This is a genomic window from Paenibacillus sp. J31R30 (genome assembly GCF_059692115.1).
Map to the genome: position 1 here is coordinate 1 of NZ_JCAUAV010000004.1, position 57671 is coordinate 57671.

A 57671-nucleotide genomic window follows, 5' to 3' on the forward strand; every position below is an offset into this window, starting at 1 on the left:
TCTGGCGGTTTTCCAAGTTTCTCTTTACTTGCTACTTCTTCTTGCTCCTTCTTTTGCTCTTGCTGCCTCTCACCAGTGTTTTGCTCAACTTCCCGCGGCTTTTCAAGTGTCCCTTTGCTTGCTACTTCTTCTTGCTCCTTCTTCCGCTCTTGCTGCCGCTCACCTGCGTTTTCCTCAGCTTCTGGCGGTTTTCCAAGTTTCTCTTTACTTGCTACTTCTTCTTGCTCCTTCTTTTGCTCTTGCTGCCTCTCACCAGTGTTTTGCTCAACTTCCCGCGGCTTTTCAAGTGTCTCTTTGCTTGCTACCTCTTCTTGCTCCTTCTTCCGCTCTTGCTGCCGCTCACCTGCGTTTTCCTCAGTTTTCGGCGGCTTTTCGAGAGTTTTAACATTCTCTATCTTATCAGCTTTTGAATCCTCGACTTTTTTATAGTTTTCAAAGTCAAATTGCTTAACTTCTTGTTTGTTATCCGATAAATGTTGCTCTTGATCGTTCAGTTCCGTCCTTTTTTGGTATTTATCAAAATTATAGGTTTCATTTTTCTCCTTCTTCGCTTCATCACGTTCTAAATGATTAACCTTATTAACCTCTGTGTCCCTAAACAGATATTTGTCGAAGTTATGAGTTTCTGATTTTTTCGTATTCCCGTCTTGCACATTTTCAAATTGCTTAAATTTATTACTTTCCGGTTTTACCTGTTCGGCTTCTTTCTTTTGTTTTTCATATTCATTGACTTCAATCCGATCACTCATGGGACATTCCCCTTAATACCATGACTTTTTTTTATAAAATCAATAACCACTTCACGCTTGTAACTTTCCTCCATATTAGCCTTCTCCAAGAAGAGATTTAAAGAGCAAATCTTGGCGTGTATGTTATCTATTAATGACAACCCATTATTATTTAACATGTTGAATAAACTATCAATCCATGACGGAGCATATTGTTCTTCATGAATATCTAGCAACATCTGATCCTTCCATCTCTGTTTCATAATGAATTGATCCATTTTCAACATGTTATCCCTCTGGTTACACTTATCCATACAAAAAGCACATGCAGGACCAAAAGAATACTTTTTATCATAATTTCCAAACTCTGTTTGTACTTTCTCCTTTACTGATGCGACCACTTCAGATCGGGAATAATTATAATCTTCTTTCACTAACGGCATTTGAACCAGTTTAGGTCGAGTATCTCCTTCCGCATAAACCGCTGCCAGTCCCCGTTTAAGAGTACTTATATAATCAATTTGCTCTTTGTTCATATTCATCGATTGACCGATAAGTTCACGATCTTCTTTCATGACAATACGATGTACAATCTTTAAATTGGTGTTTTTCAAAGTATCCGGGGCTAGTTTCGTTGGGACTTGATCTGCAATCAGGAATCCTTGTCCATAGCTACGTATCTCGGCAAGTAGATTAGTAAAGAATTCTACAGATTTCGCTCTCGGATTAGCCCCTTCACCACCAGAAACATTCGCTAGAAGGCGATGTGCCTCTTCAATTAGAATAAGATGTTCAAACTTTTTGTTTCTAGAAAGCTTTGTCCTCCTAAATTCATATAGTTGTACAAGGATAATTCCCATCATAAATGCTTTTACATCATCATCGCCTATATCTTCAAGTTCCATTACAACAGGCCGGTTCAATAAGTTTTCAATGGGGATAGACTTGTCTGTATTTAACATTGCGCCCTTTCCGCCAACACGCAATGAATGGATTCTTGCTTTTAGAGCTGCCGTTATATCTGCCTTTAATCGACTATCATAGCCTAATTGATCTACTACTATATCCACCTTGTAATATAAATCATCCAAAGTTGGAAAAGAATTGACTCCAAATTTATTGCTGTTATTTAAAACGTCCCAGCCTCTATCTTCGTATATTCTGTAGATGCTAGTTTCGAGCACATGCGGCATAGGCGGGTACAGCTCAAAACTTGCTTTAAAAGTAGATAACACATAATCGATATGGGTTTGAAGCGGAACACCTTCCATTTTTTCAAATGGGTTAATTCTATAAGGAATGGAACCCTCATCTTCTGCTCCCAGCGTAAATATAAGGACATCCTTAAGTCCTTTCATGTTATATAGTTCCCAATATTCGCGTTTAGCCGATTCGATTACCATAAACGGTATGTTGTGCTTATTCCACAGGTTGCTTAGAAGATTTTTCGACGTATTGGATTTCCCTCCACCTGTTATCCCAACTATGAGGCCATGACGGTTTAAGTCACTCACCTCCATTAGGTAAGGAATATCATCCTCCGATAATTGCACATAAGGGCCAATTTCTTCACTGCCGTTAAGAACTTTACCTACTAAAAAACCGTCATTCTCATTTTCGATTCTTCTGCGATCAGCTGTATCAAACTCTACATACTGATCAATATAAAAACCCGGCATTTCTTTTCTGGGAATCTGACAAAAGGTTGCTAGTTCATTCGTAGGCAATATAGTTTGATATAAATATTTAAAACAGTGTATAGTTTTAAGTCCTCCCTGTGAGGGTAAATTCCAGACACCTATTGGATGTTGTTGCGCCTGTAAGTCTGGCAGCTCGTTTGAAGGAAGTTGAAAACCTGACGCACAGGCAAGAATATTATCAATAGGAGTCGTTCTTATTTTCTCCGGCTTTGATTGATCTCCGTTATAAATAGAAGTAATTAAGCTCCGCAACTTTGCTGCTGTTGTAACATCATTAGAAAGATAGTACCCTGCTATTCTCCACATCCCCATTGTCCGGGCTGCATCCAATTTTGTTTCTAAAAAATTAAGATGATCCACATACCGCTGCAAAGTTAAATTCGTAGATTCCCAAGATTCTTTCCCAAGCTTCCCGCCGGTTTCAGATCTTTTAATAAATTTATTGTTCTCATCGATTTCGTTAAGAAGGCGTTCATGCGTCAAGTTAATTTGAAATGGACTCATGGATTTGGCTATGACCATATAAGCCCATTGACTGCCATACATCCCTTTGCACAATCTTTCGATCTGAAGACTTTTACCTTCTCCAAAAGTTTTATTTGTAGGAGACCCTGTAACTATTCCGCCTAATTGCCCAATCGACGATATTTGTTTAGTTACCTGTTCCATGTTCATATTCTCCATCTTTATGAATGAATACGAAGCAAGTAGGGACGAGGATAAGACGCTTTCATTCAACTCATTAATCCCCAAATAGATGCTAATCTCTCTACGAGTTCCAAGCACCAAGAAAGTAAATGTTGCTTGCTGAGCAGATAAGCCACTGAGAACATCGGTCATTATAGAATCAAAATCAATGCTTTCTTCCCTTTCCCAAAAGTTTGAGATCCCCCGTATTTTTATAAAACTTAGACGATCCCTTGCTTCCATTTGTACAACGTTATTTACATTCAATTTATCCAAGTATGATTTTCTTAACAAATGATCTTTGTCTTGCACTGCTGTCATATCTATTGTATGTAGCTGCAATATAGATCCTCCTTAACAAGATAAAAAGCACCCGAACAATAATTGCTTTTGCCTGATCATCTAAATATCTTTTTAAAACCGAACCAAATAAGTCCAAGGATTATTAACAGGGGTAAAATGGCTCCTATTATACTAAAAATAAGATTCATAGTAGCTGAGACAATGTAGTCTAACAAACTAATCCAATCAATTGTTAATATGGAGTAAATAATTCCTACAATTACAAATAGAAATATTGCAGTTATGAATCGAACGGTCCCCGCACCAATGCCACCTCTTACTGAGACAGCAGTTTTACTATTCATATTCTCAATATGATGAGCTAAAATTGTACCATTACGATCGTGTTTCCCATAAACTTGAACGATATGGTGATTACCTATTTTCCCGCGCAAAATTTTCCCATATAAGATGACCTCGTGACCCTCATGTATATCATCATAAACTTGAAATGAATTCATATATTTATCTCTATTAAAAGGAATACCAGAAAATAATGATCTAAACCATTTTTCTGGCAAACTACTATGTACTTCTTCCTCTTGAAAATTATCTACTTGCCCTTTTATTGATATACGCGATGAGGCTTTTTGTTTTGATTTAATTCGATTAATTGCTGAAACTTTTTCTGTACTTCTATTGTTCGTTTGATCGACTGTCACACTAGGTCTATGACTAGAACTCTTATTGCTATGATGATCAATCACATCTTCATAAATATCCGCAAAATCGTCATGATGAACAGATTGATTAAAATTACTCTGTTGCTTCTTCCTAAGAAAATTCCCGCACCTCGGACATTCGCCTTGATTTGCCTGGTACTCAATTCCATCTGAACAAATAGCGCACTCTTTAATCATATTTTCTCCTCTCAAAAATTGTCCTCGAAGCCTTTCATTATTTTTTAAAAATTATGTAATATAAACCTTACTATATGGTCATATCTATTCTACATCAAAAACTGCTTGAATATGATAACAAATTTAATAAAGAACCAAATTTTAATTAGGCCTTTCGTCTCATACCCAAAAAGAGTACCCATTGCTCCCGCTAAAAACAAAGATGTCAAAAAGAAACCAAAGAAAAAAGAGGCCACCCATAAGTTCAGTGAACTCATGAGAAGCCTCTAATATTTCTACCGATGTTATCCTCGCGACATTACCATACCTCAAACCCCTTATAAATCAAGGGAATTGGGCACTTCTTACATCATGCCGCCCATACCGCCCATGCCGCCCATATCAGGCATGCCTGGTTTGTCTTTTTCTGGCTTATCAGCGATAACCGCTTCTGTTGTCAAGAACATAGCTGCAACAGATGCTGCGTTTTGAAGTGCGGAACGTGTTACTTTCGCAGGGTCAACGATACCAGCTTCGAACATGTTTACCCATTGTCCAGTTGCTGCGTTGTAGCCGATGCCTACTTTTTCGTTTTTCAAGCGCTCAACGATAACGGAGCCTTCTTGACCAGCGTTAGCTGCGATTGTGCGAACTGGCTCTTCAAGGGAACGAAGGATGATGTTAACACCCGTTTGCTCGTCACCAGAAGCGACAACTTTCGCTACTGCGTTGTATACGTTAACTAGGGCAGTACCACCACCAGATACGATACCTTCTTCAACTGCTGCACGAGTCGCGTTCAAAGCATCTTCGATGCGAAGTTTGCGCTCTTTCAATTCAGTTTCAGTCGCTGCGCCAACTTTGATAACAGCTACGCCGCCAGAAAGTTTAGCCAAACGCTCTTGAAGTTTTTCTTTATCGAAATCGGAAGTTGTTTCTTCCAGTTGGGAACGAATTTGTGTAACGCGAGCTGCGATATCTTTCGGGTTACCAGCACCATCAACGATGATTGTGTTTTCTTTGGTAACACGGATTTGACGAGCGCTACCCAATTGATCAGGAGTTGTGGATTTCAGATCCAATCCAAGCTCTTCTGTAATCACTTGGCCACCTGTTAGAGCAGCGATATCACCCAACATCGCTTTACGACGGTCACCGAAACCAGGAGCTTTAACAGCTACGCAAGTGAATGTGCCACGAAGTCTGTTAACTACAAGCGTAGCTTGCGCTTCGCCTTCAACATCTTCAGCAATGATTAGAAGTTGTTTACCGGATTGAACCACTTTTTCAAGAACAGGCAAAATTTCTTGGATGTTCGAGATTTTTTTGTCCGTGATCAAGATGTACGGGTTGTCTAGAACTGCTTCCATTTTATCCGTATCAGTGATCATGTATGGGGAAGTGTATCCACGGTCGAATTGCATACCTTCTACAACCTCAAGCTCCGTCAAGAAGCCTTTGGATTCTTCAACTGTGATAACACCGTCTTTACCTACTTTTTCCATAGCTTCAGCGATCAACTCGCCTACTTCTTCGTCAGCAGCAGAGATTGCCGCTACTTGTGCGATGGATTGTTTGCCTTCGATTGGCTTCGCGATCTTTTGAAGCTCTTCTACAGCCGCTTTAACAGCTTTCTCGATACCTTTGCGGATAACCATTGGGTTAGCGCCTGCAGTAACGTTTTTCAGACCTTCACGGATCATAGCTTGTGCTAGAACCGTTGCAGTTGTTGTACCGTCACCGGCAACATCATTAGTTTTGGTAGCAACTTCTTTAACAAGTTGTGCTCCCATGTTTTCGAAAGCATCTTCAAGCTCGATTTCTTTCGCGATCGTAACACCGTCATTTGTGATCAACGGGCTGCCGAATTTTTTCTCAAGAACAACGTTACGGCCTTTTGGACCAAGTGTTACTTTAACGGCATTCGCCAAAGCATCTACCCCGCGAAGCATCGCGCGGCGTGCGTCTTCACTGAACTTAATTTCTTTTGCCACGATAGGAAACCTCCTCTAATTAAAAACCTAGATATAAATTGTTAAAACGTCTAGCCGATCTATATGCTGCTCTAACTTAGGCTAATACAGCGAGGATGTCGCTTTCGCGCAAGATCAACAGTTCGCGGCCTTCGTATTTCACTTCAGTTCCAGCGTATTTGGAGAAAATGATGCGGTCGCCTTCGCTTACTTCAAGCGCAACGCGTACGCCATCTTTCAACGCGCCAGCGCCAACGGCTACAACTTTACCTTCTTGTGGTTTCTCTTTAGCTGTATCTGGCAGCACGATGCCACTTGCTGTAGTCTCCTCTTTCGCAACGGCTTCAATGATAACTCGATCACCTAACGGTCTGATCATGGAAAAATAGCCTCCTTTAGAAAATTGGTCTTAGTTATATTTCTTTATTAGCACTCGAATGTGTTTAGTGCTAACAACACCTCTTATGATACTCATTCTGGGAGTAATTTGCAAGTCCTTTTACACATTTTTCATTCTTTAGGACACCCCCCTCATTCTACCCAATTGATAACCAAATATTCCCTAAGAAAATGAAAAAAAAATAGCCCGCCCGGAATCCGGAAGTCAGACTATTTTTACGCATTTCCTCATTTAGGACCATACTCCAGTTCCCATGCCGCATCGTTCGCAAGCTGTTTGCGATAAATAATACCGGACATAAGGACGCTGAATTCATATAAGATAATGAGCGGAACCGCAACCAGAATTGCTGAAATCGCATCCGGCGGGGTAATGACGGTTGCTAGAATGACTAGCAGCATATACGCATATCTTCTAAACTTATGCAGACGCTTCGGATTCAGCAGCTTAATCTTCGTCAGGAACATCACGACAATCGGCATCTCGAACACTATGGCCAGTGGAAGTATGATGTTGAACATGAATGTGAAGTATTGCGCTGCACCGTACATCTCCGTAATTTCGAGGCTTTTGCTAATCGCTGATGTAAAGTAAAAAGCCATCGGAAAGACAACCCAATATCCGAAGGAGAGCCCTACTAAAAACAATACAAAGGCATACGGAATATAAATGATCGAAGCTCTTTGCTCCGTTTCCCGCAGGCCAGGTTTAACGAACGCCCATATATGATACAGAATAACGGGTAAAGTAATAAGAAGACCAACGGCTAAGCCGAAATTCATATACAATCGCAGGGCATCCCACGGGGAGAACACGTTCCAACCGATGCCATCTGCTGGCGGGATATTTTTGAGATATCGAATGACGGGCTTCGCCACAATGAGTCCAGCCACCATGCCAACGACCAAAACAACTAATATCCACATAATACGTTTGCGCAACTCACCAAGGTGCTCAACGAGTGACATTTCTTCGTTTTTCAACTGATTTCACCTACCTAATCTTGTGGATACAACTCAAACGGTCGAACCACTTGCTATGCTACAAAATCAAAATCTAAAACTAATCCGGCAATCTCCGGGGATTGCTTGTGCTGCCTGACTGCTGCGCTGGCGCCGGGGTAGGGGCCGAGGCTTGTGCAGGAGCGGAGGACAACACATCGCTTGCTGCTTCTGAGTGCACAGCTGGCACGGACAACGCCTCTGCAGCTTCTACCGGCGAACCGGCAATTTGAACAACCTCCGATGACTTGTTGGTTACGAATGCCACCGCAGGCTTCACTTCTGGTAAGCTGATTGGCTCAGCCACGGCTTCCTTGCTCAGCAAGATCGAGGCTTGTTGTGACTCTGTAAGAGAAGCCATAGAACCGTCAGCTGGTGCAACCACGCTGGCTACAGCAACAGGTGTAATCGGGTCTGGTACAACTGGCGTTTTGGATGGGAGCGGTGCTTTCGGCTCATCATTCATCAGCTCGTTGGTGGCTTGCTTGAAATCCCTTAATGTCTTACCAAGCATTCGGCCAATTTCCGGCAGCTTCTGCGGTCCGAATATAACTAAAGCGACGACAGCAATCAATAAAAGCTCGGTAAATCCTATATTCTGAAACATGGACTTCATCTCCATTATGTGTTGCGTTATGATGCAATCAAATATATTTCTCAAAACAGGAAAATGACTGGATACATCCTTTGGCAGGCTTGATCCAGGTCATTTGTCATCTTAACACTGATAAAATCCCCCGTAGCCCATCTCCGTGATGTCACTACGCACGATTACCTCGCCTGCGCAGATGCGCGGCAGCAGCACATCAAAGGACGTATACGGGTCGTGCATTACACACCCCGGCAAGCCCATGATCGGCAGATCGCCTAGATAGGCGATCATCAGCATCGAGCCCGGCAGCATCGGCGTGCCGTAGCTGACCACTCGGGCGCCGGCCGCCTTGATCGCACCTGGCGTGCGATCATCCGGGTCCACGGACATGCCGCCCGTGACCAACACCAGATCCACGCCCAACGCCTGCAGCGCGTGGATCTCACCCACAATCGCTTCGCTGTCATCCGACACGAAGCGTTGCTCGACAACCTCGGAGCAGAGCTGCGCGACCTTCTCTTTCACAACTGGGCCGAATTTATCTTCGATTCGGCCCTTGAAGACCTCGCTGCCCGTCGTGATCACGCCGACACGCAGCTTTTGAAATGGCTTCACCTCTAACAAGGTGAAGCCCTCTTCACGTCGAGCGGCAGCTAACCGCTCAACAGCCTCAACCTTCGCTTCGTCGACAATCAGCGGGATCACCCGCGTGCCGACCAGGGAAGCGCCTGCCTGCACGACCGTGTTGCTGCGAATCGTCGACAACACAACCTCATCGATGGCGTTCACACTGTCCACGAACGCCTTATCGATCTTCACCAAGCCGTGAATCTCCGATTTCACGTTCACTTTACCCTCATGCGGATCAGTCAACTTAAGATCCGCACTCGCCTTCGCACTTGCACGCGCATCTGTCCCGGCGATCGCCCGCGCCATGCGCAACGCAGCCTCATCCTCATGGAGATAGCCTGGCTGCAGCTCCATTACATAGATATGCTCCTTGCCAATGCTCAGCAAGGCAGGAATATCCGCCTCCGTCACTTGATGCCCTTTGCGGAACAGACGGCCCTTGAACTCGCCTGGCAGGATCTGCGTGAGATCATGCGGTAGAATCATCCCGATCGCATCCTCCACCTTCACCTCACGCAGCATGGAAGTGTCTTTGTATTTCACCCGTGATCGCCTTCTTTGCCTGTCAGAATTCCCAGCGCATGAGGAAGTTGATCAATAATCGCCATCAAATTCTCTTGAACACCCTTCGGACTACCAGGCAGATTAATGATCAGTGTGCGTCCACGAATACCAGAGACAGCTCTGGAAAGCATCGCTTTCTTCGTTTTTTGCATCGAGATCATGCGCATCGCTTCAGCAAATCCTGGAGCAACACGATCAATCACATTGAGCGTTGCTTCTGGTGTGACATCACGCGGAGCCAGGCCGGTTCCGCCTGTTGTTAGAATTAAATCAGCTTGATAATAATCAGTCATTTCTATTAAGGAAGCCATAATTTCGTCCATCTCGTCCGGAACCACCCGGTACTCGATGATCTCGCCTTGAATTTCCTCTTCAATCAGCTCGCGGATTACCTGAGCGCTAGTGTCTTCTCGTTCTCCTCGGTAACCGCGGTCACTGGCTGTCAAAATCGCAACTTTCCAGTGCATCCTTCGTCACCTCTCCCCCCGTGTTCACTGAATGAGATCAACCCACTAACCGGCGTGACGCATCACGCTTTATTGTCTTGCCTGTGAAAATCCCCGTTTTTACCGCCTGTTTTCATAACAAGCAGCGTCGAGTTAATGATCATGTCCTTCTCTACTGCCTTGCACATGTCGTACACGGTCAATGCCGCGGCGGAAACAGCCGTTAAGGCTTCCATTTCTACCCCAGTAGGACCCGTTGTTCGTACAGTTGCTTCTATGTAAAGTTCATTGATGCCATTGTTCGAGAACTGAATATCTACCCCAGTTAAAGCAATGGGATGGCACATCGGTATCCAGTCAGACGTTTTCTTGGCGGCCATGATGCCAGCCACTTGAGCCACGGCGAGGACATCGCCTTTTTTCATTTTACCCTGCAGGATTAATTCTAGCGTTTCTGTCTTCATTAATAAGGTAGAGCGAGCAGTGGCTGTGCGCTTCGTCTCATCTTTATCCGATATGTCGACCATTCGCGCTCTTCCCTGTTCATTAAAATGCGTCAATGGTGAAGAATCGGGCACTGCAATCACCTCTATATTAGCTTTCTGTTTTGAACACCATCTTACTTTCGGTTACGATGCCATCCACTCGGAAGTCATGCCACGATGAAGGCACAGCAGGAATCAGTTGGTTGTCAAAAGCTGCCGCAACGGCAAAAGGTCTTTTCAGACCACGCGCAGCAAATAGCTGCATGAAGCGATCATAGAAACCGCCGCCATAACCCAGTCGTCCAAAATCCAGATCAAAAGCTAACCCTGGCACGACAATCATCGAAATCGTACCCAAATCATGTTCAATCAGAACATCACTGCGCGGCTCTCTGATCCCATAGGCACCACTTTCGAGATCTTCATAACGGCTTATGATATGCAAGTTCATCGTTTTCGTATCTGCCACTACCTTCGGTATCAGCACACGAATTCCCTGCTGCCAGCACCATTCCATTAATGGCGCAACGTCCGGCTCTGAACGGAAAGGCATATAGCTCATCAGCGTTGGCTGAGGATTGGATGGTACTTGCCCCTGATCAAACAGCTTATCTGAACATAGCTTCACCATTCTCTGGTTTATCAGCTGTTGCTTCTCGTCACGTGTCTCCGCAACAATTGAAGCACGTCGTATTTCCATTTCCTTGCGTAATTCTATTTTCCGCTCTCGGATGTTCATCATAAGCTACAGCCCTTCCTAGCGAGGAGTGGTTTCCCCCATTTTAACATAAATAAAGTAAAAAACTATACTCGTACGGGAGACGCTGTCGAATAGGCTTTATTTCAGGTCATTAAACACGCTAATTCCCACCTATGCCTAGTCACACCATGTCTAAATTAAGCATACGTTGCTCGCTCACTTCGTGTATACTATTGTATTGATGGGATCGAATTGCCGTCCTAAGGTGATCTTAAAAAGGTTCTTACATTAATATGTATCCAAATCGCAGGAGGTAGCAGCAACATGCTATTACAAGTTTCTAACATATCCAAAAGCTACGGAGTACGCTCAGTACTCTCTAATATAACGCTTCAGATTGAAAATCGGGAACGCATCGGGCTTGTCGGTGTCAATGGCGCAGGGAAGTCTACCCTTCTCCAAATCATCGCAGGTGAAATGTCCTATGATAGCGGCGATCTATTCAAAGCGAAGGAAACCAAAATCGGTTATTTGAAGCAAAACAGCGGACTTAACACAGACAAATCCATATGGAATGAGCTTCTCAGCGTGTTCAGTTCCCTATTGGAAACAGAACGCGAGCTGCGTGAGCTGGAAGCCCAGATGGCTGACCCCGATCTCATCTCTGATGAGAAGAAGTATGAGTCCACGATGAATCGGTATGCGCTGCGCTCCGAATGGTTTCGTGAGCATGGCGGCTATGAAATTGAGGCTAAGATTCGCGGTATTTTGCACGGGATGGGCTTCGGACAATTCTCTCCAGATACGTTAGTCAACACCCTCAGCGGAGGGCAGAAAACGAGATTAGCACTAGCTAAAATGCTGCTGGAAGAACCCGATCTGCTCATGCTCGATGAGCCTACCAACCATTTGGACATCGCTACATTGACGTGGCTCGAAGGCTATTTACGCGGCTACCCAGGCGCAATTCTCGTCGTTTCACATGACCGCTATTTCCTTGATGCGCTGGTAACGTCCATTTATGAAATTGAACGTCACGCCTCCAAACGGTATACGGGCAATTATTCCCGTTTTATCGAAATTAAAGAAGCGAATTATGAAATTGAATTAAAACAGTTTGAAAAACAGCAGGAGGAAATCTCGAAGCTGGAGGATTTCGTACAGCGTAACATTGTGCGTGCTTCAACAACGAAGAGAGCGCAGTCGCGTCGCAAGCAATTAGAGAAAATGGACCGTTTGGATAAGCCAATGGGCGATTTGAAACGTGCCTCGTTCTCATTCGAAATCGAGCAAACTTCAGGGAAAGAAGTTCTGCAGGTTGACCGATTATCGCTTTCGTACGATGGCCGAAAACGTCTCCTCGATGGCGTCTCGTTCCAGCTTCGTCGTTCCGAAACCGCTGCGCTAATCGGGCCTAACGGGGTCGGGAAATCCACCCTGCTCAAAACCTTGATCGGTCAGCACAAGCAAGACGCTGGTACGTTCAAATGGGGTGCTGGCGTCACGATCGGTTATTACGATCAAGAGCAGAAAGGCTTAAATCCATCCAACAGCGTATTGGAAGAAGTGTGGAACACCTATCCTCATCTCGAGGAGGCGCGTATTCGCACCGTGCTCGGGAGCTTTCTTTTCAGCGGCGAGGATGTGTTTAAGAAAGTTGCTGCCTTGAGCGGCGGGGAAAAAGCCCGTGTCTCCCTTGCCAAGCTCATGCTTCAAAAGGCAAACGTATTGATTCTTGATGAGCCTACCAATCATCTCGATTTATATAGTAAAGAAGTGCTGGAATCGGCTTTGATGGATTACGAAGGCACGCTGCTATTCATCTCTCATGACCGGTATTTCCTCAATAAAATGGCGGAAAGCATGCTCGATCTACAGAAGGATGGCTTAACCAGCTACCTCGGCAACTACGACGACTATGTGGAGAAAAAAGCAGAGCTTGCTGAAATGGACGCGAAGCGTTTGGCCAAAGAGGCGGAGAAAAAAACAGCTGGAAGTTCATCTTCAGGGTCATCGTCATCAGTTACTGCTGCAAAATCTGAATCCAATAGTGGTGGCAGTTACGAGGCGGACAAGTTGGCTAAGCGTGAAGAACGCAGTCGTCAGCGGAAGCTGGAACAGCTAGAGCTGGATATCGCTCGTCTTGAGGAGGAAGTGACAGCGCTTGAGGCTGAGCTTGCTGATCCGGCTGTGTATAACGACTATATGCTTGTTCAGGAGAAAACGGCCGAAGTTGATAAGCGGAAGAGCTCACTTGCGGCTTGTTATGAGGAATGGGAAGTTTTATTGGCTTAAAATAGGGTTTGAAAAGGAGTTCACATCGGTAGATGTGGACTTTTTTTGTTGTTCGACGGTTTTTGAGCGGTCGCCCTGTGGACAAGTTCACAAAATGTTCAAAGTTACCCACAGAAGCGGCAGATTTCATAGCGCTTTTCATTGACCGCACCTTTTAGCGCCTACCTTTCTCCATGCCAGACCGATCTTATGCACAGCAAAATAATGACGAATTGTTCCGATAATTTCGAAGGGTTTCTATTTCACGCATTTTAGTTATGCACAACGTTATCCACAGAAAAAGGGAGGCATTTTCCGCCCCCCATTAACCTTTCTCTTATTTCTCCACAAGGTTATCCACATTACCCACATTTTTTTGTGAAAAAGTTATCCCTTTACATCCCCTTAAAAAAAGGTTGATCTATCGGGTTTTCTTAGAGTTATACACATTGTACACAGGGGCTGTGCATAACCTTGCTCACATGCTGTGTATATATCTAAGTTTTCTTACAATTTAGGGCCACGGAATGAAATCTGTTGATTACGAAGCTGTTATTACCGTCGAAGGCGCTTCGGTCGTTACACTATTTTGCATGCGAATGGCTTGATTACATGCCGAGATGAACGCTTTGGCTACCGCGACAAGGACATCCTGGTCGATCCCAGTATTCTTGTAGGTTTGGCCGCCAACAGAAATTGTGACCTCAGCTTCGCCAGTCGCTTTTTCACCTGTGGACAACGAATGCAGCTCAAGATCAGAGAATTCTACATCCATAGGGATCGCTTGCTGGAGACAGTGAACGATAGCCTCAATCGGGCCTTCCCCTGTGCCGGAGTATACGCTCTCTGTGCCCGTTTGATTATTGCGAACGGATACGGAGGCAACACGATTGCGATCGCTGCTCGAAATGACCTGCATGTGCGACAGGGTGAAAGGCTCCATTTGCCCATCAACTGTGCTGCCTACAAGCTCCATCAGTTGGTCGTCTGTGACCATTTTCTGCTCGTCGGCTTTTTCTTTGAAACGTGTATACAGGGAATCCAGTTCCTCACCTGTAAGCTCGATGCCAAACTGACCAACACGATGCTTCAGTGCGTGACGCCCTGAGTGCTTGCCAAGGATAATCATGGAGCGTGGGATACCCAGCTTTTCAGGATCCATAATCTCGTAGGTATTGCGGTTTTTCAGCAGTCCATCCTGATGGATGCCCGCTTCATGCTGGAAGGCATTACGGCCGACAATCGGCTTGTTATAGGCAATCGGGAAGCCCATGATGCGGCTGACCATTTTGGATGTGTTAAAAATCTCACTCGTCACGATACCCGTCTCTACGCCCATCGAATGCTTCCGTGTCTCAATCGCCATGACCAGCTCTTCAAGTGAACAGTTGCCAGCACGCTCGCCGACGCCGTTCACCGTTACCTCTACGTGCGTGACTCCTGCGGCAATGGCTGCAAGGCTGTTGGCAACGGCAAGCCCTAGATCATTATGACAGTGTGCGCTGTACTCTACCGTATCGCCGCCTCTAACACTTTTGCGTACTCGGCGGAACATCGCACCGTACTCCTCAGGAAGTGCATAACCCACTGTATCGGGGATGTTGAGAATCGTCGCACCTTCCGCAATGACAGCTTCCAGCACTTCAAAAAGGAACTCATCGCCTGTACGCGTCGCATCCATCGGCGAAAACTCGATCCGATCGACGAATTGCTTCGCATAGCCGACCATGGCGCGAGCCATCTCCACAACCTGCTGGCGCGATTTGCGCAGCTGGAAATCCAGATGAATGTCCGATGACGAGAGGAACATGTGAATACGTCGCGATGCCGCGTCCTGCGTAGCTTTAACCGCTGCATCGATGTCGGCTTTGACCGCGCGGGCGAAGCCGCAGATCTCAACGCCTTGCAGTTCGCGTGAAATTTGCTGAACCGCCTGGAAATCGCCAGGACTCGAGATCGGGAAGCCCGGCTCAATCGTGTCGATTCCCAGCAGAGCAAGCTGTCTCGCGATGCGGATTTTCTCTTCTGGGTAGAGGGACGCTCCCGGTGCCTGCTCGCCGTCACGAAGTGTCGTATCAAAAATGCGAATGCGTCTGTTGGTATTTGTGTTGTTTTCCATGGTATTTCCTCCTCAAGGTATGCCCGTATCGGGCTGTGTTCGTTCGATTTCAGGGCGTTTTGCCCGTTGGCGTCTACTGTAGTCGTGTTTTTCATCACTACAGTATGTGATTGGTGGGATGCAGCGTGTTTTCTTGAGCTGTAAGCGTGATTTTCAGCGTTACAGCGTGTGATTGGTCGGATGTGGCGGGTTTCTTGTGCTGTAAGTGTGATTTTCAACGCTACAGCGTGTGAAAAGTCGGATTGAGCGTGTTTTCTTGTGCTGTAAGCGTGATTTTCAGCATTACAGCATGTGATTAGTCGGATGCGACAGGCATTCCCCCCTGTGTACAGTGGCTGCAGCTCACTTTCCACAGACGACAAAAAGACCCGTCATCTCCACATAAGAGACGACGGGTCTTCACCCAGCGCGGTACCACTCTTGTTGACTCCGTTAAGGAGCCCACCTCAGATGTAGCCAGCAAGCTGCTCGCTACATCACCCGATCACGGAGGTCATCCGTTCATCCCTAACAGCTGTTCACCAGCCGATCAGGATGACCGCTTCCAAGCGAGTTCAGGGCGTTCTCGGTCTGCGTCGCATCAACCCGCAGCTTTCTGGATCGGAGAAGTGAGCCCTTACTACTCTTGTTCATCGCGTTTTTTATATGTGTTTCGTACATGTAAGCCAGTTTCAGAACAACCAAAAAAGCCTGCCATCTCTATAAAAGAGACGACAGGCTTGAACCTTCCGCGGTACCACTCTAATTGATCCGAGCTGTTACGCTCGAAACCACTCATGTACCTGATCACGGGGGTCAACCGTCAAGACCTACTTGGGTGCTGGATCCTTGGCATCCTTATCAGTCTTACCGCTCCCGGGCGAGTTCAGGTGACGTTTCGTCTGTGCTTTCACCAAGCGCACAGCTCTCTGAGCGAAACTGATCATGCCTTACTATTCCCGTTCGTTGCGTTTGAAAGTATTGATTGTGATTATAATATGCACTTTTTTCAAAGTCAATACAACTGTCTGAAAATTTATTTTATTTCCCTACCCGAAAACAGTAGAACACTCCGGGACTTGTGCGGTATTGGAGCAGAAACTGATTTAGTCCGATTTCCCCTGCTTATTTGCGACTGTCGGAAGAGATTATCGTCATTAATTCGATTTCCCCCACCTAAAATGCCCTAAATCAACTGTTACCCCAAAAATCGGCTAAATAGTTCGGTGAAATCGAATTCATCCATCATCGGAGGCGACTCATTTCAATTTAGTTCGATTTTTTCTAACTACTCACACGGGGAGGGGGCGAGACAAATTTACCACTCTTCCAGCTTCAGCTGTGGCTCGGCTTTTAGCTCCATGGAGTCGAACTCCTGCTTGTCCCACTTGAGAAAAGCGGCGGCGCCTATCATCGCCGCATTGTCCGTGCACAGCCGGTGCGGCGGCACTAGCAGCGGCACATTCAGCTGCTCGCAGCGCTCGGCGAGCCTGCTGCGCAGCCCTTTGTTCGCGGCGACACCACCCGCGAGCAAGAGCTGTTTCGCGCCGTATTCCTTCACGGCGCGGCTCGCTTTCTCCACAAGCACGTCGATGACGGATGCTTGGAAGCCCTTGGCAATCTGCGCGACCTGAACGGTTTCACCGCGCATTTTGCTTTGGTTGACGACGTTCAGCACCGCGGATTTCAATCCGCTGAAGCTGAAGTCGTAGGAATCTGCCTCGAGCCAGGAGCGAGGCATTTTGATCTCGGAATCGGCTTCCTGTGCAAGCCGATCCACGTGCGGCCCGCCCGGGTAAGGCAATCCCATTGCCCGGGCAATTTTATCGTAGGCCTCGCCGGCCGCATCATCGCGCGTGCGTCCGATGATGCGGAACTGGCCGGGGCCTTCGAGCAGAATGAGCTCGGTGTGTCCGCCGGACACGACGAGCGAAATCGAAGGATACTCCAGCTCATGCACGAGCTGGTTCGCATAAATATGTCCCGCGATATGGTGAACACCAATCAGCGGGAGCTCTAGGGCGCAAGCGAGCGCTTTGCCCGCGACGACGCCGACAAGCAGGGCCCCGATTAATCCGGGGCCTTCGGTTACGGCAATGGCGGATAGCTCATGGAGCGATACGCCAGCTTCCGTTACAGCTTCCTCCAGCATCCATGTGATCGACTCCACATGCTTACGGGAAGCTACCTCAGGCACAACGCCGCCATAGCGTTGGTGCGTTTCAATCTGGCTGGAAATCACATTCGAGCGAATGATTTTCCCATTTTCAACGATGGCCACAGAAGTTTCATCGCAGCTCGTTTCAATAGCCAGAATATAAACTGATTTGGTTGAGACTCTATCTTGTTCCTGCCCTATTTGCTCTTGTCTATCCTGTTGTATAATCTGTTCATTACTCACATCATTCACCTATCTGAAAGCCTCAGTCACTGAGACCATCCTTTCTACGTTTGGGCAGGTCTGCCCACATGACGACGGCATCCTCGCGATTATCTGTATAATAGCCTCTACGCACACCAACAGAGCGGAAGCCAAGCTTTTCGTACAAATTTTGAGCCACATAATTCGAGGCTCTTACTTCGAGCGTGATTCGAATGGCACCGAGGAATGCCGATGTTTTCATCAACTCGCGCAACAGTCTTTCGCCTAACTTGCGGCCTCGATAAGTATGTTTGACGGCAATGTTCGTAACATGTGCTTCCTCCATGATGAGCCACATGCCCCCATAACCAGCTACTTCACCTTCAATATCCATAATCATATAATGCGCAAACTGGTTATTCGTCAGCTCATTCTCAAAAGCACCTCGTGTCCAAGGTGTCGTGAACGCTTCCTGCTCGATCTCACAAATAAAAGGAATGTCTTCCATGGTCATCGAGCGGAATACCAACGAATTCTCTATGGCATGCGGCTGTCTCTGTTCCATGATTAATGCTCCCCTTTCTTCGTCTGCAGGCCAGCCAGCAGATTCGCTTCCGCTTCTGGAAGCCTCGTGTAGTTCGGAACAAACGAATGAACGTCTGCTCTCTCGCCGCTTGCTAATCTTGGATAAGCAAGCAGGCCAATATACTCCGCTTCAATCCCATAGGGAACCACACTCACACTGCCTGCAAAATCATTGCCAAACTGTTCGAGCTCAGCCGAAAAGCCAACTGTCTCACCGACAAACAGGATATGTTCCGGTGCCGCCGTTCTAGCTAAAGTTAAGAGCTGCTCCGTCCACGCTCCGATAACCCGAATCCCGTCAGGCAACACTTCCTGCCAAGTAGCATCCGGCTCTCTTGATGCCGTAACAGCTGCTGCCCCTTCAAAAGCATACACAGCCGTAAAAGCCTGCTTACGCCTTCCATCCATCAGAGGAACGACCCAAGTCAACCCTGTTCCTTTATAGTCGTTCTGTACAGAACCACCAATTGCCATAGCTTCTAAACTGGATACACCTATCAGGTCTAACCCTATCGACCATGCAAATGTTTTGGCTACAGAAACAGCAATCCGTACGCCCGTATACGAGCCTGGTCCTTGCCCAGCAACGACCGAGCGAAGATCTCTCGGCTTCATTCCTAAGCGAGCTAGTAAGTCCTGTATGTGAGGAATCAATCCGATCGAATGATTCCGTTCCGCGTGGGAGCTAATCTCCCCGAGCAAGTGTCCATTTTCCAAAATTGCCACTGTCATTGCTGATGTTGAGGTATCGATCGCTAAGCATCGACCTGTATTATTCATCCGTTCCGTCATGTAAATGTCCGTTCTCCTTCATCTGTACACACCAGCTCTCATACGGTGAACCGTGCGGAGTCAGGTGAAATACGCGGGTCTGATCAGCCTCTTGGGTGATCGTAATACTCAATCTGTCGGGTGGCAGCAAATCCTCAATTAAACTTGACCATTCAATTAACGTAACGCCTTTCCCGTAGAAATAATCCTCTAAACCGAGCTCATCTGCTTCCTCTTGTGAAATGCGGTACATATCCATATGGTAGAAAGGGAGGCCAGCTCCCTCATATTCTTTGATAATGGTAAATGTAGGCGAGTTAACATGCTCCGAAATCCCCATTGCCCTTGCGAAGCCTTGGGAGAATCTCGTTTTTCCCGCACCCAAATCACCGTCTAAAGTGAATACCGTGCCTGGCTGTAGATACGTTGATAATAGGGTTCCCAGTTTATCTGTATCTGCTTCATGCTGAGAATGGAACTTAAATGTGGATTGAGTCAATGATCCCATCCCTTTCTTCCGCGTGCGCGTGCTGCTTCTATTATAGTCCTCGCCAGCAGGTGACAGCAACCTGTCACTGAGAAAACCTCTTTCTAAGCTAACACAAACTGAAAAAGCCCTCCCCGATTCAACAATCGGAGAAGGCTTTATGTGCCCATGCGGACCTTTAGTGTACCTCTTCAAGCTCCTTAGCTGGTACGACCCGAGCATCTGCGGGATTTCCTTCCGCATGTATTTTGACGAGACCTTTTGCAGAGTCTACACTGTCGATCCAGACAGCCAGCCCATTCAGATCCACATCAATTTTCTCATCTGCAGCTAAAATTTCCTGAGCGCGGTGAACATTCATGGTTCATCCAGTACGGATTCCGGAGCTGCCATCGTATCCGTGGTTGAGTGTTCAATTAACCCACCCTGCATGGTGACGTTACCGCCTCCAAGCCCCTCATTAATCATACGATCAATGTCCATGAAACAATCGTCCCTATCTTCATTGTTCGTATTTTGCGACAAATTCGACTCTGATGCCATCCGTTATCCCTCCTTAGGTTCGCTATTTGGGCTATCATGTTGCATTAATAAGCTTTCCAAACTCCCTGCTAACCATTCTCCTAAATTTCTGCCGTATAAAGGCAGTGTATCAAGAGAATACTAGTACAATTACGTATGTTGGGGAGGAGTGCTATCTATGCATACTGTGTGGAAAGGCGCAATCAGCTTCGGACTTGTTCATGTTCCTGTTAAAATGTTTTCAGCCACAGAGGATAAAGATATCTCTATGCGCTATATTCACAAAACTTGTATTACCCCGCTTTCCTATGTTCGGAAATGCCAGACCTGCGAGAAGGAAGTAGAGTGGGAGGAAATTTCGAAGGGATACGAGTTTGAGCCCGGGCGTTTTATTCTTTTTGAAAAGGATGAACTAGAAGAAATCTCCGGCGAAGCGAACAAGGAAATTAAGATTTTGGACTTCGTAAACTTAACAGATATTGACCCCGTTTATTTTCAAAAGACTTACTACCTCGGCCCTGGTGATACGGGTGCCGGCGCTTACATGCTGCTGCTCGATTCCATGCGCCAAACAGGCAAAATCGGTATCGCCAAGGTGTCGATCCGCTCCAAAAGCTCATTAGCCGCTATTCGTGTTATTGAGAATTGCCTAGCAATGGAAACAATCTTCTATCCGGATGAAATCCGTCCGATCTCGCAAGTGCCTAACCTTCCCGAGAAGGTTACGGTGAATGAGCGGGAGATAGAGATGGCGAAGATGCTGATCAATCAACTCTCCACCCCTTTTGAACCTGAAAAATATAAAGATGAGTATCGTGCCCGCTTGCTTGATGCGATTGATCGTAAAGTCGCTGGCGAAGAAATCCAATCCGCACCTCAGTTGCAAAAAACAAGCGTCATCGACCTTATGTCTGCGCTGCAGGCCAGCTTAAATGCGACAAAGCCGTCCGATGGCAAAGTAACGCTTGGCGCGGATGCTTCGGTGACCGAGGAGAAAACGGCGGAGAAGAAGCCCGCGGCGAAGCCACGAGCGAGAAAGGCAAAAGAGCCGGTTACGTGACCTATTTAAAATAAAAAAGAAGTGCCCTGTCTTGGTATCCAAGATGGGGCACTTTTTTTGTGCGTTGGAGTGGGTGGCCCTATGGGCCAGAGGATTATCCCCGTGGCAAGAGTTTCAGCTTTTTACGTTTCAACAACGCTATCAGAAGCAGCACCAAAGGACCACCGAACATAACAACGGGAAATATGATAGGTACGGCCATTTTATGTAGAAAAATGACCGATATCTCCTCATAGTTAACGGGGATAAAGGAAACGAGCATAACGAGAACAGCGATAATCCATGTTACTGTTTTCCAATTTCGCAATCCCAATAGCTGTGTCGTTCCATAACTAGCAACAAATAAATAAAGACCCAATTTGGTGAAAATACTCATGATCCAGATTGTAACTACGATGGCATCCAAATTCTCAATAATGCCGCCAATGGAGATCGAGCGGACAATCATTAACATCGGGTAAGGGTAACCAGCAGTAACGTTTGGACCGAACATCAAGATACTGACAATCATAGATAGTATTGTAAGTATACCTGAAAGCATAACGCCGCTTACGGCATGACGGACCGTATGCTTCCTCTTGCTAACAAAAGCGATCAGCATCATGAGCATGATACAATCACCTAAGAAAGACGCTGTCGGAAGCGCCCCGTGCAGTATTGACACCACGCTATTATCCAAGAAAACTGGATTCAATCGGTCCCAATTCATTTGATTAATACTCAGAAACATGGGGCCTAGCACACAAAGTAAAATAATAGGTCCTGTAATTTCACAAATACGCGCAATCACCCCCACCCCATGCAAAGTAGGATAAAGTACAACGAGTAGCATCGGTAGCTCAATGACACAGAGGGGAGTCTTGGGCATAATTGTACCCGTAATAAACAAACTGAATTGTTTCAATATCACGGTGAGAGTTACAACCCAGAATAAGATAAAGAGGGTTGAAATTAATCCACCTACCCATTTACCCAGCAAAATTCGATTAAATTCAACTACTGTCAGGCCAGGGAAAATCGTACTAAGCTTTCCAGAAATATAAGCAATGAGCATCCCTACCAATGTTGCGAGTAGGATGGAAATCCAAGCATCCTGTTTCGCGAGTTGAGCAGCAGGAGAAATCGTGAGAAGTATGGTCATAATAATTTGCATGCTAACCATCATCCAGAAAATTTGTCTATTCGATAACGCCATATCACTCATTGATTACGCTCCTTTCAACCTTTATTGAGCAGTTATGATAGAGTAATTGGATACACCCGGTCGTTTGATCGCGCATTTTACATCAAACTGAACGTCCATTGTTGGAAAAATCGCATTCCACTCCCCTTTGGCTTGCTTCCACTCACGCGGATATTTTTTATGAAAAGCCCGGGCAAAGCTGAGTACATCTGCCTTTTGTTCTTTTTGTAATTGTTGTAAGGTATGGGTCAAAATTTGCTTTATTTTGTCATTAAAAGGTTCCTCTAACTTTTTCATATTATCCGACCCGTTGGCGAGGCTTATTTGTGTTGAATTTTGTACAATATCCGCCTCTAATTTCAACTGAACCTTCATTTTCCAAATACCATTCTCAATCGAAGGATGGAGATCGAGTTTCGTTCTTATAATTTTGACGACAATTTCCCCACCATCTACTTCTTCTGTGATCGTGATGTTCCGGCCAAGATTTTCTGGATTTAACAAACGAATCCCCATCTGCGATTCATGCGTTAGAAAGCCTGTTAGCTTCCCCTTTTGAATGACCGACATGCCTTCCACAGTAATAATCGTTTTCTGGGTTTCATTCGATATCAATTTGCTTCTACTCGCAACCGGCAGTAAAAAAGCCCCTGATTCTCCGCTTAACGCTTCCTCAATATCATGCATGGTAGCAGCTCGAATCAATGGTTTTTGCGAAAGTTTAATTAAGGTCTCATAGGAATTGGGATCATTTTGCGCCTCTAACAGCTCCCTTGCCGTTCCTCTACACACAAAGAAATTGGCCTGTTCCCGCGGTTGGATATCCCTAAACAAGAACTCGAAATCATCAAACATCCCGCTTCGGGCCAAAGCTTCTCCAAAAAAATACCCCTTGGCATGCCCCCAAGAGAAATAGCGGGGAAACTTCTTTTGCAATTCCGATAACGCATCCGGCATGGAATGTCCTTTTATGGAAGCCGTATAAACATTACCTTGCCCACCCCCTCCTTCTCCAGAAGCAGCAGCAGGATTCGGTATGAATACTTGGACGGTCACTTCAATGTCATCCTTTGAGCTTTGGTCGACTCCTGCCGCTATAATAAAGGCCATATCATTCACTTCAGTTCGATCCCAACAGCCAGTTAAGAGCAGGAAACAAAGTAACAGGGCGGGGATGAATACACAATACCTCATGGCTCTGCCCCCCATCGCTTAATTCTCATTCCGGTCACTCGGCTTTTTGCCCTGTCTTTTCAAATTATTTTTGGCAGCATAAAAGGCAGGACGATATATCAATTTGCTTATGGGAGCACGAAACAAGACATCTTTAATGCCTTGCGGATAGATGGGGGCAAATGGCGCCAAGTAAGGCACACCAAATGAACGGAGAATACACAGATGACTGATGATTAACAGCAAGGCAAGAATTAGACCAAACAATCCTAATATGCCGGATAGAATCATAATCGGAAAACGAAGTATGCGTAAGGAGATACCCGCTGAGTATTGCGGCATCATAAATGAGGAGATACCAGTAATGGCTACAACCATGACCATCGGAGCAGATACCAATCCCGCTTGAATGGCTGCTTGACCAATCACGAGTGCTCCCACAATACTGACGGCAGAACCGACCTGTCTAGGTAGACGGACACCCGCTTCCCGTAACGCTTCAAACGTAATTTCCATAATCAAAGCTTCGACCAAGGCCGGAAAAGGGATTTCCTCGCGTGATTTGGCAACACGAAGCAGCAGCGTTGTAGGGACCATCTCATGATGAAACGTTAACACAGCAACATAAATTGCTGGAGCCAGCATGGCGATTAAGAAAAACGTGTAACGGAGCCAGCGAATCAGACTTCCAATAAGGAAACGCTGATAGTAATCTTCTGGGGACTGCATCAATGACCAAAATGTAGCAGGAGCAATCAGAGCAATTGGCGTATTATCCGTAATAATAACGATACGACCTTCTAAAAGGCTCGATACAGCCACATCTGGACGTTCCGTTGTTTGCACTTGAGGAAAAGGTGAATAGATATTGCTCTCGATCATTTCTTCGATGTATCCGCTATCAAGCACCCCATCTATGTTGATCTGAGTGATTCGCTCTGAAACATTACTTATGATTTCTGGTTTAGCGATACCCTGGATATAAGCCATCGTGATATTCGTCTTCGAATAATGGCCTATGGAGAAAGAAACGAACTTCAATGCCGGTGTCTTTAATCTTTTGCGAATTAATGTTGTATTTACGATTAAGGATTCTACAAACCCCTCACGAGGACCCCGAACGATGGATTCGGCCAAAGGCTCTTCTACACTTCTACCTTCGAATTGCGATATCCCAATCGATAATGCGCCCTCGATTGTGTCCATCAATAGAACGGGCCTGCCTCCCAGCACATCATTCAGTATATCCCCAATGAGGCGCAGCTCTTTCAGGTCCGACACCGTGATATTGCTTTTTACCGTATCCATTGATTCCATTCGTTCTGAACTGGCTTTTTTAAGCGGTTCTAGGACATTTCCATCCAGCAGTTCTAGATTCACCATTCCCCGTAAATACAGGATCGATGCTTTTATTCCGCTAGCCAAATGGAAATCAGCAAAAATGACGTCATCACAATCTGTGAACATGGTTTGCAAATGATGGATATTCGAGGAGAGCTCCGTTGAAACCTGAGTATGTAACGCTTCCTTATTTATACTTGGATCTTCAGGAAAAGGTTGGTACATTCAAAACTCTCCTTTAACACTCACAGTCATTTACGTATTGTTATGCTCCCAAAATCATAGGGCTATTCAGTTGTTTCCATAGCAGGTGTATTTTAGCATTCACAATGATGTATAAGCGCTCAGTTAAATGAACTCATCCCATCTGATCAAACGTACACACAGACAATTCAACCTGCGTGAACGCTTGAATACTCGGGTGCCTCATCGTGCCATTCGAGGTCCACTCCATGTATTGGATTTTCACCGTTAGCTTCGGCTCGATCCAGATCGCCTCTTTGCTTCGTTCCGGCTCATTGGCAAAAGGCTTCTCCTTCCTCACCATCGGCTCGACGAGTTGGGTCAATTGACGCCACTCCTCGCGAGTTAGCTTGCCAGTCCCCGCATGTCCGATGTAGATAAATCTGCCCTCCCGATCGAATAGCCCTAATAGAATCGCATTAACGACGCCTGCACGTAACGTCACTCCCCCAATGACCGCATGGATATCATGGAATATTTTCTTCTTCACCCAACGCTTGTCTTTCCCGCCTAACGCGTAGGTACTTTGCAGATCTTTACAGACAATCCCTTCCATCCCATGTGATTTCATGACCTCATAAAGCTGATGACCATCAGGCATATTCGGGGTGAGTTGCACGTGCGGCAGCGGAGTAATGACATCCTGCAGAACCTTCTGTCTTACAGACAATGGTTCATCCAGCAGCCACTTTCCGTTGCACATTAAAATGTCGAATATCATATAGGTAACGGGCGTCTGAGTGACCGCTCGGTCAATGCTTAGTTTTTTACGCAGTGATTCCCGCTTCATGATTTCATGAAATGTGGGCTTTTTCTCATCAAAAGCTATAATTTCCCCATCCAAAATGATAGATGAGGCCTTGCAGTAGGATTGAATATCCAACAGTTCCGGATATTGCTCTGTTCGCTCGTGGCAGCGCCGATTCCACAGCCGCACTTCCCGACCATCATAATAGGTTAGCATGCGAACACCATCCCACTTAATTTGTGCAATCCAACCGGCAGCGACTGGAATTGTTTCCGTTGCGATCGGCTCAAAAGGAAATACCGGCTTTAGCTCCATCATCTCGGATCCTCCCTCTATTGTTGATCTATCTAGTCTTGCCATTCCGAAATAGCTGCAAACTTTCGACTAGTCGATCATCCACCCATAATATTTTGCTATACAGAAAGCCATAAATTTGAGATATTAACATCGTCAATCATTTGCTTTCTGCTAGGAGGATCACATGATTTATTTCGCTATTCTCATCTTTTTACTTACGATTACCTTCGTTATTTGGCAGCCGAAAGGTTTGAGCATTGGTTGGTCTGCATCAGCAGGAGCCTTACTCGCCCTCAGCTTTCAAGTCGTATCTCTACAAGATGTCGCCACAGTAACAGGCATCGTATGGAATGCAACTCTCGCTTTTGTCGGCATTATTGTCATCTCGATTATTCTAGATAGCATTGGCTTCTTCGAATGGTCTGCTCTTCATATGGCACGTCTAGCCAAAGGCAACGGAAAGCGCATGTTCATCTACGTGATCCTGCTCGGCGCGGCGGTTTCAGCCTTTTTTGCCAATGATGGTGCGGCCTTGATCCTAACACCCATCGTTCTGGCCATGGTGAGAGCCATGAAATTGCCGGATCATGCCATCCTGCCGTTCATTATGGCTAGCGGATTTATCGCAGATACAACTTCACTTCCTTTTATCATCAGCAATTTAGTGAATATACTTTCTGCTGATTTCTTCGGTATTGATTTTGTTACCTATGCCAGCCGAATGTTCGTGACGAGTTTATTTTCATTAGGAGCGAGCTTGCTTGTTCTCTACCTTTTTTACCGCAAACAAATTCCTGAGCGTTATGATGTGACCGAACTGAAAAGTCCTTCCGAAGCAATTAAGGATCTGGGGCTATTCCGACTCTCTTGGTGGATTCTTGGCATTTTGTTAGTTACGTATTTGTGCAGTGGTTTTATCAAAATCCCTGTATCCATGCTAGTTGGAACTGCCGCACTGGCTTTCGTTCTTATTGCCCGTTCCAGCGCTGTAATCGATACAAAGAAGATTATGAAAGAAGCTCCTTGGGCGGTTGTTATTTTCTCGATTGGGATGTATGTGGTTGTCTATGGGCTAAAAAATGTGGGTCTAACGGATGCTCTCGGGGATCTCATCGATATTATTTCTAACGAAGGTCTTTTCGCAGCTACGATTGGCATGGGATTCCTTGCGGCTATTCTGTCCTCGATCATGAACAATTTGCCGACTGTGCTGATTGATGCATTAGCCATTCAGGGAACACAAACAGAGGGCACTCTAAGAGAGGCCCTTATTTATGCCAATGTCATTGGTACCGATTTGGGTCCCAAAATGACGCCAATCGGCTCGCTAGCCACCCTGATCTGGCTTCATGTGCTTGCCAAAAAAGGTGTGAAAATCACTTGGGGCGGTTATATGAAAGCAGGCGTTATCCTCACGATTCCCACACTGCTCATCACGTTAATCGGCTTGTATCTTTGGTTACATGTAGTCACTTGAAACGAAGTATTCTTAAGTACCTAAAATCTTCTTTCCACGCGGCGTGCTTCCATTCGGATCTGGCTCTAAGGTCACCCCAAATGAGTCAATATGCGCATCCTTTACTTTCACAGGTATGGCATATGTCAGTACGCCCGTGCCTTTCTCATCCACGCGCAGTGTTCCACAATTGTATCGCTTCCCGCTTTTGTTGTACCAAACCTGATAGGTCCAGTCCCCCTGCGTTTCCTTAAGCCCTTGTAGATTAATAACCACGTTGTGGCTATCGCCATTCTGCAGCACATACGCGGTGCCAGAAGCAGCAGGCATGGTTGTATCAAAGGACTTCAACTGATAGGTACTCACGATTTCTGCAGGCTGTTGCAAGTTCACACTCGCAATGGGGCTTGCGGCTTGCTGCTGATTATTCCACCAGATACCTACAACGAAACCTAGAGCAATCGCAGCGGCACTGCCATATAGCCATTTGAAAGATCGCTTTTTCTCAGGCACAACAGGTACGATCTCTTTCGGTTGTAAAGACTGCATCACCTGTGCCTTCAAATCAGCGGGTACTTCGACTTCCTCCATGTCAAAAGGTAACGACTCCCAGACTTCCTGCAAATCGCTTAACTCTTCCCGGCAGGTGACACAAGTTCGCAGATGCCGTTCGAAAGCAGCGCGTTCCCATTCTGTGCAATCGCCTGTCAAATAATTGACCAGATCATTGCAATCTACAGTTTCCCGTTCTTCCATTACGTCATCCCTCCCTCAATGATGTCAAATGCTTGCGAAGCAACTTCAAGCCTTGGTGCAGTCGACTCTTGATCGTACCAATGGGTTCATTGGTCTGCGTAGCAATTTCACTCAACGAATAGCCCTGCCAATACATCAAATTGATCAATTCAATCTGACTTTCCGATAAATGGACATAGGCCTCCTGAATTTGTTCCCCGATCCATTTGCGAGACATAACCGTCTCTGGATCTTGATCCTTCGAAACGAACGATCGTTCCCATTCATTCGGCTCAAAATGGATATCTTGATCACTTCGCCGCTTCTTGCGAAGACAGTCGATCGTGATATTCCTAGTTACGGTGATGAGCCAGTTGACGAATGCCCCTTTGCTCGCATCATAACCCTTCTCCGTGGTCCACAACCGTGTAAATACAAGCTGGACAATCTCTCTTGCAGCTAGTTCTTCCTTGGTGGACTTCAATGCAAAGGAGTACACAAGTTTTGCATATCTATCGTATAACTCCTCTAAAGCTGGATGATGCTTGCTCATGACCAGCCTCATGAGTTCTCCATCTGTTCGATTTCGCATAGTTCAGGTACACCCCGAGTCGAAATGACTTTTATTATTATCTTACTACCATAGCTTCAGCTGGAAGTCTTGGCAATAGTTTGTAAGAAAAAAGCACTCCAACACATCTGTACCTTCTCAGCATGTTGGAGCGCTCTCATTCAATTGTTATCTGGCAGTGAACCCAGCAGGATCGATAACAAACCATACCTTCCCTACATTTTGGCCCGTCGTTTCGCCTGGGTGAAGATCTTTAATCCAGTAATACAGCGGCCAGCCTTTATAAGTGCTTTGCAGCGTACCATCTTTCCTCGTCAACACACCAAAGTCGCTGGCTCCAAGATCTGAGGAAACAGTCAGATTCGCATCGTAGAAGATCGGCCAGTTCACTAAGCAAGTACCCACGCAGGAATTGGGATCCGTTTTATCCTTAGTAAACATATAGAGTGCCATACCATTGGCATCCACCATGTAGGTGCCCAATGCGTCGGATTTACTTGTTTTCACGGATGTGTTCGCAGCTTTGGTTCCCGCGAATTTCGCTGGATCAATCACGTACCAGACATGGCCCACATCTTGACCTAAAGTGTCACCCATTTTCTTGTCATCCACCCAGTAATACAGTGGAAAGCCTTTGTACGTGGATTGCATACTGCCATCTGAACGAACCAGTGTGCCAAAATCCTCTGAATGAAGTCCAGTTGGCGCCGAAATCGATGGGGCATAGAATACTGGCCATTTCTCCAAGCATTTGCCTGTGCAGTTGCTAACGCCTTTTGTATCCTTATCGAAGTAGTACAACGCCATGCCATTACCATCTGTCAAATAGTTGCCCAGCTCTGCTTTCGTACCAACGGCCACGCCGCCGTTCGAAGGCTTGATGACAAACCATACCTTGCTAACATTATCTCCTGTGGTATCTCCTGGTTTGACATCCTTGATGAAATAATAAAGCGGCCAGCCTTTGTAAGTGAGCTGATCTTTACCATCCTTGCGTGTGAAAACGCCGAAATCAGCGCTATTAAACTCGGCAGGCACGGTAAAGTTATTCGAGTTATAGATCGGCCAGTTCACTAAGCAAGGGCCCACACAGGAGTTCACATCTGCGACATCCTTCGTGAAATAGTACAGGGTCATTCCTTTATCGTCTGTGAGATAACTGCCTAATGTATTGCTTTGCACTAGCTTTAACGAAGGCTTAGCAAGCACATCTAACTTCGTTTTGTCCAGCTTCCCTTTGCCGACCAAATCTGCTGCTAACGTTCCGGTCGTTCCTTTCATCGGTTCCTTTAATGCCTCAATCGTTGCAGTTGCCATATGTAAGTTTTTGAAGTCTTTAACGGTCGCTAGTTTGGTTAGACCGTGCTTACCAGCGAAGTCGAACACATTCGCAAATTCGAAATCCGTTCCTTGCTTATAGCCTAAGGATTCCAAAAGCACTTTATAAAACTGCTGCGAAGTCACACTTCCAAGCGGATTAAAGCTATGGTCGTCTGTTCCTTGCCAGCCAAGCTCGGGATGCAGGTTCAAGTAGCCGAGAATAGCCTGATTCGTTGTTGATAGACCGCTTACATCTTTGAAGCTTGTTGTCCCTTTATAAGCCAGCGCTTCAGCCTCGAGTCCATGCAATCGGAGAGACATTATCGCAGCTTGCAGCCTAGTCGTTGATTTGTTCAAGTACTGCGCAGTCAATCCGTTGCCTTCCCCTTGCAGAATGCCTAGATCACCAGCAATATCTGTTTCGCTTTGGACCTTCAGAGGTTCCGCCGCACTTGCAGATAAGGCCGTCACTCCTGTTACAATGCCTAACAACACCAATGATGATAATCCTATTTTTTTATAATTGCCCATGCTACAATGCCTCCTTCTTGTTTCTATGTAAGGAAACGTGTGCAAGCTGCTAGCGGTTTGAATTTAGTAAAAGCTTTTTATCCCAGTTTGAGAAGCGTCTGCCTAGGCAATAATTGGAGATACGACAATAGCTCAGAAGGAGTACTCATGCCTATGGCCATCAAAGCAGAGAAAGCTTCACTACTCGTAGAAGGCAACGAGTTGACGATCACGAATCCGAATAAGCCGCTGTGGCCTGAATTAGGTATTACAAAAGCGGATTATCTCACGAAATTAAGTGAGCTCTCGCCGTACCTCCTACGTTATTGCCGTAATCGTCATTTAACGACAATTCGATTTCCACATGGGTATGATGACAAATCCTTTTATCAGAAAAATGCTCCCGATCCTGTACCCAGCTTCGTTAAGCTTGCCCCACTCGATGGCATTAACTATGTGAATCTGGATTCCTTGTCTACGCTAATGTGGCTCGGAAATCTGACTTGCTTGGAGTTTCATCCTTCCTTTCATTACATTGGAGAGACGCTGCCCGCAGAATGGCTGATTGATATCGACCCTACCTTGGAGGAAGAACCTCGCATCATGGAGGCTGCTCTAATCATTGGTGAGGTGCTGGATTCGCTCCGCATTCAGTCAGTACCCAAAACCTCTGGTGCCACCGGGGTACAAATCTACATCCCCATCCAGCCGGGCTATACATTTGAAGAGCTCAGAAAGATTGGGCATTTTATCGCTGCGTATGCGGTGAAGATGCATCCTAAGCTGTTTACAATAGAGCGCTTCAAGAAAAACCGGGGTGATAACATATATATCGATTACCTGCAGCATTGGTATGGTAAAACACTCTCGGCTCCCTATACGCCGCGCGCCAAAAAGGACGCAACGGTCTCAACGCCCTTGTTCTGGAAAGAAGTCGAGCTTCAACCGAGTCCTCGTGAATTTAATCAATTGACCATTATGAATCGACTGCGAACCTATGGAGATCTGATTGACCGAGTTCCCCCTCAAAACTTAGATGCTATTTTAAGCAAACTAAAAGAGTAGTTCTATATAGAACTACTCTTCTAGTTTCAAAATAACGGCGACAACAACCGTGCTATTAACTCCTTCGCTTTTTCACTCCGCGACCTCATTTCAAACTCGTTTAACCGAACTTCAGTGCATTCCTTCAGGTCCATTTCGAAATCACGCTCTAAGCGTGCAATCACCTCTTGATCAAACATCACAGCATTCAACTCGAAATTGCTGAAAAAACTGCGCATATCCACGTTAGCAGTTCCAACCGTCACCATGATGTCATCCACGATGATCACTTTAGCGTGTATAAATCCCTTTCGATACAAGTAGAATCGAACCCCTGCTTGCATTAACTCCTGCAGATAAGATCTTGAAGCGTATTGTACGATGCGTGAATCTGCCTTGTAGGGGAGAATAACACTCACATCTACGCCACAGATCGCCGCCGATTTGAGCGCCATGATGATGCTGGGATCGGGAATGAAATACGGCGTAGTGATCCAAATTCGGTTCTTAGCCGCGATCAATCCCGCAAAATACATTTCCTGAATCGCATCCCATCTGGCGTCAGGACCGCTTGAAATGACTTGAACATACGAAGAATGCTGTTCCTCATGAATGGGATAATAGCTGTGCCCCTTCAAGCTTTCCCCGCTAACGAAAAACCAGTCCGTCAGAAACGACCTTTGTAAATCGTACACCGCATCACCGACTAGCACGACGTGGGTATCTCGCCAAAAGCCCAGCTTTGGATCTCCGCCCAGATATTCATTGCCGATATTAATACCACCTACAAATCCAACCAAGCCGTCGACAACCACAATTTTACGATGGTTCCGATAATTCAACCGTTTATCGAAGAATGCGATCAGCGGCTTTAAGAAGGGGTACACCGCAATGCCCCCGCGCTTCAATCGGTCAATGTACGCCTTAGATAGGGAGTGACTTCCCACACCATCGTAAATGACCCTAACGGCTACACCTTCCTTCGCTTTCTGAAGCAAAGCCTCTTGAAATTCCATGCCGACCGCATCATCGCGTATCGTATAGAATTCGAAGTGGATATGGTTTCTGGCTTTCCCAATTTCCTTTAGCATAGCCTCATAAGTCACATCTGCATTCGTCAGTACCTGGACCCGATTCCTTGCTGTAATCGGTGCATCCGGCACATGCCGCAGCCAGTCACGAAGCCGCTGTTCACTGGGCAAGAAGCTGTTTTCACTACTACTTGCCGCATCCCCCGGGCTAGCTCTGTGATGCCTACTCTGAAACTGTTCGCTCTCGCTGCCAGTGCTGCTCTGTCCATGAACTTTCTTCCGTCTTACATATTCCCTCGCCATGAAATAATACATAATGAATCCAATGATTGGAAAAATAAATAGGACACTTAGCCATGCTACAGACTTTGCCGGCCTTTTATATTCGCAAATGAGAATCGTAGCTGCCTGAAAAATAAATAACAGCAGCAACAGAACTAGCCATAACAAAAACACCATCTCCTATCCCTGCATCTCCATGCTGAGATAGCTTGTGCCATGCCCACCGGAGCTATACCTTTTCTTTCCAATGGCACCTGTGCAAATAAAATTTTCCATCTTTCGTAATAAAATCCTTCTATTTCGCAGAATATAATCTACGCATTCTTATTTCTTCAGCTTGATCGCGGCAGGAGGTGCCTCTCGCTTGGCCAAAACACCTAAATATTTAATGAAAAGCATCCTGCAAAGCCGTGCAGCGACACCCTCTAGCGAAGGCCAGCCTCCTTCTGATTTGGATCAAGCCCTCGATATCCAATTTATCGAGGATCTTAAGAAGACAAAGCTCTCACTTTTGTTAGAAGAAAATCATTCATTTATTAAAGACCTGTTCAGGGATTGCTCCGATGTCGTCGTGAGGGAATTCGAGATCGATCCTCATATTCCAGCGTTGCTTCTTTTCGTAGATGGTTTAACTAATACTCAACTGCTCAACGATACGATGAAATCACTCATGCTGATCGGAGGCGGAGAAACCTCCATTGAACGCATCGCAAATGTCATTCTGCCTGTGTCCCAGACGCAGATTTCCGATAATTACGGAGATTTGCTCACTTCCGTCTTAGGTGGTGATGCGGCACTGCTGGTTGAGGGGAACAGCAAAGCCATTCTGCTAGGTATCCGTGGTACAGAGAAACGTTCCGTTGGTGAACCAGAGACAGAAACGGTCGTGCGTGGTCCTAAGGAGGGTTTCGTAGAGAGTATTCGCACGAACACCTCCATGATTCGCCGCAAGCTTAAGACACCTCGACTCAAAATGAAATCCATGAGTGTCGGCAAAGAAAGTAATACCAATCTTGTCGTTTGTTTTATGGAAGATTTGGCAATGCCTTCTTTGATTGAAGAAGTCGTCAAGCGACTAGAGCAAATCAAAATTGATGCCATTCTGGAATCCGGCATGATTGAAGAATTGATTCAGGACGACGCCTACTCGCCGTTCCCACAAATGCAATACACGGAGCGTCCAGACGTGGTTGCATCCGCTTTACTTCAAGGGCGTGTAGCCATTCTTACCGACGGAACGCCTTTCGCTCTCATCGTTCCCTTCGTATTCATTCAAATTATGCAAACGAGCGAAGATTATTATGAACGATTCCAGATTAGCACATTGTTACGCTTGCTTCGTTATGTCTTCATGTTCTTATCACTAACGACACCGGCACTCTATGTTGCAATAACGACGTACCATCAAGCACTACTACCAACCGCATTGATGCTAAGTGTAGCTGCCTCTCGGGAGGCCATTCCGTTCCCGTCTGTTGTCGAATGCTTCATTATGGAAATCACCTTCGAAGCCCTACGAGAAGCGGGGATCCGCCTTCCGAAGGCAGTCGGCTCCGCCGTTTCCATCTTAGGCGCGCTCGTCGTTGGTCAAGCAGCCGTACAAGCCGGAATCGTATCTGCACCGATGGTTATTGTCGTCTCGATTACAGGGATAGCTTCCTTCACCATTCCAAGATTCAACGGTGCTATTGCGATTCGGATGCTGCGCTTTCCCATTCTCATTGCCGCGGCCATATTTGGTTTCTATGGCATTTTCTTCTCATTAATGATTCTAATCGGACACATGGCGAATCTCCGTTCCTTCGGAGTTCCCTATTTATCTCCCGTTGGCCCCTTATCCACAACAGATATGAAGGATGTCCTTATCCGTGCGCCGTGGTGGCAATTACTGAAGCGTCCCGATTTCATGGCCATTCAAGATAACACAAGTCAGGATGGTGCCCTGTCGAAGCAAATCAAGAAAGCGGGAGGCTTAGACGGCAGCAACATAGATCACGTACACAAAGCCAGTGAGGAGGAGCAACAATCGAATGAAACATCCTAAACAGCGTATAAGGCTGGTGGTTACCATGCTAGCAGCCACGACTCTTCTTACGGGTTGCTGGGATCGTACAGAGACCAATGACCTGGCGTTTGTCGTCACTTCTTCGGCTGATTTAGAGGATGATGGCAGATATCGAATCGCGCATATGCTTCCTCTGCCCGGTTCTATGGGTGGAGCGAGCGGCGGAGGCGGGGGGACGTCAGGTGGTAAAAGCTATTACATTGACTCCGAGGTAGGAATCACCTATCGCGATGCGTTCAGTAAGCTCCAGTCACGTATGGCACGGCGTCTCTTCCTCTCGCATCGCAGAACGATCGTCATTGGTGAGAAGCTCGCTAAGCAAGGCATTCATTCCTTGTTCGATGTGCTGCCACGTTCTACAGAAAATCGGATGACAACGTTCCTCGTCGTTACGAAAGGGAAGGGCTATGATCTGCTAAATACAGAGCCGAAATTCGAACGTTTCCCAGCAGAAGTGATTCGAGAACTGGCAAAATCACGTTATGCGATGCCAACCTCGATCAAGGATATTGGCATTTCGCTAAGTTTCAATAGTGACCCGATTATGAACTATTTTGAGCCTAAAGAAACGCAGGCCTTTAAGGAGCCTTCACAAGAAATCCAATTGCTTGGTTATGTACAATTCAAAGGTGATCGCATGGTTGGCGTCTATAAGAAAAATGAAGCACAGGGCCTAATGTGGCTAAGAAATCAAGTGAAAGCACAGCAGTACACCTTCCCCATGGAGGAGAATTCTAAAATCTCCGTTGCTGTTATTGGCGGAAAAACAGCCATTACACCGAAGCTCATGGACGACAAAGTGATGTTCGACGTGGTCGTGGAAGCTCGTGGAGCAGTCCGAGAAGACCTATCTAATAAGAATTTATTCAAATCCGAAAACCTTCATAACGTGGAAACCAAGTTCGCAGAGCAAATCAAATCCTCCGTTCTCGCAACGATAAAACAGATGCAAAAGGAAGGGACGGATTCTGCTCAGCTCGGTCTCATCGTTTGGCGAACACATCCTCAGAAATGGAATGAACAGTTTGGGAAGGATTGGGAACATTATTTTAAAGAAGCCGATTTCAACATTGTCGTGAAGGCCACCATACCAGATACTGGCATGATTAACCAAAACGTGACGAATGGAGGGATCTAAAAAAGATGGATGGGATCTTCGTCATCTCTTTTCTCTTCATTCTAATCGGATCCTTCATTCTCGATCGCAAAATGCTGCAACAGGCGGGAATAGGGAACAAAATAACATATGGTCTCGCCATCGGGATCATCACTATCCTGCTTATTACGAAATATCTACATGTGAGTATACCCATGCCCACCTATTTTTTCGTGCAAGTGGTTTCTCCCTGGATCATAAAAGTTCTTGGCATCTAAGTAGAAAGGAGGTTTTCCTCATGAATAGCAAACAAGTCATTAACCAGCGTCAACTCTCATGGCTGGCTTCTTCCATCGTGACTAGCGGAGGCATTCTTACCTTACAAAATGAATTGATACGGATCAATCAAATGGATGCTTGGTTCTGCTATTTACTTTCTATTCTCTATGTATTCCTGATTGCTAGTTTCTTTGGCTATATGGCTAAGCTCTACCCGCAAAAAAACATTTTCGAAATGTCTAAAGTTTTATTAGGTCGATGGCTAGGCACTTGTGTGAATTTACTCATTTTGTTCCATTTCTGGCAGATTATTGTCCGGGATATTTCCTCTGTATCTAGATTTAGTTCAACCCTATTGCTCAACACAACACCATTAGAAATATTAATTTTACTCAATTGCTTGTTGCTCATGTATTTTGGCAAAACGAGTGTAGAAGTCATTGCACGTGTAAATGACCTATTCTACCCCCTTTTCGTCGCAACCCTTACCATTATGCCGCTGCTCTTATCGAATGAATTTTATTTGCGACTGACGACGCCGATTCTGACAATGCCGCTCCAGAACTGGACGGCTAGCTCTTTTTTGACACTCGGGAATGCTGGCGACATCTTCATTCTAGGTGCGTTCCTTCATATGTTGTACAATGCCAACCATATCCGATCGGCCATTCGACACGGTTCCCTGCTTGGTTTTTTCCTACTTACAATCGTTCTTTTTGCCATAATTGCCGTACTCGGCCCTAAGATCCCTGCGAATTTATCATATCCCAGCTATAACTTAGTCCAAACGATTCATGTCACTGACTTTCTTGATCGTCTTGATCTCGTCATGCTGATGATCTGGTTTCCGACAATCGCATGTAAAATCATTGCCATTTATTTGGCACTTCTGCTCGGTATCAGCTCCATTTTCAATAAGCGGAATTATCCGATGATCAACAAGCCTATCGCGCTGCTGTTGGCTCTGAGTACGTGCCTGTCTTTCAAAAGTACGACTGAGATGTTCTCTTTTTCCAACTTCAGCACGCCCGTTATTGTTATGGCTTACCAGCCCTTCATCATGGTACTCCTCTTGATCATGGGAGTCAGAATAAAAAGGAGATCTCCGAATGCCTTTCCTCCTTCACCAGAGGGCACGCATGCCAAGAAAGATCCTGAACAAAGTGCAGGCAAACTTAGCCAACGTCTGACCTATACCAAGTGGCTCTGGGGAGGAAATTTGGTTTTGGTCATTTGCGTAGCGTTCGTTCTAATTGGTCTTACATTCGGCGAGAAATCTACACTGGTTGGTGCGATTTGTGCGACAGGCTTCGGCTGTTGTCTACTCTTAACGACCTTGACCACCTACATGGAACTCACCAAGTTGAAGCAAGCCGAGAGCAGTTAACTCAAACGTGATGCTATCGTGAATTTTAATTTGGAGGAATGCCTATTCACAAAGAAAAAGCACCCGCCTAAGCGGGTGCTTTGTAAGACTAAACAGGAACAGATTGGTTTAAACGGCTTTTTGCTACTTTCAAATAGCCGTGTACGTTCAAGTATTCGCTATCATTCGTGAAGCGCAATTTCATCGCACCTGCAGCGTCTTGAATGTAAGGCTTAAGTGCTGTTGCACCGCCGCCAATCACGTAAAAGCATTGGATATCCGGGCATTTGCGCCAGCGTTTCTTGATCATTTCGACCATGCGTACAGCGGCACGACGGAAATGCAGATCCACGATCGGCCGAATATCCACCTGGCCTTCTCCTGGAAGCTGAATCGTAAATTGCCGATTCTTCACGCGCTGCGCAAGCTTCGCACGGCTTGGGAACAAATGACCATACGCATCTTCCACGTCACGTATGATGGCATCCAAATAGGTGGCGATACCGATTTGCTCGCCATGGCTGAAATGATTATCAATCGCCATGCGTTTGATGACCGGGAAATCAGTCGTCAATGCGCCGATTTCGCAAACGCCGATACAGCCGTTGTATATTTCTTCGTCTTTCACCTGCAGGCTGTCGTGCGTCGCCATGTGGAACATGGCAGCAGCACCTTCAATGGAGACAGCTACTTTGCGGATCGAAACTTTGATTTTACGATTATGGAATTGCGGTGTGGAAAGGAACGTTACTTCGTGCTCACCCAAAAGACGATGCTCAAAGGTCTGACTGTATTTGGGGAAAGAACGAACAGGTAAACCCGTGCCCAAGGTATATTCAACTTCGTCCACGTTACCATAGCCAGGGTTCGCTGCTTGGTTCGTGAGGCCCTGATAAGCAAGTGCAGTCAGTGCAACAATGAGGGATTGATCCGATAGCGCTTTATTATCTGTATCTTCTAGTTCTAAGTTATCTTCGTGCTCTAGGGCGAGCTGACCGACGAAATAACGCTGATTCCTTTGTGAAAGGCTTGGACTGTAAATGACAACATCCAATGCTTTCCATGGTGAATCTTCTTCCTGCAAAATGTGTCTTTCGTAGCCAGGCGCTATGATATTCGGTATAACTAGTGGTTCTCTAGACCCATCTAGCACCAGTTTAATACTATCGTTCCCTATGTCAATACCTGCAAGCTTTATCATGTGTGCCTCCACTCCAAATCTACAGCTTTCTGTAATTGTATTAGTACATTCGATCATATACGACAGGATTCCTTCCTACTTTAGACTCATTTTACTAGGACTAGTAGGCAGGAAGGCAGGTTTTTGGCGCAATATGACGAATGTTGTACAGACCAACCTTTACCAAATTCAACCACGACAGGAGATAATCTAGCCCTTATGAAGCTCAAGTGGAAACCCAAAAAATTGACACTGGTTATCATACCAGACGCTAATCAATCAGTCGTCAGGTTTCGCATCCCCCATTTAGTAGCCTATATCGCAGCAGCATGCTTTTCCTTGCTAATGCTGATTTCCATATCGATTTATATTCTGCATACACACACCTTGAAACAGGCCAATGATTTGCAATCCAAGCTGAGCGGTGCAAATCAACAATGGAGCGCAGCCCTAACTTCCAAGGATGAGGCCATCGAACAATTGCAAAATGAAGTCATTCAACTGTCCCAGCAAGCCGAACAGATGAAATCGAAGGTCGAAGAAGTAAAGAAGCTCGAAAGTGACCTCAAATCTATTGCTGGGATTGATCCCGAACCAAGTAACACCGCCGTTGCAAGCTCAGCATCCGCAGGCAAGGCTAAGAAAGATGCAAAGCAACCCATAGCTGATGAATCGTCAGCTTCAACCGGCGTGGGAGGCAGCCCGAACCCCGTCACGCAGGAAATTATTCTCAAGCTAGGTCAAGACACACTTGCGTCTTTCACGGCACTTAATGGTGAAGTGCAAACGTTGCAAACGAATTTGACAGCCACGAAGCAGAAGGTTGCCGATAAACAGGAGCAGCTTCGCATCACACCGACGCTGTGGCCAACTAGCACGAAGGTGGTTACTTCTCCTTTTGGCTACCGATCCGATCCTTTCACCAAAATACCGAGTTATCATTCTGGCATTGATTTCGGCGCTCATGAGAATGATCCCGTATTTGCAACTGCAGCTGGTAAAGTCGTCAGTACCGGGAAAGACATTTACCACGGCAACAACATTGTGATCGAGCATTCCAAGGGCTTGCGCACCTGGTATATGCATTTGAATAAAATTCTAGTTAACAAAGGCGATTCCGTTGAAAAAGGCGGTACGATTGGTTTAGTCGGATCCACTGGCCGCAGCACAGGTGCACATCTCCATTATGAAGTTCTCAAAAACGGCGAAAGCGTCGACCCCAAGCCTTATCTTAAATCGATTCGAAAGGATGACAACTAACATGTTCAAAAAGACGAAAAGCCTCATGAATCCTAATACAACCGATACGTTAATTGGTGAGGGAACCAACTTCGAAGGCCGTATTAAATCCGAGGCAAGCATTCGCATTGAGGGCGGAATTACGGGAGATATCGATTGCGCTGGCGATGTAATTATTGGCGAGCACGGTGTCGTGAAATCCAATATCGCAGCGCGAGATGTCGTTCTGGCTGGAAGCGTGCATGGGAATATTACGACCAAAGGCAAATTGACCATTACCTCTACGGGGTCCCTGCATGGCAATATTAGCGCAGCCTCATTCATCATTGAGGAAGGCGGCGTATTTCAAGGCAGCAGCAAAATGGATACCAAATCAACCGTTGCTGTGCCCGCACCTACTAACGAGCCTGAGACAGGAAATAGGCCTGTTGCTGCACCTGAGAGCATGTACAAAGGCAATACAGTTGCCATGTAACTCCATACCGCTAGGACTTACGCTAGGCGCATGATATACTAGTTGGAAATTCATTTCTAACTGATATAGGAGACATGGGAACTATGAGAGAACAATCCATCCTATTTGATCTAGATGACACGTTGGTGCATTGCAATAAGTATTTTGACTTTGTGATTGATCAGTTCGTTGATCTGATGCTAACTTGGTACTCCGGACATGGGCTGACTAAGCAGGATATTAAGAAAAAGCAGTTGGATATCGACCTTGCTGGCATTCAAATCCACGGCTTTATGCCGGAACGGTTTCCACAATCGTTCGTTGAGACGTATCAATGGTTCGCACAGCACTACAACCGTCCTGTTAGTGCCAAAGAAACGGACTGGCTCATGCAGCTCGGACACACGGTCTATAGTTACACAGTAGAGCCTTATCCGTTGATGAACGAGACCCTTCACAACCTGCAACAAGCTGGCCACAACTTGTTTCTATATACGGGCGGAGACGTTTCCATCCAAATGAAGAAAATCAAGGATGTAGGCCTCGATGAATTCTTCCAGGATCGTATCTTCGTTACAGTACACAAGACGCGTGAGTTCATGAATACGTTGATGCACGAACAGCGCTTTGACCGCCAACATACGTGGATGATCGGAAACTCGATCACAACAGATGTCCTGCCAGCACTGCATGCAGGTATCCATGCGATTCACATTCCCGTTGTTGATGATTGGGTATTTAACAATGGAACGATTGATGTCACGCCGAAGGGTGCGTTTTACCAGCTGCCGTCGCTTCTGGAAGTGCCCGAAACGATCCAATCGTATATACAGAAATAAGAAGAACGATCCTCCGGTGAAAGCTGAACCGGCAGGATCGTTCTTTTGTTGTCACGCCGCGACATCGCGTCTACGGAATATTTCCCAGGAAAGTACATTGAACAATAAGAAATAGCAAACGAGCACCGTGATGGAGAAGCCCATCGTCATGCCTTCCGCTAATGGCCTATCCTCCAGATACGGCGTGAGGTCGGTATTCGCGAATAAGAAATATTTGCCCCACGTATATCGCATGAACAATAACGTAATCACTTGCCCTGCGAACATGATGAAAATGCTGAGGCCGATCGCAAGTGAAGCGCTGCGAAACACTGTCGATATCATAAAAGCAAGCGTAACGATCATAACAAGCTCAATTAATTTAAGTCCATAGGTCGCAAATACATAGAACAGCATACTCTTCTCCTGCACCTGACCTGCGGCATTCACGGTCAGATGTGGAAGACTCAATCGTTCAAAACCATACAAGAAGCCGTTCACAATCAAGGCAGTGATGAACAAGATGACCAATAGCGTAGCTGCAAAAAGCAGCGTTGTCAGGTACTTCGACAATAAGATCTTCGACCGACTAGCAGGACGTATGAGCAGCAGCTTGATGGTTCCCCAGGTAAACTCCCCAGCTACCATATCTCCGGCAATAATGACCGTGAAGAGTGTAACCAGGATGATCAATCCAGAAGCGGTGAGCATGCCACCCCACAGCGTGTGATCAATAGGGGGATAATTGTGATCCAGCATGTATTGCTGAAGAGCACTATCTTCCCGCATCTGCTTCTTAAAATTTTCTGGAATATCAGGATTCGCCAGCTCTGTCTTATTGTGCTCGATAGTCTCTGTGGCCCTTGTTTTCCAGCTATCATTTTGGTTATTATCGGAATGAGATAACACGCCAGTGAGCACGACAATAACAATTAACAAGATCACTAATATCCATGTTCGAAGCCGATTGTAAATTTTCATATGTTCATTCTTGATGAGATTAAGCAATAGGATCACTTCCCGTCATTTCCAAAAATTGATCTTCCAGCGACTTCGCTGTTTTGCGGATTCCGTATACGGCAATCCCTGACTCGACAAATCGCCTATTCCATGCTGCGGTTTCTTGTTTGTCTAGTTCCATGACGAGGAACTCCTCAATCACTTCCACGGCTTGGCCTTGTGCGGAAGCTAACTGGAGCGCTTGTTCAAGCGACTCTACCTCGAAGAAAATCCGCTGCTTCCCATCTTCATGCACATATTCTTTTATCAGTCTGACGTCGACTAATTTTCCATTCTGAATAATGGCAACACGGTCACACATAAGCTCCATCTCTGCTAACAAGTGAGAAGAAACGATAACTGAAATCCCCTCATCACGGGTAAGTTTACGCAAATGATCGCGAAGTTCCCGTATGCCGGCAGGATCCAACCCATTCGTGGGCTCGTCCAGAATCAGGACCGAAGGCTTATGTAGTAGCGCCTGCGCGATACCTAACCGTTGCCGCATCCCCAGGGAGTAAGTTTTCACCTTGTCATGAATGCGATTCGTCATCCCAACAAGGTCGATCACCTCCGCAATCCGATCCTCTTCAATCCCTGGAATCATTCTGGCATAATGCACCAAATTCTTATAACCGCTTAGAAATTTATACATTTCTGGATTTTCTACAATCGCCCCAATATGACGAATCGCCTGTTCAAAATGTGTCCGAATGGAATACCCGCCAACGCGTATATCCCCTTCCGTGATCGACATTAATCCAACCATCATGCGGATGGTTGTTGTTTTACCCGCGCCATTCGGCCCGAGAAATCCGAACACTTCGCCGCGCGGCACATCGAAGCTTAACTTATCAATAATGGTCTTGGAGCCGATGCGTTTGGAAATATGATCTACCTGCACGATGGGCTTAAGCGCCTCTTGCGATGCTGACATGCGACATCCTCTCCCTTTCTCCTCATCCAATATAATCCAATCCTACCCTATTGATGCTGTCATGCCTAGTGTAATTGAGTCATATGACTGTGCTCACTATGGCTTTTTCCTAATTTTATGTACAATGGAATGAAAAGACCCGTGCGTAAAAGGAGCACCTCATCTATGATCCAAAGAAGACCTTGGCATGGTGTAGAGTGGTCACTGTTCATCGTATTGACTGGTGCAGCACTGCTTGGTTTGCTGTATAGCTGCCTTCACATCTATGAACAGACCTTCTCCCACATCCTGTTAACCATATTGGCCATTTTACTGTCCTATGGGGTCCCTTTCTTATTCTGGCGCCCCCGCTATATTAATCCGACAGGGTATCCCATTGCCGTTCTGTTGACCGGTATCCCCCTGCAAATTTATTTGGCCTGGATGGAGCAAGACGCCCTACTTACCATTAATTGCCCAATTATGGTCATTGGATTCCTTACCGACCGAAAAAATGCCTGGTGGACCGCCCCCATCTTCATGCTAGGAATGCCTACGACTTACTTTTTTTTGCTGCACAGTGACATGGGCGTTGGGCAATTATTTAGTTTTATCCTGAATGCCGTCCTCTTCTTCGCAATTGGGCTAAGCTTACAACGTGCTGTCACCTCCAATGAGAAGACTGAGAAGCTGCTAGGGGAGAACCAACGTCAGTACCATTTGATTCATGAGCAAAATAACGTCCTTGAGCAGTACGCTAATCAGATTGAGCAGCTTACGTTAGTTGAAGAGCGTAATCGGATGGCCCGTGAACTGCATGATACGGTTGGACATACCTTTACATCCGTCATTATGGGCATGGATGCCGTATCGTATCTCATTGAAGTTTCGCCAGAAAAGGCTAAGCAAAAACTCGACGTCCTGCGTAATGTGACTAGAGGTGGCCTAGAAGAAGTACGACGCAGCATCCATCAGATGGTTCCCCAGGAGGGAGATATGCTGCTGTCCCAGCAGCTATCCCGTCTTTCGAATGAGTTTGCTTTGCACACCGGAACTCAGATTCACTTCACGACGGTTAGTGATGAATTCGAGATTCCTAAACAGACCAAGCTTTCGTTAATACGCTGTCTGCAGGAATCATTGACGAATGCCAAGCGCCATGGGAAAGCCACTTCTATCGACATTGTGCTAACCTATGCCGAGGATCAAATCTCCCTTCGCATTGAAGATAATGGCATTGGCACGGAGCAGCTGAAAGTAGGCTTCGGTATTACTGCGATGCAGGAACGGATAACCGCGCTGCAAGGTACTTTGCAAGTACGTTCCCTACCTGAGCAAGGGACCGTGGTCCATTGTTTCATTCCCGTAAAACGTTTTCCAACCTTTTAATCGCTGTGAGGAGGATTTCTTATGACTGTAAACCAAGCTCCGCTCAAACTGCTCCTGGTGGATGATCAGGATTTAATACGTGAAAGCTTGCACATCGTGCTTGGTATGGACCCTGACATTGACGTCGTTGGTTTAGCCGAGAACGGACATGTCGCTGTCAAGCTATGCGAAGAGGTGCAGCCTGATGTCGTTCTCATGGACATTCATATGCCGATCATGGATGGCGTTGAAGCCACTCGCCAAATCAAAATCGCCTGGCCGAACATCCGCGTCGTTATTTTGACGACCTTCCAGGAAATTGGCTACGTTGTAGACGCGCTTAGTGCTGGAGCAGAAGGCTACCTGCTAAAAGCAATTCATCCGAAAGACCTCGCTACTGGGATTAAATGGGTCCATCAAGGCGGCACCTTAATTCCGCATGACATCGCTAAGATGCTCGTTCAGCAAGCGCGTGACGGGGCAGATAAGAGTGGAAGTGCTTCTTCGACAGAAGATAAGGAAGTGAGTGTTCGTGCAGACACCTACGGGCTCAGCGAGCGTGAACTGCAGGTGCTCCACAGCATCGCCGACGGACTCAACAACCGTGAAATCGCCGAGAAGCTTTTTTTGTCCGAAGGCACTGTGAAGAACTATATCTCCAACATCTATTCGAAGATGGACGTTCGGGACCGGGTTCAGGCATCGAAGAAAGCGCATGAGGAAGGGATGCTGTAGGTTGCGTTTCGATAATTCGACCTAAGGGGAACTTGGGGGCGCTATTTAGGCAAATACGGCCGATTTCCTGCCCGAAAGGGAACTACAGGGCACTATTTAGGTAAATTATGTGTTTTCATAAGTGTTTATCTCTACATAGAGCCCCCTAGTTCCGCAATAGAATGCATTCAGCCCGAATGAACACAAATAGCGTACCCTATTTCCCTTTCTTAACCAGATTCCGTGTTTTCTTAAACACAAAGACCGCTCTTCATCTCTGAAGAAGCGGTCTTTGTGTACGCTATTCGAAGAGCTTCTCGAGAAAGCCCTTTTTTCTTTTGCGAATTTTGCTATAACTCTTTACTCTGGAGAGCGGCAGCTGGGTCTCAACCTCAGTTGTTTCATTCAAAATGTCCCTTTGGGGACTGGCTTCCTCTGGAGCTATTACAGCATTCTGCAGCTCTATCTTATCCTCTGGACTTGCCACATGCTGATGGACAACGATCGTGTTGACTAACTGCTCATGCAGCTTATTCTCAAGCTGGTGCCTGCAGAGTCGGAGAAATTGTTCCTGTTGTCTATTCTGGAGTTCAAACTGTTCATGAAGTTGCAATTGGAGTTCTTCTACCTGCTTAGAAAGAAGCAGCACAGCCTTTTGCAAAGAAATCAGATCCTGCTCCCCAGGCTGCTCATCGTGTTTCAGCTCCTCCGAGATCTCATCATTCCCCGCTAGCAGCGCCTGCATTTCCGCTGGTGTTAAGAATTCTTCCTTCCTCATGAGCTTTCCTCCATCCCGTACATCTTGCCATCCATGCTTGGACAGCGCTTTTTCTTATTGTACATGAGTTTCGGGAAATGTTCACGTTTATCTCGATAAGAATTCATCCCCCGTCTATCCGAAATAGCAGCTCATTCCTCAATCACATGCTAAGCGACCACTGTTCATCCATTGTGACAAAAAAACTGCCTGCAAGTAGAAGGTCTACCTGCAAGCAGTTGGACTAGCTAACTTATGGTAAATTTGACGATCCCATCAAGAAACGATCCACTTCACGCGCTACCGCACGGCCTTCGTTAATCGCCCATACCACAAGGCTTTGCCCGCGACGCATGTCTCCGGCAGCGAAAACCCCGTCTACGTTCGTGGCAAACTTCCCGTAGTCGGCCTTCGCATTGGAGCGCTCATCTTTGGCAACGCCAAGCTGATCTAATACGGTGCTTTCTGGTCCCGTGAAGCCCATCGCGATCAGAACCAGCTGTGCTGGATATACCTTCTCGCTGCCTGGTACTTCGACGGGTACGAACGCACCCTTCTCGTTCTTCTGCCACTCGATCAGAACTGTGTGCAGCTCCTTCAGGTTACCGTTCTCGTCCCCAACGAATTTCTTCGTGTTGATCAAGTACGTACGCGGATCTTCGCCCTGAAGCGCAGCTGCCTCTTGTTGACCGTAGTCCACTTTCAACACCTTTGGCCATTCCGGCCATGGGTTGTTAACTGGACGTGTTTCCGGTGACTTCGGCATGATCTCAAACTGCGTCACGCTCTTACATTTATGACGAATGGAAGTACCTACGCAGTCAGTTCCCGTGTCACCACCGCCGATAACGATAACGTCTTTGCCTTCTGCGGAAATGAATTCACGATCGGCATGCTCAGAATCAAGCAGGCTCTTCGTGTTTTTGCTCAGGAATTCCATCGCCAGATGCACGCCGCCAAGCTCACGACCCTCGATCGGAAGATCGCGGCCCTTCGTAGCTCCACCGCATAGGACGATCGCATCGAATTCCTCTTGCAGCTTCTCAATCGGATAGTTCACGCCGACATGCGCACCAGTAATGAACGCCACGCCTTCAGCTTCAAGCAGATCTACTCGTCGTTGGACATACTTTTTGTCCAGCTTCATGTTCGGGATACCGTACATCAGCAACCCGCCAATACGGTCTGCCCGTTCAAAAACAGTAACCCAGTGTCCAGCTTTGTTCAGCTGCGCTGCTGCCGCAAGTCCGGACGGACCTGAACCAACAACCGCAACCTTCTTCCCTGTGCGCGTTTCCGGCGGTTCAGGCTTGATCCAGCCTTCATCGAAGCCTTTATCGATGATCGCTTTCTCAATTGCTTTAATCGTAACCGGCGTGTCCTTCAAGCCTACTGTACAAGAGCCTTCACAAGGCGCTGGACATACACGACCCGTAAATTCCGGGAAATTATTCGTCTTGTGGAGACGATCCAAGGCTTCGCGCCATTGACCGCGATACACGAGATCATTCCATTCCGGAATGAGGTTGTTGACCGGGCAACCAGCGGCCATGCCGCTGATTAATGCCCCTGTGTGGCAGAAAGGAATCCCGCAATCCATACAACGGGAGCCTTGTGTCTGTAATTTATCTTGCGTTAGCGGTGTCGCAAACTCTTTCCAATGGCCGATTCGGACCAGAGGAGAAGCTTCGGATGCCACTTCACGAGCGTGTTCTATAAAACCGGTTGGTTTACCCATTTACGTTTAATCCCTCCTGAGTTTCGTTAGTTTCCACCGACACGGGAAACATCTCTCATATTCGCCTCGAAAGCAACCATGACCGCTTCTTGTTGGCTAAGTCCGGAGCGTTTCACCTTCTCGATAGCATCAAACATCCGTTTGTAGTCCTTCGGTATAACCTTCACGAACTTCCAAACGTACTCATCCCAGTGCTGAATAACTTGGTGGGCAACGCTGCTATCCGTAAATGTGGCATGATGCTGGATCATCGTTTTCAACTCATTCATCTCATACGTTTCTTCCAGCTGCTCCAGGTAAACCATCTCTTTATTCACTTTGCTTTGGAAGTCACCGTTCACATCCAAGACATAGGCAATACCGCCTGACATCCCTGCTGCGAAGTTACGTCCTGTTGCACCCAAAACAACGACACGACCACCTGTCATGTACTCACAGCCATGATCGCCAACACCCTCAACAACGGCGCGCACACCACTGTTTCTAACGCAGAAGCGCTCGCCCGCGATACCACGGATGTAAGCATCCCCGTCTGTTGCGCCGTAGAAAGCCGTATTTCCGATAATGACGTTCTCTTCCGGTACAAAAGTGGATTTGCTCGATGGGAAAATGGCCAGTTTACCGCCGGACAATCCTTTCCCTACGTAGTCATTGGCATCTCCCTCGAGGGAAAGTGTGATCCCCTTCGGAACGAATGCCCCAAAGCTTTGTCCTGCTGAGCCTTCAAAATGAAGACGAATCGTATCATGCGGCAGTCCTTCCACGCCATGACGGCGTGTCACTTCACTGCCCACGATCGTTCCGACTACACGGTTAACATTCGTAATTGGCAGAATCGCGTGAACGTGTTCTTTGCGCTCAATCGCTGGCTCACAAATATCAAGCAGCTTCGTCATGTCCAAGGAGCGATCTAAGCCGTGATCCTGCGCCATTTGGCAGAAGCGACCGACTTCTTCGCCCATATCTGGTTGATGCAAGAGCGGCGAAAGATCGACGCCTTTGGCTTTCCAGTGCTCGACCGCTTGCTTGGACTCCAAAATATCGGTACGTCCAACCATTTCTTCGATCGTGCGGAAGCCAAGCTCTGCCATCATCTCACGTACATCGTTAGCAATGAACGTCATGAAATTAACAACATGCTGTGGATCTCCAGCAAATTTCTTACGAAGCTCCGGATTTTGCGTAGCGACCCCAACCGGACAAGTGTCCAAGTGGCAGACGCGCATCATCACGCAGCCGATCGTAATCAATGGTGTCGTTGCGAAGCCGAACTCCTCGGCACCGAGCAGGGCAGCTACGACAACGTCGCGCCCTGTCATCAGCTTGCCGTCTGTCTCGACGACGATACGGCTGCGCAGGTTGTTCAGCACGAGTGTCTGATGCGTCTCCGCCAGACCGAGCTCCCACGGCAGTCCCGCGTGACGAATACTCGTCTGCGGTGACGCGCCTGTACCTCCGTCGTAGCCAGAGATGAGGACAACGTCCGCTTTCCCTTTGGCTACGCCGGCAGCGATCGTCCCAACACCGACTTCGGATACCAGCTTAACGCTGATCCGTGCCCGCGGGTTGGCATTCTTGAGATCGTGGATCAGCTCCGCGAGATCCTCGATCGAATAAATATCGTGATGCGGCGGCGGCGAAATCAAGCCTACGCCTGGCGTAACACCGCGAACCTCGGCTACCCAAGGGTACACCTTGGTTCCCGGAAGCTGACCGCCTTCGCCTGGCTTCGCGCCCTGCGCCATCTTGATCTGAATCTCGTCAGCGTTGACGAGATAATGGCTCGTGACGCCGAAGCGGCCGGACGCCACCTGCTTAATGGCACTGCGGCGAAGATCGCCGTTCGCATCCGGTGTGAAGCGTTCCGGATGCTCCCCGCCTTCGCCGGTATTGCTCTTGCCGCCGATGCGGTTCATCGCAATCGCGATGGTTTCGTGCGCTTCTTTCGAGATGGAGCCGTAGGACATGGCTCCCGTCTTGAAGCGCTTGAAGATCGATTCGATCGGCTCAACCTCTTCGATCGGAATCGGTGTGCGTCCTGCCTTGAAGCTCAGCAGTCCGCGCAAAGCCATATATTTCTCGTCTTCACGTTTGACGAGCTTGCTAAAGTTCTTATACATGCCGTAATTGTTGCTGCGAACAGCAGATTGCAGGGCATGCACAGTTTCCGGGGTATAAATGTGATCTTCCCCGTCACGGCGCCATTGCAAGTCTCCGCCTGTATCGAGTACACGGTCGCGCCCTTCTTGCTCGGAGAACGCACGGCTGTGGCGCATAAGGGCTTCCTTCGCGACCACTTCAATGCCGATACCGCCAACTGGCGTATACGTCCAAGTGAAGTAGCTGTCTACCAGCTCTTGGCTCAAGCCGATCGCTTCGAAAATTTGCGCCCCGCGATAGCTCTGAATGGTGGAAATCCCCATTTTCGCTAACACTTTGACTACACCCTTCGTTACCGCCTTGATGTAGTTATAGACCGCCTTCTCATGATCCACACCAACTAGCTGCTTACGCTGAATCATGTCATCCAACGCTTCTAACGCCAGATAAGGGTTGATCGCGCCTGCGCCGTAGCCGAGCAACAGGGCAAAATGATGCACTTCACGCGGTTCACCAGACTCTACGAGCAAGCTAACCTTCGTCCGTGTACCTTGACGGATCAAATGGTGATGCAAGCCTGATGTCGCTAATAATGCTGGGATCGGTGCACTAACACTATCTACGCCACGGTCAGACAGAATGAGAAGCGTAGCTCCGTCCACAATCGCTTGATCTGCCGCTTTGTACAAAGCTTGCATCGCACTCTCTAGGCCCGCTGTGCCAGCCGTTGCTTGGAACAGCGTCGGCAACGTGACCGTTTTGAAGCCATCACGCTGAATATGACGCAGCTTCGCCAACTCTTCGTTGGAGAGGAACGGCGACTTCAAGCGAATTTGACGGCAGCTCTCTGGCTCTGGCTTAATCAGATTGCGCTCAGGTCCAATCGTTGTACCCTGCGCTGTAATAATTTCCTCAAAGTTCGCATCAATTGGCGGGTTCGTTACTTGTGCGAATAATTGTTTGAAATAGTTATAAAGCAGCTGCGGACGGTCTGAAAGCACCGCAAGCGGAGCATCCGTACCCATGGAACCGATCGGATCCACACCTGTTTTGCCCATCGGCTCAAGGGTCTTACGCAGTTGTTCGAACGTATAGCCGAAAGCTTGCTGACGCTGAAGAATCGTGTCATGGTCAGAGCCAAGTACAATTGGCGCATCTTCCAGATCCTCAAGGGATACGAGATGCTCATTCAACCAATCCCGATACGGCTGCTCGCTGGCGATGCCGCTCTTGATCTCTTCGTCGGTCACGATGCGACCTTCTACCGTATCCACAAGCAGCATGCGTCCCGGTCTCAGACGGTCTTTGTACAAAATGCGCTCAGGCTCGATATCCAATACGCCTACTTCAGAAGCAAGCACGATCAAATCGTCCGTTGTCACATAGTAACGCGAAGGACGTAAACCATTCCGATCTAGAATCGCTCCGATTTGACTGCCATCCGTGAAGGCAATCGCAGCAGGTCCATCCCACGGCTCCATCAAGGTGCTGTGATACTCGTAGAACGCTTTCTTGTCATCATCCATGCTTTCATGCTTGGACCAAGGCTCTGGCACCATCATCATGGCCGCATGCGGCAAGGAGCGACCTGAGAGCATCAGGAACTCTAGTGTATTATCAAACATTTGGGAATCGGAGCCATCGGTATCAATAACAGGAAGAATGCGTTTGAAATCTTCACCAAATAATTCGGAATCACACATCGCTTGACGCGCATGCATCCAGTTCACGTTGCCGCGAAGCGTATTAATTTCACCATTATGAATCAAATAGCGGTACGGATGCGCACGTTCCCAGCTTGGGAAGGTGTTCGTACTGAAACGGGAGTGAACGAGCGCTAAGGCAGAGTCTACCTTCTCGTCTTGTAATTCCACGTAATACGCATCAACCTGCTCAGGTGTTAACATCCCTTTGTAAACAATCGTTCTGCTAGACAAGCTAGAATAGTAAAATTGCGATGAGGCATGCGAAGTTTTGATAGCGTTTTCAGATAGTTTACGAATAATATATAACTTGCGCTCAAAATCTAGATTCGTTGCTGTATCCGCGCTTTGGCCGATAAACACCTGACGAACATAAGGCTCCGCTGATTTCGCCGAATCTCCTAAAGAGCTGTTATTTGTTGGAACGGTTCTCCAGCCAAGGAATTGCTGTCCTTCTTGTTTGACAATTCGCTCAATTGTGCTTTCACAAGCTTGGCGCGCCTCTAATTCCTGAGGCAAATACACCATACCAACGCCATAGCTGCCTGCCGCTGGAAGTTTAATGTTCTCTTGTACACAGGCGGATTGGAAATACGTGTCTGGAATCTGCATCAAAATGCCTGCGCCATCTCCCGTATTTTGTTCACAACCTTGCCCGCCGCGATGATCCAAATTGCAAAGTACTCGAAGCGCTTGCTTGACGATGGCATGAGATTTGACACCCTTGATATTGGCCACAAAGCCTATACCGCAAGCATCATGCTCATTCCTCGGATCGTACAATCCCTGTTTGGGAGGTAATCCATTAATAGTCATGTTGTGCAACCTTTCTTCCCTCGTTTTTCACTGGACTTTGTTAGACGCCTGCTTTAAAGTGCTAAAAAGTAAAAATTCAATGCTACATATTTCGACTACAACCGCAATAAGTAGAGGAAATATTCTCAATATTTTTTATATTATATTAACACTTGGTTTCCTATAGTTCAATTTAAAAATATTTATATTGAAAAGGTTTACATTTTAATAGAATCGCCAGCGAAATCATATTGTAAAGGCACGGGTATATATTTCGTTTCCTATATAAGTACGACAAGCTTGGCATGTGATAGCAAACTTTCTATGTTTCATGCTATGATAGCTAATACCGCTGCAAGAACATACATCCAGATTCCACATCTTAGGAGGAGCTCTGTTTGAGTATACAGCATACTTTTGGGGACGGCATGATTAGGGAGCCTCTTTATCAATGGCAGCTAGAAGCCCATCCGGTTGAAATTGAGCTTTTCCGCTCAAAGCCGGTACGCCGCCTGAAGTTTTTACATCATTTCGGAGCATCTGCTCTGTTTTCACCACTTACACATTCACGATTCGAACATACGGTTGGCGTTTGGTCACTCATGGCTCACTTTTGTCCAGAAGAACCCCTTCTGCGCATTGCGGCGCTGCTCCATGATATCGGGCACCTGCCCTTCTCCCATGCGGTTGAGCGAACACTTGGGTATAATCATCACCGTCATACCGAGCAGTTGATTGGGCAAGGTGTCATTGCTGATATTTTGATCAAACATGGTATTTCACCACCGTCCATTATTGACCTATTGAAGCAAGAAACACCGCTAACGAACAAAACACCCATTCTAGGACTCGATCATCTGGATAGCTTCCTTCGCGACACGTATTATGCTGGGGTGAAGACACTGTTGCCTCCCTCGGAACTTGTCAAAGGACTTCGCTTACGCGGCCCCTACATAGAAGGGAATGAGGCTTCCGCCACGGCACTTGTCGATGCGATCGTAGAAGATCACCGACTCTTCCTGCACCCGCAGTTTCTTGCGATGGATGCGCTGCTCGCGAAAGCAACAGCTCATCACTGCGAGTCCAACCCGGGCATGCGGGATCGTATCCCGGCGCTGATGGATCACGAATTAATCCAGGAGCTGCTGCAAAGTAACAATGAAACCGCAAGAGAAACCATTCATGTGCTCATGTATGAACCTCATCGGATTCAAATTACACAGGAACCCGTTCCGGGCAGCATCGAAGTCAAGATCGGCAAGGTCTACAGAAAACAACCATTAATTGGCGAAAAACTTGCCTCCGAGGTTAGCTTTCAAGCCGCCGTTAAGCTGGCTGAGCTCGATAGCATGACCGCGACATACTATTTTACCACATAAGAAAGTATAAATTTTCGGTTCCAGAAAATAGCTTTCTTATTGGCGATAAAACCTTCCTCTGAACGCGGTCGCTCTTCTTCGAGTTGCATCGATAGAGGTTTTCTCACAATTAAATCACATGTATTTGAGCTTACTTATCTTACATCCGCAGAAGGGACTGTCCCAGCTTGGCTAAATTGTACTTTCGTTATGGCACGATGAACAGCGGTAAATCGATTGAAGTCTTACGTGTTGCTCATAATTATGAGGAGCAGGGTAAAAAGGTGCTTCTCCTCACTTCCGTTATGGACGATCGCTTCGGCGTTGGTAAGGTAGCTTCCCGTATTGGTATGCAAAAAGGGGCCATCGTGGTCGACGAGCATTTGGATATGGTCGCCCTCGCGCAGACCGAGCGTCCGAATTGTATTCTGGTCGATGAAGCTCAGTTCTTGAACAAAGCGCAGGTCGCTCAGTTAATTGAAGTCGTCGATGAACTGGACATTCCGGTTATCGCTTATGGGCTTCGGGCTGATTTCATGGGGCAATTATTCGAAGGCAGCAACTCACTTTTGGCTGTGGCGGATACGATTGAGGAAATCAAAACCGTTTGTTGGTATTGCGATAAAAAAGCCATCATGAATATGCGCTGCAAAGACGGCGTTCCTATTTTCCATGGCGAGCAGATCCAGATCGGCGGGAACGAAAGCTACGTTCCTGTATGCCGCAAATGCTATGCGTCCAAAAAGAAAACCACTCAAATTTAGAAATAACAGACATTATTCTTCTTATATGTTCGAAATCTTTTGTGTAAACAATTGATAAGGTATTTACAAAGAAAGGTGAGTTCCTTGCGTAAAAAACGGATTTTGCTATTATCTGAGGGCTTCGGGAAAGGTCATACACAAGCTGCTCACGCACTGTCTGGCGAGCTTCGGCAATCTTCATCAGACATGATTACACGCGTGATTGAGCTTGGCGCTTTTTTACATCCTACCTTAGCACCTTGGGTCTTCTCGGCATACCGCCGCACGGTGACTTCACAACCTAGACTGTATGGTATGCTTTATCGAAACCACTATGACAAAAGGCCGAGCCGCGTAGCGAGTCTCGTGCTGCATCGCATTTTTTACTCGCAGACGAAAGCGGTCATTAAGCAGTTAAAGCCGGATATGATCGTCTGTACGCATCCATTTCCAAGCATCATTGTCTCCAGGCTCAAGCGCGCGGGACTTGATGTTCCTCTCTTCACTGTGATCACGGATTATGACGTTCACGGCACTTGGATGGACTCGGCTGTCGACAAATATCTGGTATCTACGCCACTTGTGAAAGAGCGCCTTATCGACTGCGGCGTGCCGGACAAGCATATTGAAGTCACAGGAATTCCGGTTCACCCTAACTTCCGCAAAGCGCATAGCAAGGAACATATACGCCAGGAATTCGGACTCAAAGCCATGCCGACCGTCATGGTTATGGGCGGCGGTTGGGGCGTTTTTAAGAAAGAAGAAAAAGAAGAGTTACTGACCTACTTAGCGAGTTGGAGCAAGGATATTCAGCTCCTCATCTGCCTCGGGACCAATGAAAAAGCACGTCATCAGCTGCTGGAAGAAGCTGCCTTCCGTCAGCCGAATGTTCATCTCATTGGTTACACAACCGAGATTAGCAAGCTGATGGATATCGCTGATCTGCTGATAACGAAACCAGGCGGGATGACTTGTACCGAGGCGATGGCCAAGGGTATCCCTATGCTGTTCTACAGTCCAATTCCGGGGCAAGAAGAGAAGAACTGCTCCTATTTCCAGGAAAATGGCTACGGACAACGCATTACATCCATCGAGATGATTCACCACTGGTTCAAGCTGCTGCTAGAGCAATATCCTGAACTGGCTAAGCGGAGAACGGACATCCGTGAAGGCTATAATGTGGAAGGCAGAAGCTGTGCGACAGCCATCATCGAGTATCTCGAGCAGTCGGATAAGCGTTCCTATATTCAGGCATCATCAAATACACCGCTCATACAATGGTAGTAACCATTGTGAGGGCGGTGTTTTGTTATGAATCCCATTCACCGATACGGCAAGCAGGCTATATTTGGCTATTTAGTGATCTGGTTTGTCGGCAGTCTATGGATGATGGCGGTGCTCGGCAGCACTACCTTCGAGAAAAAAGTGATGGGCGTTGATTTTCTCCTCTTTCATGAGTATGCGATCTTTGGCTTCGCAGGCGCGCTAGGCGGTTCACTCTACGGCTTGCGTATGTTTCATGAGCATTACCAAGAACTCACCACGCAGTGGATCTACTGGTACCTTATGCGGCCCGTGCTTTGCTTCGGCTCCGCGATTATTACGATTATTTTATTCCAGAGCGGGATTATGATTCTCGAGGTTGACGACTCTATGCCGGCACGTATTTCTCTCGCCTTTCTGACGGGTTATGGATACGGAAAGTTTATGGAGAAGCTGCGTGATCTTACTTCGACGTTCTTTAACGGAAAAAATACGAATGGCACGAACGGGAATGGAAACGGAAGTGATACGCCTACGAAGTAAGTGAAGCTATGGCCTATTCGGCTGAGAAACGGAACGTAGTTCCGATATTTGCCCTGAATTGGGCCAAATCGTGTAGAAGCGGAACGTGGTTCCCCTATTTGTCTGAAACCGGCCAAACGTTCCGTTATGAGTGCAAATTGACCGTTTTGAAGAGAATAGCGGATCCTCGTTCCGCAACTCGAGTGGTCAGCCCTCGTGTGCGGCTGACATAAAAAAGGCCACCGCGCGAAAACAGCCGCGGTGGCCCATTACATCAAGGTGCATCGAACGTATGCACCTTGTTCCAGTTCACACCACCGTTGCGGGTGGTGTACATAACACTCGGCTGCGCATTATCATTCGTGATGAGCCAGCCGCTATTCGCGTCTGCCATCCCGAGCAGCAGCTCGCCATACCCTGTGAACGACTCCGAGCCGTTCACCCAGGTCTTGCCGCCATCCTTCGTCCAGCCGACGGAGTTTGGCTTGTCGCACGCCGGGCAGCTGCCGCCCATGAAAGCTACGTCGCTGTTCACGACGTAGAGTGGGCCGGGCTTCGAGCCCGTGTTCTTCGGCCCCTTGTTCTCCCCGCTAGGGAAGCCAGGGGCCGGGCCGCCGCCAGCCGTGCTGTTCACCAGCACGGTCTGCCAGTTCTTCCCGCCGTCTTTCGTGTGGATCAGCGAATACGAGGTTTGTGTCATCCCCGATTCCCCAATCAGCTCGATCCACGCGTCATCCACGCCAGCTGAGCTAATGACGGTCCCTGTCAATGTCGCTACAGTTGGACGTGACATCACAGGCTTCCAATTTTGCCCGCCATCCTGCGTTCGCAGCACTTCAATCTTATCCTGCACCTGTCGGACAGCCCAGCCATTCTTACGATCATGAAAATAGGCATCCCCTTTGATACCATCGGGTACTGGAAGCTTCACCCATTTGACACCGCCATCCACGGTCTGGGCATTGCCACTATAGGCTTCCTGGTTCGATACGAAGTGGAGAAAAGCTTGATTCGGAAC

At 46.9% G+C, this 57671-nt stretch carries 49 protein-coding genes, 1 pseudogene and 2 other annotated features (1 of these 52 running past the window's edge); of the genes and pseudogenes, 17 read left to right on the plus strand and 33 right to left on the minus strand.

What is annotated here, in order from left to right:
- From AC58QO_RS16970 to AC58QO_RS17020, 11 genes and pseudogenes are all read right to left on the minus strand, one after another.
- Positions 1–749, minus strand: a pseudogene (locus AC58QO_RS16970) (hypothetical protein); the annotation flags it as partial.
- The gene (locus AC58QO_RS16975) at positions 746–3457 is read right to left on the minus strand and encodes an ATP-binding protein (protein ID WP_497267533.1); all 2712 of its coding nucleotides are present in this window, start codon (positions 3455–3457) and stop codon (positions 746–748) included. The pseudogene AC58QO_RS16970 and the gene AC58QO_RS16975, both read right to left, overlap by 4 nt.
- A 56-nt stretch (positions 3458–3513) precedes the next feature.
- A complete protein-coding gene (locus tag AC58QO_RS16980; protein ID WP_497267535.1) occupies positions 3514–4317 on the minus strand; it encodes a hypothetical protein in 804 nt (267 codons plus the stop codon).
- A gap of 344 nt (positions 4318–4661) precedes the next feature.
- Positions 4662–6290, minus strand: coding sequence for a chaperonin GroEL (gene groL / locus AC58QO_RS16985; RefSeq protein ID WP_497267536.1), 1629 nt, complete (start codon positions 6288–6290; stop codon positions 4662–4664).
- A 76-nt stretch (positions 6291–6366) separates the two neighbouring features.
- Positions 6367–6648: a co-chaperone GroES gene (gene groES / locus AC58QO_RS16990; RefSeq protein ID WP_310499739.1), complete on the minus strand. Its 282-nt coding sequence runs from the start codon at positions 6646–6648 to the stop codon at positions 6367–6369.
- Positions 6649–6896: 248 nt separating this feature from the next.
- Positions 6897–7637, minus strand: a complete 741-nt coding sequence (tatC, locus tag AC58QO_RS16995) for a twin-arginine translocase subunit TatC (RefSeq protein WP_497268133.1) — start codon at positions 7635–7637, stop codon at positions 6897–6899.
- A 94-nt stretch (positions 7638–7731) separates the two neighbouring features.
- On the minus strand, positions 7732–8277 hold the full coding sequence (locus AC58QO_RS17000) for a twin-arginine translocase TatA/TatE family subunit (RefSeq protein ID WP_497267537.1): 546 nt from the start codon (positions 8275–8277) through the stop codon (positions 7732–7734).
- A gap of 111 nt (positions 8278–8388) precedes the next feature.
- Entirely contained in the window at positions 8389–9414 is a 1026-nt protein-coding gene (locus AC58QO_RS17005; RefSeq protein WP_497268135.1) for a molybdopterin-binding protein, read from the minus strand.
- Between the two features lie 17 nt (positions 9415–9431).
- The gene (locus AC58QO_RS17010) at positions 9432–9923 is read right to left on the minus strand and encodes a MogA/MoaB family molybdenum cofactor biosynthesis protein (protein ID WP_056608535.1); all 492 of its coding nucleotides are present in this window, start codon (positions 9921–9923) and stop codon (positions 9432–9434) included.
- Between the two features lie 62 nt (positions 9924–9985).
- The gene (gene moaC, locus AC58QO_RS17015; protein ID WP_497267538.1) at positions 9986–10480 is read right to left on the minus strand and encodes a cyclic pyranopterin monophosphate synthase MoaC; all 495 of its coding nucleotides are present in this window, start codon (positions 10478–10480) and stop codon (positions 9986–9988) included.
- Between the two features lie 16 nt (positions 10481–10496).
- Positions 10497–11129, minus strand: coding sequence for a 5-formyltetrahydrofolate cyclo-ligase (locus AC58QO_RS17020; protein WP_497267540.1), 633 nt, complete (start codon positions 11127–11129; stop codon positions 10497–10499).
- A 282-nt stretch (positions 11130–11411) separates the two neighbouring features.
- On the opposite strand from AC58QO_RS17020, the gene AC58QO_RS17025 reads away from it, so the two are divergent.
- Positions 11412–13382, plus strand: a complete 1971-nt coding sequence (locus AC58QO_RS17025; protein WP_497267541.1) for an ABC-F family ATP-binding cassette domain-containing protein — start codon at positions 11412–11414, stop codon at positions 13380–13382.
- Between the two features lie 520 nt (positions 13383–13902).
- Here the strand turns inward: AC58QO_RS17025 and AC58QO_RS17030 are convergent.
- From AC58QO_RS17030 to AC58QO_RS17060, 7 genes are all read right to left on the minus strand, one after another.
- Entirely contained in the window at positions 13903–15480 is a 1578-nt protein-coding gene (locus AC58QO_RS17030; protein WP_497267543.1) for a 2-isopropylmalate synthase, read from the minus strand.
- A gap of 381 nt (positions 15481–15861) precedes the next feature.
- Positions 15862–16122, minus strand: a binding site (T-box leader).
- Between the two features lie 61 nt (positions 16123–16183).
- Positions 16184–16435: a binding site (T-box leader), on the minus strand.
- A gap of 342 nt (positions 16436–16777) precedes the next feature.
- Positions 16778–17818, minus strand: a complete 1041-nt coding sequence (gene tsaD, locus AC58QO_RS17035) for a tRNA (adenosine(37)-N6)-threonylcarbamoyltransferase complex transferase subunit TsaD (RefSeq protein WP_497268137.1) — start codon at positions 17816–17818, stop codon at positions 16778–16780.
- A gap of 64 nt (positions 17819–17882) precedes the next feature.
- Entirely contained in the window at positions 17883–18386 is a 504-nt protein-coding gene (rimI, locus tag AC58QO_RS17040) for a ribosomal protein S18-alanine N-acetyltransferase (protein ID WP_497267547.1), read from the minus strand.
- 2 nt (positions 18387–18388) lie between these two features.
- Complete coding sequence (gene tsaB, locus AC58QO_RS17045; RefSeq protein WP_497267548.1) at positions 18389–19198, minus strand: tRNA (adenosine(37)-N6)-threonylcarbamoyltransferase complex dimerization subunit type 1 TsaB; 810 nt, start codon at positions 19196–19198, stop codon at positions 18389–18391.
- The gene (tsaE, locus tag AC58QO_RS17050) at positions 19179–19685 is read right to left on the minus strand and encodes a tRNA (adenosine(37)-N6)-threonylcarbamoyltransferase complex ATPase subunit type 1 TsaE (RefSeq protein ID WP_497267550.1); all 507 of its coding nucleotides are present in this window, start codon (positions 19683–19685) and stop codon (positions 19179–19181) included. The genes tsaB and tsaE overlap by 20 nt, the downstream gene beginning before the upstream one ends.
- A 157-nt stretch (positions 19686–19842) precedes the next feature.
- Positions 19843–20025 (minus strand): small, acid-soluble spore protein, H family, encoded by a 183-nt coding sequence (locus AC58QO_RS17055; RefSeq protein ID WP_497267552.1) that lies wholly within the window; start codon positions 20023–20025, stop codon positions 19843–19845.
- Positions 20022–20207, minus strand: coding sequence for a hypothetical protein (locus AC58QO_RS17060; RefSeq protein ID WP_497267553.1), 186 nt, complete (start codon positions 20205–20207; stop codon positions 20022–20024). The genes AC58QO_RS17055 and AC58QO_RS17060 overlap by 4 nt, the downstream gene beginning before the upstream one ends.
- A 157-nt stretch (positions 20208–20364) precedes the next feature.
- Here AC58QO_RS17060 and ku point away from each other — a divergent pair, with 157 nt between their 5' ends.
- Positions 20365–21246: a non-homologous end joining protein Ku gene (ku, locus tag AC58QO_RS17065; protein WP_497267555.1), complete on the plus strand. Its 882-nt coding sequence runs from the start codon at positions 20365–20367 to the stop codon at positions 21244–21246.
- A 94-nt stretch (positions 21247–21340) separates the two neighbouring features.
- Here the strand turns inward: ku and AC58QO_RS17070 are convergent, their stop codons facing one another.
- The 4 genes from AC58QO_RS17070 to AC58QO_RS17085 all read right to left on the minus strand — a co-directional run bounded on the left by AC58QO_RS17070 (position 21341) and on the right by AC58QO_RS17085 (position 26249).
- On the minus strand, positions 21341–22450 hold the full coding sequence (locus tag AC58QO_RS17070) for a GerAB/ArcD/ProY family transporter (RefSeq protein ID WP_497267557.1): 1110 nt from the start codon (positions 22448–22450) through the stop codon (positions 21341–21343).
- Positions 22451–22471: 21 nt separating this feature from the next.
- Positions 22472–23623: a Ger(x)C family spore germination protein gene (locus tag AC58QO_RS17075; protein ID WP_497267559.1), complete on the minus strand. Its 1152-nt coding sequence runs from the start codon at positions 23621–23623 to the stop codon at positions 22472–22474.
- An 18-nt stretch (positions 23624–23641) separates the two neighbouring features.
- Positions 23642–25168 (minus strand): spore germination protein, encoded by a 1527-nt coding sequence (locus tag AC58QO_RS17080; RefSeq protein WP_497267561.1) that lies wholly within the window; start codon positions 25166–25168, stop codon positions 23642–23644.
- 133 nt (positions 25169–25301) lie between these two features.
- Positions 25302–26249, minus strand: a complete 948-nt coding sequence (locus AC58QO_RS17085) for an ATP-dependent DNA ligase (protein WP_497268139.1) — start codon at positions 26247–26249, stop codon at positions 25302–25304.
- A gap of 166 nt (positions 26250–26415) precedes the next feature.
- On the opposite strand from AC58QO_RS17085, the gene AC58QO_RS17090 reads away from it, so the two are divergent.
- On the plus strand, positions 26416–27708 hold the full coding sequence (locus tag AC58QO_RS17090) for an arsenic transporter (protein ID WP_497267563.1): 1293 nt from the start codon (positions 26416–26418) through the stop codon (positions 27706–27708).
- 12 nt (positions 27709–27720) lie between these two features.
- Here the strand turns inward: AC58QO_RS17090 and AC58QO_RS17095 are convergent, their stop codons facing one another.
- The 3 genes from AC58QO_RS17095 to AC58QO_RS17105 all read right to left on the minus strand — a co-directional run bounded on the left by AC58QO_RS17095 (position 27721) and on the right by AC58QO_RS17105 (position 30844).
- A complete protein-coding gene (locus tag AC58QO_RS17095) occupies positions 27721–28443 on the minus strand; it encodes an anti-sigma factor (RefSeq protein ID WP_497267565.1) in 723 nt (240 codons plus the stop codon).
- 4 nt (positions 28444–28447) lie between these two features.
- Complete coding sequence (locus AC58QO_RS17100) at positions 28448–29014, minus strand: RNA polymerase sigma factor (RefSeq protein ID WP_497267567.1); 567 nt, start codon at positions 29012–29014, stop codon at positions 28448–28450.
- Between the two features lie 147 nt (positions 29015–29161).
- Positions 29162–30844: a hypothetical protein gene (locus AC58QO_RS17105; protein WP_497267569.1), complete on the minus strand. Its 1683-nt coding sequence runs from the start codon at positions 30842–30844 to the stop codon at positions 29162–29164.
- 147 nt (positions 30845–30991) lie between these two features.
- Here AC58QO_RS17105 and ligD point away from each other — a divergent pair, with 147 nt between their 5' ends.
- Positions 30992–31888, plus strand: a complete 897-nt coding sequence (ligD, locus tag AC58QO_RS17110) for a non-homologous end-joining DNA ligase (RefSeq protein ID WP_497267571.1) — start codon at positions 30992–30994, stop codon at positions 31886–31888.
- Positions 31889–31914: 26 nt separating this feature from the next.
- On the opposite strand, the gene cls is transcribed toward ligD, so the two are convergent.
- Positions 31915–33348: a cardiolipin synthase gene (gene cls, locus AC58QO_RS17115; protein WP_497267572.1), complete on the minus strand. Its 1434-nt coding sequence runs from the start codon at positions 33346–33348 to the stop codon at positions 31915–31917.
- Positions 33349–33568: 220 nt separating this feature from the next.
- On the opposite strand from cls, the gene AC58QO_RS17120 reads away from it, so the two are divergent.
- The 4 genes from AC58QO_RS17120 to AC58QO_RS17135 are packed head-to-tail and all read left to right on the plus strand — an operon-like array spanning position 33569 to position 38007.
- On the plus strand, positions 33569–35224 hold the full coding sequence (locus AC58QO_RS17120) for a spore germination protein (RefSeq protein WP_497268141.1): 1656 nt from the start codon (positions 33569–33571) through the stop codon (positions 35222–35224).
- Positions 35211–36383 carry a Ger(x)C family spore germination protein gene (locus tag AC58QO_RS17125; protein ID WP_497267574.1) on the plus strand — a complete coding sequence of 391 codons (1173 nt, stop codon included), beginning with the start codon at positions 35211–35213 and terminating at the stop codon, positions 36381–36383. The genes AC58QO_RS17120 and AC58QO_RS17125 overlap by 14 nt, the downstream gene beginning before the upstream one ends.
- A gap of 5 nt (positions 36384–36388) precedes the next feature.
- A complete protein-coding gene (locus AC58QO_RS17130) occupies positions 36389–36619 on the plus strand; it encodes a hypothetical protein (protein WP_497267576.1) in 231 nt (76 codons plus the stop codon).
- 20 nt (positions 36620–36639) lie between these two features.
- Positions 36640–38007, plus strand: coding sequence for a GerAB/ArcD/ProY family transporter (locus AC58QO_RS17135; protein ID WP_497267578.1), 1368 nt, complete (start codon positions 36640–36642; stop codon positions 38005–38007).
- Between the two features lie 88 nt (positions 38008–38095).
- Here the strand turns inward: AC58QO_RS17135 and AC58QO_RS17140 are convergent, their stop codons facing one another.
- The gene (locus AC58QO_RS17140; protein ID WP_497267580.1) at positions 38096–39187 is read right to left on the minus strand and encodes a ParM/StbA family protein; all 1092 of its coding nucleotides are present in this window, start codon (positions 39185–39187) and stop codon (positions 38096–38098) included.
- Positions 39188–39385: 198 nt separating this feature from the next.
- On the opposite strand from AC58QO_RS17140, the gene AC58QO_RS17145 reads away from it, so the two are divergent.
- From AC58QO_RS17145 to AC58QO_RS17155, 3 genes are all read left to right on the plus strand, one after another.
- The gene (locus tag AC58QO_RS17145; protein WP_497267582.1) at positions 39386–40426 is read left to right on the plus strand and encodes a peptidoglycan DD-metalloendopeptidase family protein; all 1041 of its coding nucleotides are present in this window, start codon (positions 39386–39388) and stop codon (positions 40424–40426) included.
- Position 40427: 1 nt separating this feature from the next.
- Positions 40428–40880 carry a bactofilin family protein gene (locus AC58QO_RS17150; protein ID WP_497267584.1) on the plus strand — a complete coding sequence of 151 codons (453 nt, stop codon included), beginning with the start codon at positions 40428–40430 and terminating at the stop codon, positions 40878–40880.
- Positions 40881–40963: 83 nt separating this feature from the next.
- Complete coding sequence (locus AC58QO_RS17155) at positions 40964–41698, plus strand: HAD family hydrolase (RefSeq protein ID WP_497267586.1); 735 nt, start codon at positions 40964–40966, stop codon at positions 41696–41698.
- A gap of 51 nt (positions 41699–41749) precedes the next feature.
- On the opposite strand, the gene AC58QO_RS17160 is transcribed toward AC58QO_RS17155, so the two are convergent.
- Positions 41750–42685 (minus strand): ABC transporter permease, encoded by a 936-nt coding sequence (locus tag AC58QO_RS17160; RefSeq protein ID WP_497267588.1) that lies wholly within the window; start codon positions 42683–42685, stop codon positions 41750–41752.
- Complete coding sequence (locus AC58QO_RS17165) at positions 42678–43613, minus strand: ABC transporter ATP-binding protein (RefSeq protein ID WP_497267590.1); 936 nt, start codon at positions 43611–43613, stop codon at positions 42678–42680. Before AC58QO_RS17165 ends, AC58QO_RS17160 begins: the two co-directional genes overlap by 8 nt.
- A 165-nt stretch (positions 43614–43778) precedes the next feature.
- Here AC58QO_RS17165 and AC58QO_RS17170 point away from each other — a divergent pair, with 165 nt between their 5' ends.
- Entirely contained in the window at positions 43779–44981 is a 1203-nt protein-coding gene (locus AC58QO_RS17170) for a sensor histidine kinase (protein WP_497267592.1), read from the plus strand.
- A gap of 21 nt (positions 44982–45002) precedes the next feature.
- Positions 45003–45695, plus strand: coding sequence for a response regulator (locus tag AC58QO_RS17175; protein WP_497267594.1), 693 nt, complete (start codon positions 45003–45005; stop codon positions 45693–45695).
- A 280-nt stretch (positions 45696–45975) separates the two neighbouring features.
- Here AC58QO_RS17175 and AC58QO_RS17180 read toward each other — a convergent pair whose 3' ends face one another.
- The 3 genes from AC58QO_RS17180 to gltB form a co-directional block, all read right to left on the minus strand.
- Positions 45976–46452 (minus strand): hypothetical protein, encoded by a 477-nt coding sequence (locus AC58QO_RS17180; RefSeq protein WP_497267596.1) that lies wholly within the window; start codon positions 46450–46452, stop codon positions 45976–45978.
- A gap of 232 nt (positions 46453–46684) precedes the next feature.
- Positions 46685–48169 carry a glutamate synthase subunit beta gene (locus AC58QO_RS17185; protein WP_497267598.1) on the minus strand — a complete coding sequence of 495 codons (1485 nt, stop codon included), beginning with the start codon at positions 48167–48169 and terminating at the stop codon, positions 46685–46687.
- 26 nt (positions 48170–48195) lie between these two features.
- Positions 48196–52788, minus strand: coding sequence for a glutamate synthase large subunit (gene gltB / locus AC58QO_RS17190; RefSeq protein ID WP_497267599.1), 4593 nt, complete (start codon positions 52786–52788; stop codon positions 48196–48198).
- A 377-nt stretch (positions 52789–53165) separates the two neighbouring features.
- Here gltB and AC58QO_RS17195 point away from each other — a divergent pair, with 377 nt between their 5' ends.
- The 4 genes from AC58QO_RS17195 (at position 53166) to AC58QO_RS17210 (ending at position 56674) form a co-directional block, all read left to right on the plus strand.
- Entirely contained in the window at positions 53166–54146 is a 981-nt protein-coding gene (locus tag AC58QO_RS17195; RefSeq protein WP_497267601.1) for an HD domain-containing protein, read from the plus strand.
- Between the two features lie 167 nt (positions 54147–54313).
- Positions 54314–54889: a thymidine kinase gene (locus AC58QO_RS17200; RefSeq protein ID WP_497267603.1), complete on the plus strand. Its 576-nt coding sequence runs from the start codon at positions 54314–54316 to the stop codon at positions 54887–54889.
- 84 nt (positions 54890–54973) lie between these two features.
- Entirely contained in the window at positions 54974–56152 is a 1179-nt protein-coding gene (locus tag AC58QO_RS17205; RefSeq protein WP_497267605.1) for an MGDG synthase family glycosyltransferase, read from the plus strand.
- A 27-nt stretch (positions 56153–56179) separates the two neighbouring features.
- Complete coding sequence (locus AC58QO_RS17210; protein ID WP_497267607.1) at positions 56180–56674, plus strand: hypothetical protein; 495 nt, start codon at positions 56180–56182, stop codon at positions 56672–56674.
- Between the two features lie 253 nt (positions 56675–56927).
- Here the strand turns inward: AC58QO_RS17210 and AC58QO_RS17215 are convergent, their stop codons facing one another.
- On the minus strand, positions 56928–57671 hold the 3' portion of the coding sequence (locus tag AC58QO_RS17215) for a WD40/YVTN/BNR-like repeat-containing protein (protein ID WP_497267609.1). 447 nt of this gene lie beyond the right edge of the window; only the last 744 of its 1191 coding nucleotides appear in the window; its start codon lies off the right edge, out of view — the gene reads right to left on this strand; the stop codon is at positions 56928–56930.

What these genes read in the sequence shown, in the direction of transcription:
- AC58QO_RS16980 (WP_497267535.1), bottom strand. Translation starts at nt 4,317, where the DNA reads ATGATTAAAGAGTGCGCTATTTGTTCAGATGGAATTGAGTACCAGGCA.
- groES (WP_310499739.1), bottom strand. Translation starts at nt 6,648, where the DNA reads ATGATCAGACCGTTAGGTGATCGAGTTATCATTGAAGCCGTTGCGAAA.
- tatC (WP_497268133.1), bottom strand. Translation starts at nt 7,637, where the DNA reads ATGTCACTCGTTGAGCACCTTGGTGAGTTGCGCAAACGTATTATGTGG.
- AC58QO_RS17000 (WP_497267537.1), bottom strand. Translation starts at nt 8,277, where the DNA reads ATGTTTCAGAATATAGGATTTACCGAGCTTTTATTGATTGCTGTCGTC.
- AC58QO_RS17005 (WP_497268135.1), bottom strand. Translation starts at nt 9,414, where the DNA reads ATGCTGCGTGAGGTGAAGGTGGAGGATGCGATCGGGATGATTCTACCG.
- AC58QO_RS17010 (WP_056608535.1), bottom strand. Translation starts at nt 9,923, where the DNA reads ATGCACTGGAAAGTTGCGATTTTGACAGCCAGTGACCGCGGTTACCGA.
- AC58QO_RS17020 (WP_497267540.1), bottom strand. Translation starts at nt 11,129, where the DNA reads ATGATGAACATCCGAGAGCGGAAAATAGAATTACGCAAGGAAATGGAA.
- AC58QO_RS17025 (WP_497267541.1), top strand. Translation starts at nt 11,412, where the DNA reads ATGCTATTACAAGTTTCTAACATATCCAAAAGCTACGGAGTACGCTCA.
- AC58QO_RS17030 (WP_497267543.1), bottom strand. Translation starts at nt 15,480, where the DNA reads ATGGAAAACAACACAAATACCAACAGACGCATTCGCATTTTTGATACG.
- rimI (WP_497267547.1), bottom strand. Translation starts at nt 18,386, where the DNA reads ATGGAACAGAGACAGCCGCATGCCATAGAGAATTCGTTGGTATTCCGC.
- tsaB (WP_497267548.1), bottom strand. Translation starts at nt 19,198, where the DNA reads ATGACGGAACGGATGAATAATACAGGTCGATGCTTAGCGATCGATACC.
- tsaE (WP_497267550.1), bottom strand. Translation starts at nt 19,685, where the DNA reads ATGGGATCATTGACTCAATCCACATTTAAGTTCCATTCTCAGCATGAA.
- AC58QO_RS17055 (WP_497267552.1), bottom strand. Translation starts at nt 20,025, where the DNA reads ATGAATGTTCACCGCGCTCAGGAAATTTTAGCTGCAGATGAGAAAATT.
- AC58QO_RS17060 (WP_497267553.1), bottom strand. Translation starts at nt 20,207, where the DNA reads ATGGCATCAGAGTCGAATTTGTCGCAAAATACGAACAATGAAGATAGG.
- ku (WP_497267555.1), top strand. Translation starts at nt 20,365, where the DNA reads ATGCATACTGTGTGGAAAGGCGCAATCAGCTTCGGACTTGTTCATGTT.
- AC58QO_RS17070 (WP_497267557.1), bottom strand. Translation starts at nt 22,450, where the DNA reads ATGAGTGATATGGCGTTATCGAATAGACAAATTTTCTGGATGATGGTT.
- AC58QO_RS17075 (WP_497267559.1), bottom strand. Translation starts at nt 23,623, where the DNA reads ATGAGGTATTGTGTATTCATCCCCGCCCTGTTACTTTGTTTCCTGCTC.
- AC58QO_RS17080 (WP_497267561.1), bottom strand. Translation starts at nt 25,168, where the DNA reads ATGTACCAACCTTTTCCTGAAGATCCAAGTATAAATAAGGAAGCGTTA.
- AC58QO_RS17085 (WP_497268139.1), bottom strand. Translation starts at nt 26,249, where the DNA reads ATGGAGCTAAAGCCGGTATTTCCTTTTGAGCCGATCGCAACGGAAACA.
- AC58QO_RS17090 (WP_497267563.1), top strand. Translation starts at nt 26,416, where the DNA reads ATGATTTATTTCGCTATTCTCATCTTTTTACTTACGATTACCTTCGTT.
- AC58QO_RS17095 (WP_497267565.1), bottom strand. Translation starts at nt 28,443, where the DNA reads ATGGAAGAACGGGAAACTGTAGATTGCAATGATCTGGTCAATTATTTG.
- AC58QO_RS17100 (WP_497267567.1), bottom strand. Translation starts at nt 29,014, where the DNA reads ATGCGAAATCGAACAGATGGAGAACTCATGAGGCTGGTCATGAGCAAG.
- AC58QO_RS17105 (WP_497267569.1), bottom strand. Translation starts at nt 30,844, where the DNA reads ATGGGCAATTATAAAAAAATAGGATTATCATCATTGGTGTTGTTAGGC.
- ligD (WP_497267571.1), top strand. Translation starts at nt 30,992, where the DNA reads ATGCCTATGGCCATCAAAGCAGAGAAAGCTTCACTACTCGTAGAAGGC.
- AC58QO_RS17120 (WP_497268141.1), top strand. Translation starts at nt 33,569, where the DNA reads ATGAAAAGCATCCTGCAAAGCCGTGCAGCGACACCCTCTAGCGAAGGC.
- AC58QO_RS17125 (WP_497267574.1), top strand. Translation starts at nt 35,211, where the DNA reads ATGAAACATCCTAAACAGCGTATAAGGCTGGTGGTTACCATGCTAGCA.
- AC58QO_RS17130 (WP_497267576.1), top strand. Translation starts at nt 36,389, where the DNA reads ATGGATGGGATCTTCGTCATCTCTTTTCTCTTCATTCTAATCGGATCC.
- AC58QO_RS17135 (WP_497267578.1), top strand. Translation starts at nt 36,640, where the DNA reads ATGAATAGCAAACAAGTCATTAACCAGCGTCAACTCTCATGGCTGGCT.
- AC58QO_RS17140 (WP_497267580.1), bottom strand. Translation starts at nt 39,187, where the DNA reads ATGATAAAGCTTGCAGGTATTGACATAGGGAACGATAGTATTAAACTG.
- AC58QO_RS17145 (WP_497267582.1), top strand. Translation starts at nt 39,386, where the DNA reads ATGAAGCTCAAGTGGAAACCCAAAAAATTGACACTGGTTATCATACCA.
- AC58QO_RS17150 (WP_497267584.1), top strand. Translation starts at nt 40,428, where the DNA reads ATGTTCAAAAAGACGAAAAGCCTCATGAATCCTAATACAACCGATACG.
- AC58QO_RS17155 (WP_497267586.1), top strand. Translation starts at nt 40,964, where the DNA reads ATGAGAGAACAATCCATCCTATTTGATCTAGATGACACGTTGGTGCAT.
- AC58QO_RS17165 (WP_497267590.1), bottom strand. Translation starts at nt 43,613, where the DNA reads ATGTCAGCATCGCAAGAGGCGCTTAAGCCCATCGTGCAGGTAGATCAT.
- AC58QO_RS17170 (WP_497267592.1), top strand. Translation starts at nt 43,779, where the DNA reads ATGATCCAAAGAAGACCTTGGCATGGTGTAGAGTGGTCACTGTTCATC.
- AC58QO_RS17175 (WP_497267594.1), top strand. Translation starts at nt 45,003, where the DNA reads ATGACTGTAAACCAAGCTCCGCTCAAACTGCTCCTGGTGGATGATCAG.
- AC58QO_RS17180 (WP_497267596.1), bottom strand. Translation starts at nt 46,452, where the DNA reads ATGAGGAAGGAAGAATTCTTAACACCAGCGGAAATGCAGGCGCTGCTA.
- AC58QO_RS17185 (WP_497267598.1), bottom strand. Translation starts at nt 48,169, where the DNA reads ATGGGTAAACCAACCGGTTTTATAGAACACGCTCGTGAAGTGGCATCC.
- gltB (WP_497267599.1), bottom strand. Translation starts at nt 52,788, where the DNA reads ATGACTATTAATGGATTACCTCCCAAACAGGGATTGTACGATCCGAGG.
- AC58QO_RS17210 (WP_497267607.1), top strand. Translation starts at nt 56,180, where the DNA reads ATGAATCCCATTCACCGATACGGCAAGCAGGCTATATTTGGCTATTTA.